The 56,260-nt window shown below is 72.5% G+C and carries 53 protein-coding genes, 1 tRNA gene, 2 rRNA genes and 1 other RNA gene (2 of these 57 only partly in view); 27 read left to right on the top strand and 30 right to left on the bottom strand.

From position 1 onward, the window contains the following. The 6 genes from BKA05_RS06750 to BKA05_RS06725 form a co-directional block, all read right to left on the bottom strand. Positions 1–1,696: the 5' portion of a bifunctional [glutamine synthetase] adenylyltransferase/[glutamine synthetase]-adenylyl-L-tyrosine phosphorylase gene (locus BKA05_RS06750; RefSeq protein ID WP_179530746.1), read on the bottom strand. Its footprint begins 1,298 nt before the window's first position; the window shows 1,696 of its 2,994 coding nt (coding positions 1–1,696); it begins with the start codon at positions 1,694–1,696; the stop codon falls past the left edge of the window. Continuing rightward, positions 1,693–2,373, bottom strand: a complete 681-nt coding sequence (locus BKA05_RS06745; protein WP_179530745.1) for a type 1 glutamine amidotransferase — start codon at positions 2,371–2,373, stop codon at positions 1,693–1,695. Before BKA05_RS06745 ends, BKA05_RS06750 begins: the two co-directional genes overlap by 4 nt. Positions 2,374–2,394: 21 nt before the next feature. Next, on the bottom strand, positions 2,395–3,735 hold the full coding sequence (locus tag BKA05_RS06740; RefSeq protein ID WP_179530744.1) for a glutamine synthetase family protein: 1,341 nt from the start codon (positions 3,733–3,735) through the stop codon (positions 2,395–2,397). Positions 3,736–3,778: 43 nt separating this feature from the next. Then, positions 3,779–4,381, bottom strand: coding sequence for a hypothetical protein (locus BKA05_RS06735; protein ID WP_179530743.1), 603 nt, complete (start codon positions 4,379–4,381; stop codon positions 3,779–3,781). Positions 4,382–4,496: 115 nt separating this feature from the next. Continuing rightward, entirely contained in the window at positions 4,497–5,084 is a 588-nt protein-coding gene (locus BKA05_RS06730) for a PPC domain-containing protein (protein ID WP_179530742.1), read from the bottom strand. Positions 5,085–5,184: 100 nt separating this feature from the next. Continuing rightward, positions 5,185–7,239 carry an NAD(+) synthase gene (locus BKA05_RS06725; RefSeq protein WP_179530741.1) on the bottom strand — a complete coding sequence of 685 codons (2,055 nt, stop codon included), beginning with the start codon at positions 7,237–7,239 and terminating at the stop codon, positions 5,185–5,187. Positions 7,240–7,303: 64 nt separating this feature from the next. On the opposite strand from BKA05_RS06725, the gene galE reads away from it, so the two are divergent. Continuing rightward, the gene (gene galE / locus BKA05_RS06720) at positions 7,304–8,317 is read left to right on the top strand and encodes a UDP-glucose 4-epimerase GalE (protein ID WP_179530740.1); all 1,014 of its coding nucleotides are present in this window, start codon (positions 7,304–7,306) and stop codon (positions 8,315–8,317) included. A 51-nt stretch (positions 8,318–8,368) separates the two neighbouring features. Then, positions 8,369–8,890, top strand: a complete 522-nt coding sequence (locus BKA05_RS06715) for a VOC family protein (RefSeq protein ID WP_179530739.1) — start codon at positions 8,369–8,371, stop codon at positions 8,888–8,890. A 6-nt stretch (positions 8,891–8,896) separates the two neighbouring features. Here the strand turns inward: BKA05_RS06715 and BKA05_RS06710 are convergent, their stop codons facing one another. Next, entirely contained in the window at positions 8,897–9,208 is a 312-nt protein-coding gene (locus tag BKA05_RS06710) for a hypothetical protein (protein ID WP_179530738.1), read from the bottom strand. Positions 9,209–9,290: 82 nt separating this feature from the next. Then, on the bottom strand, positions 9,291–10,760 hold the full coding sequence (locus BKA05_RS06705; RefSeq protein WP_179530737.1) for an HNH endonuclease signature motif containing protein: 1,470 nt from the start codon (positions 10,758–10,760) through the stop codon (positions 9,291–9,293). A gap of 408 nt (positions 10,761–11,168) precedes the next feature. Here BKA05_RS06705 and BKA05_RS06700 point away from each other — a divergent pair, with 408 nt between their 5' ends. Continuing rightward, a complete protein-coding gene (locus BKA05_RS06700; protein WP_179530736.1) occupies positions 11,169–11,951 on the top strand; it encodes an alpha/beta fold hydrolase in 783 nt (260 codons plus the stop codon). Positions 11,952–12,110: 159 nt separating this feature from the next. On the opposite strand, the gene BKA05_RS06695 is transcribed toward BKA05_RS06700, so the two are convergent. Then, positions 12,111–12,959 carry a zinc metalloprotease gene (locus BKA05_RS06695; RefSeq protein WP_179530735.1) on the bottom strand — a complete coding sequence of 283 codons (849 nt, stop codon included), beginning with the start codon at positions 12,957–12,959 and terminating at the stop codon, positions 12,111–12,113. Positions 12,960–13,137: 178 nt separating this feature from the next. Between BKA05_RS06695 and panB the strand changes: the two genes are divergently transcribed. The 3 genes from panB to BKA05_RS06680 all read left to right on the top strand — a co-directional run bounded on the left by panB (position 13,138) and on the right by BKA05_RS06680 (position 16,830). Then, positions 13,138–13,989 (top strand): 3-methyl-2-oxobutanoate hydroxymethyltransferase, encoded by an 852-nt coding sequence (gene panB / locus BKA05_RS06690; protein WP_179530734.1) that lies wholly within the window; start codon positions 13,138–13,140, stop codon positions 13,987–13,989. Positions 13,990–14,258: 269 nt separating this feature from the next. After that, positions 14,259–15,452 carry a PQQ-dependent sugar dehydrogenase gene (locus BKA05_RS06685; protein ID WP_179530733.1) on the top strand — a complete coding sequence of 398 codons (1,194 nt, stop codon included), beginning with the start codon at positions 14,259–14,261 and terminating at the stop codon, positions 15,450–15,452. A 100-nt stretch (positions 15,453–15,552) separates the two neighbouring features. Continuing rightward, on the top strand, positions 15,553–16,830 hold the full coding sequence (locus tag BKA05_RS06680) for a hemolysin family protein (protein ID WP_179530732.1): 1,278 nt from the start codon (positions 15,553–15,555) through the stop codon (positions 16,828–16,830). Positions 16,831–16,834: 4 nt separating this feature from the next. Here the strand turns inward: BKA05_RS06680 and BKA05_RS06675 are convergent, their stop codons facing one another. Both BKA05_RS06675 and BKA05_RS06670 read right to left on the bottom strand, forming a co-directional pair. Next, positions 16,835–17,119, bottom strand: a complete 285-nt coding sequence (locus BKA05_RS06675) for a hypothetical protein (RefSeq protein ID WP_179530731.1) — start codon at positions 17,117–17,119, stop codon at positions 16,835–16,837. 7 nt (positions 17,120–17,126) lie between these two features. Further along, positions 17,127–17,333 carry a hypothetical protein gene (locus BKA05_RS06670; protein WP_179530730.1) on the bottom strand — a complete coding sequence of 69 codons (207 nt, stop codon included), beginning with the start codon at positions 17,331–17,333 and terminating at the stop codon, positions 17,127–17,129. Positions 17,334–17,371: 38 nt separating this feature from the next. On the opposite strand from BKA05_RS06670, the gene map reads away from it, so the two are divergent. From map to rnpB, 5 genes are all read left to right on the top strand, one after another. After that, complete coding sequence (map, locus tag BKA05_RS06665; RefSeq protein WP_179530729.1) at positions 17,372–18,226, top strand: type I methionyl aminopeptidase; 855 nt, start codon at positions 17,372–17,374, stop codon at positions 18,224–18,226. Positions 18,227–18,266: 40 nt separating this feature from the next. Then, entirely contained in the window at positions 18,267–19,910 is a 1,644-nt protein-coding gene (locus BKA05_RS06660; RefSeq protein ID WP_179530728.1) for a circularly permuted type 2 ATP-grasp protein, read from the top strand. Continuing rightward, positions 19,904–20,845 (top strand): alpha-E domain-containing protein, encoded by a 942-nt coding sequence (locus tag BKA05_RS06655; RefSeq protein ID WP_179530727.1) that lies wholly within the window; start codon positions 19,904–19,906, stop codon positions 20,843–20,845. The genes BKA05_RS06660 and BKA05_RS06655 overlap by 7 nt, the downstream gene beginning before the upstream one ends. Further along, positions 20,845–21,684, top strand: coding sequence for a transglutaminase family protein (locus tag BKA05_RS06650; protein WP_179530726.1), 840 nt, complete (start codon positions 20,845–20,847; stop codon positions 21,682–21,684). The genes BKA05_RS06655 and BKA05_RS06650 overlap by 1 nt, the downstream gene beginning before the upstream one ends. 27 nt (positions 21,685–21,711) lie before the next feature. After that, positions 21,712–22,111: RNase P RNA component class A (gene rnpB, locus BKA05_RS06645), an RNA gene on the top strand. Positions 22,112–22,216: 105 nt separating this feature from the next. Here the strand turns inward: rnpB and BKA05_RS06640 are convergent. Then, a complete protein-coding gene (locus tag BKA05_RS06640) occupies positions 22,217–23,644 on the bottom strand; it encodes an RNB domain-containing ribonuclease (protein WP_179530725.1) in 1,428 nt (475 codons plus the stop codon). A 21-nt stretch (positions 23,645–23,665) separates the two neighbouring features. Between BKA05_RS06640 and yaaA the strand changes: the two genes are divergently transcribed. Next, on the top strand, positions 23,666–24,445 hold the full coding sequence (gene yaaA / locus BKA05_RS06635) for a peroxide stress protein YaaA (RefSeq protein WP_179530724.1): 780 nt from the start codon (positions 23,666–23,668) through the stop codon (positions 24,443–24,445). A 1-nt stretch (position 24,446) separates the two neighbouring features. Here the strand turns inward: yaaA and BKA05_RS06630 are convergent, their stop codons facing one another. From BKA05_RS06630 to BKA05_RS06610, 5 genes are all read right to left on the bottom strand, one after another. Continuing rightward, positions 24,447–25,319: a GyrI-like domain-containing protein gene (locus BKA05_RS06630; protein ID WP_179530723.1), complete on the bottom strand. Its 873-nt coding sequence runs from the start codon at positions 25,317–25,319 to the stop codon at positions 24,447–24,449. Positions 25,320–25,401: 82 nt separating this feature from the next. After that, positions 25,402–26,685, bottom strand: coding sequence for a phosphotransferase (locus BKA05_RS06625; protein WP_179530722.1), 1,284 nt, complete (start codon positions 26,683–26,685; stop codon positions 25,402–25,404). 9 nt (positions 26,686–26,694) lie between these two features. After that, entirely contained in the window at positions 26,695–27,924 is a 1,230-nt protein-coding gene (locus BKA05_RS06620) for a bifunctional RNase H/acid phosphatase (protein ID WP_179530721.1), read from the bottom strand. Then, entirely contained in the window at positions 27,921–28,634 is a 714-nt protein-coding gene (locus BKA05_RS06615) for a zinc ribbon domain-containing protein (RefSeq protein ID WP_425489727.1), read from the bottom strand. Before BKA05_RS06615 ends, BKA05_RS06620 begins: the two co-directional genes overlap by 4 nt. A gap of 77 nt (positions 28,635–28,711) precedes the next feature. Next, positions 28,712–29,836 carry a Nif3-like dinuclear metal center hexameric protein gene (locus BKA05_RS06610; protein WP_179530720.1) on the bottom strand — a complete coding sequence of 375 codons (1,125 nt, stop codon included), beginning with the start codon at positions 29,834–29,836 and terminating at the stop codon, positions 28,712–28,714. Positions 29,837–29,880: 44 nt separating this feature from the next. On the opposite strand from BKA05_RS06610, the gene BKA05_RS06605 reads away from it, so the two are divergent. The 3 genes from BKA05_RS06605 to BKA05_RS06595 are packed head-to-tail and all read left to right on the top strand — an operon-like array spanning position 29,881 to position 31,200. Continuing rightward, the gene (locus tag BKA05_RS06605; RefSeq protein WP_179530719.1) at positions 29,881–30,216 is read left to right on the top strand and encodes an antibiotic biosynthesis monooxygenase family protein; all 336 of its coding nucleotides are present in this window, start codon (positions 29,881–29,883) and stop codon (positions 30,214–30,216) included. Between the two features lie 4 nt (positions 30,217–30,220). Next, complete coding sequence (locus BKA05_RS06600) at positions 30,221–30,886, top strand: AzlC family ABC transporter permease (RefSeq protein ID WP_179530718.1); 666 nt, start codon at positions 30,221–30,223, stop codon at positions 30,884–30,886. After that, entirely contained in the window at positions 30,883–31,200 is a 318-nt protein-coding gene (locus tag BKA05_RS06595) for an AzlD domain-containing protein (protein ID WP_179530717.1), read from the top strand. Before BKA05_RS06600 ends, BKA05_RS06595 begins: the two co-directional genes overlap by 4 nt. 1 nt (position 31,201) lies before the next feature. Here the strand turns inward: BKA05_RS06595 and BKA05_RS06590 are convergent, their stop codons facing one another. Beyond that, on the bottom strand, positions 31,202–32,281 hold the full coding sequence (locus tag BKA05_RS06590; RefSeq protein ID WP_218842343.1) for an amidohydrolase family protein: 1,080 nt from the start codon (positions 32,279–32,281) through the stop codon (positions 31,202–31,204). Between the two features lie 73 nt (positions 32,282–32,354). After that, positions 32,355–33,917, bottom strand: coding sequence for an AMP-binding protein (locus BKA05_RS06585; protein WP_179530716.1), 1,563 nt, complete (start codon positions 33,915–33,917; stop codon positions 32,355–32,357). Positions 33,918–34,218: 301 nt separating this feature from the next. Here BKA05_RS06585 and BKA05_RS06580 point away from each other — a divergent pair, with 301 nt between their 5' ends. The 3 genes from BKA05_RS06580 (at position 34,219) to BKA05_RS06570 (ending at position 36,787) form a co-directional block, all read left to right on the top strand. Next, positions 34,219–34,857 (top strand): hypothetical protein, encoded by a 639-nt coding sequence (locus BKA05_RS06580; protein WP_179530715.1) that lies wholly within the window; start codon positions 34,219–34,221, stop codon positions 34,855–34,857. 80 nt (positions 34,858–34,937) lie between these two features. After that, the gene (locus BKA05_RS06575) at positions 34,938–35,558 is read left to right on the top strand and encodes a copper chaperone PCu(A)C (RefSeq protein ID WP_179530714.1); all 621 of its coding nucleotides are present in this window, start codon (positions 34,938–34,940) and stop codon (positions 35,556–35,558) included. Next, the gene (locus BKA05_RS06570; protein ID WP_179530713.1) at positions 35,558–36,787 is read left to right on the top strand and encodes a Dyp-type peroxidase; all 1,230 of its coding nucleotides are present in this window, start codon (positions 35,558–35,560) and stop codon (positions 36,785–36,787) included. Before BKA05_RS06575 ends, BKA05_RS06570 begins: the two co-directional genes overlap by 1 nt. Before the next feature lie 32 nt (positions 36,788–36,819). On the opposite strand, the gene BKA05_RS06565 is transcribed toward BKA05_RS06570, so the two are convergent. The 5 genes from BKA05_RS06565 to BKA05_RS19580 form a co-directional block, all read right to left on the bottom strand. Then, the gene (locus BKA05_RS06565; RefSeq protein ID WP_179530712.1) at positions 36,820–37,398 is read right to left on the bottom strand and encodes a TMEM165/GDT1 family protein; all 579 of its coding nucleotides are present in this window, start codon (positions 37,396–37,398) and stop codon (positions 36,820–36,822) included. A gap of 234 nt (positions 37,399–37,632) precedes the next feature. Then, positions 37,633–37,704, bottom strand: a tRNA-Val gene (locus BKA05_RS06560). 204 nt (positions 37,705–37,908) lie between these two features. Further along, positions 37,909–38,373, bottom strand: coding sequence for a peroxiredoxin (locus tag BKA05_RS06555; protein WP_179530711.1), 465 nt, complete (start codon positions 38,371–38,373; stop codon positions 37,909–37,911). Next, a complete protein-coding gene (locus BKA05_RS06550; protein ID WP_179530710.1) occupies positions 38,370–39,989 on the bottom strand; it encodes an AMP-binding protein in 1,620 nt (539 codons plus the stop codon). Before BKA05_RS06550 ends, BKA05_RS06555 begins: the two co-directional genes overlap by 4 nt. A 16-nt stretch (positions 39,990–40,005) precedes the next feature. Next, a complete protein-coding gene (locus BKA05_RS19580; protein ID WP_298749353.1) occupies positions 40,006–40,446 on the bottom strand; it encodes a DUF3052 domain-containing protein in 441 nt (146 codons plus the stop codon). 268 nt (positions 40,447–40,714) lie between these two features. On the opposite strand from BKA05_RS19580, the gene aceE reads away from it, so the two are divergent. Further along, positions 40,715–43,450: a pyruvate dehydrogenase (acetyl-transferring), homodimeric type gene (gene aceE / locus BKA05_RS06540; protein ID WP_343045778.1), complete on the top strand. Its 2,736-nt coding sequence runs from the start codon at positions 40,715–40,717 to the stop codon at positions 43,448–43,450. A gap of 15 nt (positions 43,451–43,465) precedes the next feature. Here aceE and BKA05_RS06535 read toward each other — a convergent pair whose 3' ends face one another. Next, the gene (locus BKA05_RS06535) at positions 43,466–44,410 is read right to left on the bottom strand and encodes an alpha/beta fold hydrolase (protein ID WP_179530708.1); all 945 of its coding nucleotides are present in this window, start codon (positions 44,408–44,410) and stop codon (positions 43,466–43,468) included. Between the two features lie 186 nt (positions 44,411–44,596). Between BKA05_RS06535 and BKA05_RS06530 the strand changes: the two genes are divergently transcribed. The 7 genes from BKA05_RS06530 to BKA05_RS06500 all read left to right on the top strand — a co-directional run bounded on the left by BKA05_RS06530 (position 44,597) and on the right by BKA05_RS06500 (position 51,687). Beyond that, positions 44,597–45,784 (top strand): PucR family transcriptional regulator, encoded by a 1,188-nt coding sequence (locus BKA05_RS06530; RefSeq protein ID WP_343045546.1) that lies wholly within the window; start codon positions 44,597–44,599, stop codon positions 45,782–45,784. 92 nt (positions 45,785–45,876) lie between these two features. Beyond that, positions 45,877–47,061, top strand: coding sequence for an acyltransferase domain-containing protein (locus BKA05_RS06525; protein ID WP_179530706.1), 1,185 nt, complete (start codon positions 45,877–45,879; stop codon positions 47,059–47,061). Beyond that, entirely contained in the window at positions 47,061–48,074 is a 1,014-nt protein-coding gene (locus BKA05_RS06520) for a beta-ketoacyl-ACP synthase III (protein WP_179530705.1), read from the top strand. The genes BKA05_RS06525 and BKA05_RS06520 overlap by 1 nt, the downstream gene beginning before the upstream one ends. A 118-nt stretch (positions 48,075–48,192) precedes the next feature. Continuing rightward, the gene (locus BKA05_RS06515) at positions 48,193–48,441 is read left to right on the top strand and encodes an acyl carrier protein (RefSeq protein ID WP_179530704.1); all 249 of its coding nucleotides are present in this window, start codon (positions 48,193–48,195) and stop codon (positions 48,439–48,441) included. Next, positions 48,441–49,706 carry a beta-ketoacyl-[acyl-carrier-protein] synthase family protein gene (locus BKA05_RS06510; RefSeq protein WP_179530703.1) on the top strand — a complete coding sequence of 422 codons (1,266 nt, stop codon included), beginning with the start codon at positions 48,441–48,443 and terminating at the stop codon, positions 49,704–49,706. Before BKA05_RS06515 ends, BKA05_RS06510 begins: the two co-directional genes overlap by 1 nt. After that, on the top strand, positions 49,706–51,148 hold the full coding sequence (locus tag BKA05_RS06505) for an acyl-CoA carboxylase subunit beta (RefSeq protein WP_179530702.1): 1,443 nt from the start codon (positions 49,706–49,708) through the stop codon (positions 51,146–51,148). Before BKA05_RS06510 ends, BKA05_RS06505 begins: the two co-directional genes overlap by 1 nt. Positions 51,149–51,240: 92 nt before the next feature. Further along, positions 51,241–51,687, top strand: a complete 447-nt coding sequence (locus BKA05_RS06500) for a hypothetical protein (RefSeq protein ID WP_179530701.1) — start codon at positions 51,241–51,243, stop codon at positions 51,685–51,687. Between the two features lie 3 nt (positions 51,688–51,690). On the opposite strand, the gene BKA05_RS06495 is transcribed toward BKA05_RS06500, so the two are convergent. Both BKA05_RS06495 and BKA05_RS06490 read right to left on the bottom strand, forming a co-directional pair. Further along, on the bottom strand, positions 51,691–52,224 hold the full coding sequence (locus BKA05_RS06495) for a DUF3145 domain-containing protein (protein ID WP_179530700.1): 534 nt from the start codon (positions 52,222–52,224) through the stop codon (positions 51,691–51,693). A gap of 154 nt (positions 52,225–52,378) precedes the next feature. Beyond that, positions 52,379–53,275, bottom strand: coding sequence for an alpha/beta fold hydrolase (locus tag BKA05_RS06490; RefSeq protein ID WP_179530699.1), 897 nt, complete (start codon positions 53,273–53,275; stop codon positions 52,379–52,381). Between the two features lie 59 nt (positions 53,276–53,334). Here BKA05_RS06490 and BKA05_RS06485 point away from each other — a divergent pair, with 59 nt between their 5' ends. Continuing rightward, positions 53,335–53,880, top strand: a complete 546-nt coding sequence (locus BKA05_RS06485; protein ID WP_179530698.1) for a hypothetical protein — start codon at positions 53,335–53,337, stop codon at positions 53,878–53,880. 3 nt (positions 53,881–53,883) lie between these two features. On the opposite strand, the gene BKA05_RS06480 is transcribed toward BKA05_RS06485, so the two are convergent. The 3 genes from BKA05_RS06480 to BKA05_RS06470 all read right to left on the bottom strand — a co-directional run. Then, positions 53,884–54,813, bottom strand: a complete 930-nt coding sequence (locus tag BKA05_RS06480; protein ID WP_246289766.1) for a tetratricopeptide repeat protein — start codon at positions 54,811–54,813, stop codon at positions 53,884–53,886. A 63-nt stretch (positions 54,814–54,876) separates the two neighbouring features. Beyond that, positions 54,877–54,993: ribosomal RNA gene (rrf, locus tag BKA05_RS06475) — 5S ribosomal RNA — on the bottom strand. Positions 54,994–55,142: 149 nt separating this feature from the next. Then, a 23S ribosomal RNA gene (locus tag BKA05_RS06470) occupies positions 55,143–56,260 on the bottom strand (it continues 1,994 nt past the right edge of the window).

Raw genomic sequence — 56,260 nt, 5'->3', positions numbered from 1 at the left:
GCCCGGCGTCGGGGTCGGGGCCCTCGGCGAACCACTCCAGCATCGCCGGGAGCAGGGTGCGCTGGATGTGCGCTGCCCGCGAGACCCCGGTGGTGAGGAACTCCAGGTGCCGCAGGGCCGCCGACGGGTCGGCGTAGCCCAGGGCGGCGAGCCGGTCGCGTGCGGCCTCCGGGGAGAGCCGTGCCTCCTCCCCCGGGATGCGGGCGACGGCGGAGAGCAGGGGCCGGTAGAAGAGCTTCTGGTGCAGGCGCCGGACCTCCAGGCGGTGCCGGCCCCACTGGTCCAGCAGGGACTCCGCCGACCGCTTCAGGAAGCCCATCGACCGGCCGAGCCGGCGCAGGGCCTCCTCGTCGTCGGGCACCACGTGGGTGCGCTGGAGCCGGTGCAGCTGGATCCGGTGCTCCAGGGTGCGCAGGAAGGAGTAGGACTCGTGCAGGGCCAGGCCGTCCTCACGGCCGATGTAGCCGCGCTCGGTGAGGGCGGCCAGCGCCGACAGGGTCGTCGGCCAGCGGATCTGGTCATCGGCGCGACCGTGGACCATCTGCAGCAGCTGCACGGCGAACTCGACGTCGCGCAGGCCCCCGGAGCCCAGCTTGAGCTGGCGCTCGGCCTCCTTGGAGGGGATGTGCTCGACGACCCGGCGACGCATCGCCTGGGTGTCCTCGACGAAGCGCTCGCGCTCGGCGGCGACCCACACCATCGGCTGCACCATCTCCACGTAGGCACGGCCCAGGGCCAGGTCGCCCGCGACCGGGCGGGCCTTGAGCAGCGCCTGGAACTCCCAGGTGCTGGCCCAGCGCTCGTAGTAGCCGCGGTGGCTCTCCAGGGTCCGGACGAGCGGGCCGTTGCGACCCTCGGGGCGCAGGTTGGCGTCCACCGGCCAGATGTCGCCCTCACCGGTGTGGTCGGCGCACACCCGCATCAGGTGCGAGGCGAGCTGGGTGGCCACCTTGTTGGCCCGACCGGGGTCGGCACCCTCGGCGGGCTCGTAGACGAAGATGACGTCCACGTCGGAGACGTAGTTGAGCTCGTGCCCGCCGCACTTGCCCATCGCCACGACCGCGAGCCGGGCGAGGTGGGCGTCCTCCCCCACCCGCTGCCGGGCCACGGCCAGCGCCGCCTCGAGGGTGCCGGCGGCCAGGTCGCTCAGCTCGGCGGCGGCGTCGTCGACCCCGACGTGGTGCGCGAGGTCCCGCGCGGCGAGCCGCAGCAGGACCCGGCGGTACTCCACGCGGATCGCGTCCAGGGCCTCGTGGTCGGCCAGGGTGGCGACCGGCTCGTCGGCGACCGGGTCGGCGCCGACGGCCTCCAGCAGGCCGGCGCGCACGGCGTACGCCGCCGGGCGGGTGCAGCCCAGCGCCGGGTCGGTCAGCTCGCGCCACTGGTCGGGGTGCCGGCACAGGTGGTCGCCCAGCGCCTCGCTGGCGCCCAGCACGCTGAGCAGCCGCATGGCGAAGCCCTCGTCGTCGAGCAGCTCCTCGAGCAGCGCGCGGGGGTCGGCGTCCTGCTCGGCGGCGGCGTCGCGCAGCCGCACCAGCTGCTGCAGCGCCAGGTCGGGGTCGGCGGTGCGGGCCAGGATCCACAGCAGCTCCTCGCCCTGCTCCCCCAGCTCGCCCACGTGGTCGAAGGCGCGCTCCGGGTCGCTGAACCCCAGGCGCAGCAGGGTGCCCTTGGTGCTGCGGCTCTCGCGGGTCACGCGCGGGCCCGGACGAGCGCGAGGAAGGCTGCGGCGAGCGGTCGCCAGGACTCCACCAGCTCCGGCCCGGCGGCCCGCACCTCGTCCAGCGCGCGGGTCGTGCCGGGCCAGCCGGCGACCACGTCGACGTCGGCCTCGGGGTGCCACTGCACCCCCCAGACCGACGGTGCCAGGCGGGCGGCCTGGACCTCGCCGCCCGGCGCGGTCGCCAGGCGTACGGCGCCGGCCGGCAGCTCGACCACCACGTCGTCGTTCCAGTGCACGCCGCGCCGCGGCGTCGCCAGGTCGCCGACGAGCGCGTCGCGGGCCGCGGCCTCCTCCCAGCCCACCCGCAGCAGCCCGGTCTGCGGCCCGGCGGGGTTGGGGGTGACGCGGCCGCCCAGGGCCGAGGCCGCGACCTGGTGGCCCAGGCACACGCCCAGCGCGGGCACTCCGCCGCCGGCCGCGGTGCGGAACAGCTGCTTGGTCGGCGTCAGCCAGGGGTGGGTCGCGTCGTCGTCGGCGCCCATGTGCCCGCCGAGCACGACCAGCGCGTCGTGCCCGGTCAGGTCGGTGGGCAGCGCGTCACCGGCGTACGGGCGCCGGACGTCGAGCCGGGTCCCGTCGTCGGACCACCAGCGGCCGAGCATCCCCGGCGGGCACTCGTCCTCGTGCTGGACGACGAGCAGCGTGACCATGCGACCCCAGCGCTCCGCGGCTCAGATGACCGGGAGCATCTGGTCGCGCTCGAAGGCCGAGACCTGACCGCGGTACTCGTCCCACTCGGCGCGCTTGTTGCGCAGCAGGAAGTCGAAGACCTGCTCGCCGAGGGTCTCGGCCAGCAGCTCGGAGTCCTCGGCGATCGAGATGGCGTCGTTGAGGTTGCGCGGCAGCGGCTTGATGCCCAGGCTGCTGCGCTCACGCTCGGTCAGCGACCACACGTCGTCCTCGGCCTCGCGCGGCAGCTCGTAGCCCTCGGCGATGCCCTTCATGCCCGCGGCGAGCACGACGGCGTAGGCGAGGTAGGGGTTGCAGGCGGCGTCGAGGGTGCGCAGCTCCACCCGGGTCGACTGGCCCTTGAGCGGCTTGTACATCGGGACGCGGATCATCGCGGAGCGGTTGTTGTGGCCCCAGCAGATGTAGGACGGCGCCTCGCCGCCCATCATCATCCGCTTGTAGGAGTTGACCCACTGGTTGGTGACCACGGAGATCTCGGTGGCGTGGTGCAGCACCCCGGCGATGAAGCGGCGGGCGGTGGCGGAGAGCTGGTACTCCGCGCCGGCCTCGTAGAAGGCGTTCTCGTCGCCCTCGAAGAGGCTCACGTGGGTGTGCATCCCCGAGCCGGGGTGGGTGGTGTAGGGCTTGGGCATGAAGCTGGCCCAGATGCCCTGGCTCAGCGCCACCTCACGGATGACGGTGCGGAAGGTCATGATGTTGTCGGCCGTCGACAGCGCGTCGGCGTAGCGCAGGTCGATCTCCTGCTGGCCCGGGCCGCCCTCGTGGTGGCTGAACTCCACCGAGATGCCCATCGCCTCGAGCATCGTGATCGCCTCGCGGCGGAAGTCCGCGCCCTCGGACTGCGCGGTGTGGTCGAAGAAGCCCGAGCGGTCCACCGGCACCGGCTCCTCGCCGTGCGCCGGGAGGTTCTTGAACAGGTAGAACTCGATCTCGGGGTGGGTGTAGAAGGTGAAGCCCTGGTCGGCGGCCTTGCTCAGCGTCCGCTTCAGGACGTGGCGGGGGTCGGCGTACGACGGCTCGCCGTTGGGCATCTCGATGTCGCAGAACATCCGGGCCGTGGCCGGCCCGTCACCGCTGCGCCACGGCAGGATCTGGAAGGTGGACGGGTCCGGCTTGAGCAGCATGTCGGACTCGAAGACCCGGGCGAAGCCCTCGATCGCCGAGCCGTCGAACCCGATGCCCTCCGAGAAGGCCCCCTCGAGCTCGGCCGGAGCCACCGCCACCGACTTCAGCGAGCCCAGGACGTCGGTGAACCACAACCGGACGAACCGGACGTCGCGCTCCTCGAGCGCCCTGAGGACGAACTCTTCCTGCTTGCCCATGGCCGCAGCCTAGTGGGAGCGCCCGGTCCGCCCGGCGGTGGACTCACCGGCACACGCGCAGGTCCTGGGAGCCCAGGACCCCGTCGACGGCACGGTCCATCGGGGAGAGCCACGGCACGGCCCGCGCGGCGAAGGCCAGCGTGCCCCGTACCCGCTCGTGCACGCCCTGCACCTGCACCGGCCTGGTCCGGACCGGGAGCACGACCCGGTCGCGGGAGGTCCCCTCGAAGCAGGAGCTGGCCCGGTTCCTGTCCCGGGCCTCCCGGACGGTCATCTCCTCGCCCGGCTGCTGGCCGGCGTAGCGCAGGACCACGGTCGTGCGGTAGCCCAGGTGACCCTCCCAGGGCGCGTCGAGGAGGACCTGCATGCCGGCGGTGCGGGTCGAGGGGACGGGGAAGGCGACCTTGCCGTCCCGCACCCGCTTCTCCAGGCTGGCCCACAGCCGGGGCTCGTCGGGGTCGTCGGTCGCCAGGGCGCTGACCACCTGGACCGTGCAGCCCTCGCAGTCGGGCATCCGCAGCACGACACGGGTGGTGCCGTCGGCCGGGCCCCCGGCCGTGGCCGGGACGGGGGTGCTCGTCGTCAGGACGGCGGTGGTCAGCAGGGCGGCGTTCAGCAGGGCCGTGGCCGCAGGGATGGTGCGCATGGGGTTTCTCCTCGTCGATGGTGTTGCGAGGAGTACGCCGCAGCGCGCCCGCCGGTTGCACCGTCGGTCGCACCGTCGGTCGCACCGCGCCTGCGGGCCCGGTCGGGGGCTGGGTTCAGCAGCCCTTGCCCTTCTTCTTGCCCTTCTTCCCCTTCTTGCCCTTCTTGCCCTTCTTGGCGCAAGCGAGGGGGTCCTGGGTGACGGTGAGCGTGGCGGTGGCCGAGTAGGCGGTGCCGGGCGCGGAGAGCCAGTTGTCGACCTCGACGGTGTAGACGACCGGGCCGGTCACCGGGATCGTCACCGACTCCCCCTCCGTGGCGGCCTCGGCCGAGGAGGCGACCTCGTTGCCGTCGGCGTCGAAGACGTAGAGGTCCATGTCGTTGCTGCTGCCGCCCTCCCACGTGAGGTCGATGTGGACGGTGGCGACGCGGGTCTTGAAGTACTTCTCCGGCTTCTTGCCGGGGACCTCGATCGTGAGGGTGTGCTCGTCGGTGGCGCCGACGAGGAAGGCGGCGTCCAGGCCCGGGTAGTCGAACGCCCCGTCCCACGCCGAGATCACCGACCCCGAGCCCTTCGGCGCGACGAGCGTCGAGGAGTCCGGGGTCGAGGCGACGGCGGGCGCGGCGGCGAGGGCGATCGACGCGGCGGCCACGAGGGCGCCGGCGCGGACGGCGGTGCGGGAGCGGGGGGTTGAGGTGCGCATGTGAGGAGAACGCGCCGGTACAGACCAGGGTTACGCCGACCTCGACCCCCGGTCCGGACCACTTCGTGACCGGCGTGTGTCGCCCCACCGGCTCATCGGGTCACTCATCGGGGACGTGCTCCTCCAGGTCGCGCAGCCAGGCCGCCGCGGTCGCGTCGGAGGGCATCCGCCAGTCACCACGGGGCGACATGGTGCCGCCCGCACTGACCTTCGGGCCGTTGGGGAGCGCGGACCGCTTGAACTGGCTGGCGAAGAAGCGGCGCACGAAGACCTCGAGCCAGCGGCGTACCTCCGGCAGGGTGTAGGCGACCCGCTTGTCCTCGGGGAGGCCCGCCGGCCACTCCCCCGCCGCGGCGTCGCGCCAGGCGTGCCAGGCCATGAAGGCGATCTTGCGGGGGCGGTAGCCCATCCTCAGCACCTTGTGCAGCGTGAAGTCCTGCAGGGCGTAGGGGCCCACGAAGTCCTCGGTGGCCTGCGGGCGGTCGTCCTCGCTCGGCACCAGCTCGGGGCTGATCTCCTGCTCGAGGACCTCGCGGAGCAGGTCCCCGGTGCGCTCGTCGACCTCCTCGGAGTCGGCGACCCACCGGATGAGGTGCTGCACGAGGGTCTTGGGGACGCCCGCGTTGACGTTGTAGTGCGACATCTGGTCGCCCACGCCGTACGTGCACCAGCCCAGCGCGAGCTCGGAGAGGTCCCCGGTGCCGACGACGATGCCGCCGCGGTGGTTGGCCAGCCGGAAGAGGTAGTCGTAGCGCAGGCCGGCCTGGACGTTCTCGAAGGTGACGTCGTAGACCGGCTCGCCGTCGGCGAAGGGGTGGTCGAGGTCGCGCAGCATCTGCTCGCAGGCCGGGCGGATGTCGATCTCCTCGAAGGTGACCCCGAGGGCCTCCCCGAGACGCACCGCGAGCGACTTGGAGGTGTCGCCGGTGGCGTAGCCCGGCATGGTGAACGCGTGCACGTCGCTGCGCGGTCGGCCGAGCCGGTCCATCGCGCGGCAGGCCACGATCAGGGCGTGGGTGGAATCGAGCCCGCCGCTGACCCCGATCACGGCCTTCGGCTGGTGGCCGGAGACCTGCCCGATCGCCTCCAGGCGCCGCTCGAGGCCGTAGACCTGGATCTCGTAGGCCTCGTAGCAGTCCTGGGCCAGGCGCTGCGGGTCGTCGGGGACGAACGGGAAGCGGTCGACGTGGCGACGCAGCCCCAGGTCGCCGGTGGGCGGCACCAGCTCGACCTCGACGGTGCGGAAGTCCCGGGTGCGGGCCTCGTGGGTACGCCGGTTGTCGTCGAAGGTCCCCTGCCGCAGCCGCTCCTGGCGCAGCCGGTCCAGGTCGACGTCGACCACGGTGCGCACCGGACCGTCGGCGAAGCGCTCGCCCTCGGCCATCAGGTCGCCGACCTCGTAGACCATCGTCTGGCCGTCCCACGAGAGGTCGGTGGAGGACTCGCCGCGGCCGGCGGCGGCGTACACGTAGGCGGCCGAGCAGCGCTGGCTGGCGCTGCGCACCAGCAGCCGGCGGTCGTCGGCGCGGGCGATGGTGATCGGGCTGCCGGAGAGGTTGGCCAGCACGGTGGCCCCGGCCAGGGCGGCCTCGGCGCTCGGCGGCACCGGTACCCACATGTCCTCGCAGACCTCGACGTGCAGCACCAGGCCGGGGACGTCGGTGACGTCGAAGAGCAGGTCGGGGCCGAAGGGCACCCGCTGGCCGGAGAGGGTGACGGTCTCGCCGCGCCGGTCGTCGCCGGGGGCGAAGTGACGGCGCTCGTAGAACTCGCGGTAGGTCGGCAGGTAGGACTTCGGGGCGACGCCCAGGACCCGGCCGCGGTGCACGACCAGGGCGCAGTTGAGGACCCGGTTGCCGACCTCCAGCGGCGCGCCGACCACGAGTATCGGCAGCAGGTCGCGGCTGCCCTCCACGAGCGTCGTCACCGCGTCCCGGACGGCGTCGAGCAGGGTGTCCTGCAGCAGCAGGTCGTCGATGGCGTAGCCGGACAGGCACAGCTCGGGGAAGACCGCCACCGCGACACCGTCCTCGTGGCAGGCGCGAGCCTGCTCGAGCACGGTCCGGACGTTCGTCGCGGGGTCGGCCACGGCCACCGGTGCCGTGCACGCCGCGACACGGGCGAACCCCTGGTCGTAGGCGTTGAAGAAGTCCACGGGGCCACTGTGTCAGACCGGTGTCGTGCCGGAGCGCGGCTCACCCTGGGCTAGCGTCTGGCCCATGCGAGTCCTCGTCTCCGGCGGTGCCGGCTACATCGGGTCCCACACGGTCGTCGCGCTGGTCGAGGCCGGTCACGACGTCGTGGTGGTCGACGACTTCTCCAACGCCAAGCCGACGGTCGTGGGTCGGCTCGAGGCGCTGACGGGACGGCACATCCCGGTGCACGCCTTCGACCTGACCGACGTGGACAAGACCGCGCACCTCTTCGACATCGAGGAGATCGACGCGGTCATCCACTTCGCCGGCTACAAGGCGGTCGGCGAGAGCGTGCAGAAGCCGTTGGACTACTACGAGAACAACCTGGGCTCGACGTTCTCGCTCGTGCGCGCGATGCAGAGGCACGACGTGGACAAGCTCGTGTTCTCCTCCAGCGCGACCGTCTACGGCACCGACCAGGCCGGCGCCACCGAGGACCGCCCCACCTTCGCCACCAACCCCTACGGCTGGACCAAGGTGATGCAGGAGCAGATCCTGCGCGACGTCGCGGTCGCGGACCCGTCGATGCGGATCGCGCTGCTGCGCTACTTCAACCCCGTCGGCGCGCACGTGTCGGGCACCATCGGCGAGGACCCCAGCGACATCCCCAACAACCTGATGCCCTACATCGCCCAGGTCGCTGTCGGGCGCCGGGAGAAGCTGCAGGTCTTCGGCGACGACTACGACACCCCCGACGGCACCGGCGTGCGCGACTACATCCACGTGGTCGACCTCGCTGCCGGCCACGTCGCCGCGCTGGAGAAGCTGGGCACCACCTCCGAGCCGGTGAACACCTGGAACCTCGGCTCGGGCCGCGGCACCAGCGTGCTGGAGCTGCTGCGCGCCTTCGAGAAGGCGGTGGGCCGCGAGCTTCCCCACGAGGTCGTCGGGCGACGCGCGGGCGACGTGGCGTCGTCGTACGCCGACCCGTCGAAGGCCAACGAGGAGCTGGGCTGGCGCACGCACAAGAGCGTCGAGGAGATGTGCGCCGACACCTGGCGCTGGCAGTCGCAGAACCCCGACGGCTACCCGGACTGAGCCCTGCCCGCCCGGCGATGAGTCCGGGCCCCGGCGTCGGTCTGTCCTGGCATGACGATCACCAGCGGCTCCACACCCTCCTCCATCACCTCCTCCATCACTCCGTGCCTGTGGTTCGACGACCAGCTGGAGGAGGCTGCGCACTTCTACACGGCGCTGTTCCCGAACTCCTCGATCGGGCACCTCTCGCGGTACGGCGAGGCCGGCCCGGGTGAGCCGGGCACGGTCATGGCCGGTGAGTTCACCCTCGACGGGATGGCCTTCCGTGCGATCAACGGCGGGCCGATGTTCCGGTTCACCGAGGCGGTGTCGTTCGCGATCTCGTGCACCGACCAGGCGGAGGTGGACCACTACTGGGACGGCCTGCTGGCCGACGGCGGCGAGGAGTCGATGTGCGGGTGGTTGAAGGACCGGTTCGGGCTGTCGTGGCAGGTGGTGCCGACCCGGCTCTTCGAGCTGTTGTCGGACCCGGACCCCGCGCGTGCCCAGGCCGCCCAGGCGGCGATGCTGCAGATGCGTCGGATCGTGGTGGCCGACCTGGAGGCCGCCGCCGACGTGGCGTCGGGGTCCTAGGCGGGCTCAGCGGCGGATCGCTCGGGTGACCTTCTGCAGGGCGCCCTTGCCGGCGCCGACGCCCCGCGGGACGAGGCGGTGCGGCTTGCCGTTGGCGAGGTCGATGACCGAGTCGGCGATGCCCCAGGTGAGCTTGCCCTCGGACAGCTCGACCAGCGTCTCCATCGGGAGGGCGACGGTCATGTCCTCGAGGGCTTGACGCTCCTCCTCGGTCTCGGTCTTCGGCAGCTGGCGCACGATCATCGCCTTGAAGGCGCGGCCAGGCACCGTCGCGGCGAGCTCCTGCACGGTCGACTGGCGGGTGTAGGTCTTGCTCATGAGCGCTCCTGTCGGGGGATGGGGCCGTGCCCGCCGGCAACGTACCGCGTCACAGGCTCGGCCACCGCCGACTCCGAGAGACCTACGCGGCGCTCCAGGTCGTGGGGAGGTCGGGCACCGGGATCGGGCCGGTCTCGTACCACTGGACGACAGCGGTGTAGGGGCTGTCGGCCCGGCGGTTGTCGCGGTTGTCGAGCGCTCCATGTTGGTCGAGCTTGTCGAGACCCCTCGTGCCGCTGGTGTCGTGGAGGTAGACCTGGCCGTGGGGGTCGCGCCACAGGTGGACGCCGGGCCAGGGCATCGCGCTCTGCCACGCGCCGTGGGTCTTGAGTCGGTGGTGGAGCGTGGAGAGTGGGCTGAGGTTGTGGGTGCCGGTCTGGTCGGGTGGCCCGTGCGGGTCCCAGGGCACGACGTGGTCGAGCTGGATGGTCGGCCCGGTGCTGCGGGTGGTGCCCCAGGGGAACGCCTCGGTCGGGGAGATCTGCTGGACCGCGCGGCGGTGTCGCTGGGGGATCTCGTAGGCCTCCACGGGCGCCAGGCCCTCCAGATCGAGCACGGGGCGCACCACGAAGCGGGCGTAGCGACCCAGCACGTCGCGCAGCCAGGACTCCGTGACCGGGCCCCAGCCGTCGACGCGGGCGACCCGGTCGAGCTCGCCGTGCTCGGGTGAGACCTCACGGGCTCCGCCGTAGAGGTGCACGGTCAGCTCCACGGCGGGCAGCAGGTCCCGCAGGTCGACCTCGCCGTCGGCCGGTGCCTGGTCGATGACCGTCGGGGACGCGAGCAACGCGATCGCCTGCACCCTCAGCTGGTCGATGGACGGGCTGTCGTCGTCGGGGCCGGTCGGCTCGGGCAGGTGCTCCTGCAGCCGGTGCGCCAGCGTCGTGACCGCGGCGTCGAGGGCCTCGATGACCGGCAACGGGCCACGGACCACGAAGGTCCCCATCCCGTGGGTCTCGTCCCCCGCGCGAGGGCGGAGCACGCGGGCGTAGGTGGCGGCCGCGGCCCGCTCCTCCTTCTCCTTCGCCCGGGCTGGTGCGGCGGCGGCGACCTTGCCGGTCACGAGGGTCTCGAAGTGGGTCCACGGGATCCGGCCGTCGGCGGCTTCGGCGACCTCCTGGTCGACCCAGGCCGCCTCATCAGCGCTGAGGTCGCGGGTGCGCTCGGCGACGTGGATCGCGTAGGAGTCACGCACCTCCAGGGCCTGCACCCTCCCCCACAGCACCGGGAGGCGGAGCTTGAGGTCGAGGGCGGCGGCCATCAGCTTGCGGCCGTGGTGGGAGGTCCGCTCGATCCGCGCCCCGAACTCGGCGGCTGCGAACTCGGTGACCTCCGGCGTCCCCGGCCCACCCAGGACCGTGGCCCGCTCCCGCCCCGGCTTCCCCGCCTCCGCCGGGTCCAACTTGTCGACAGGATGGGCCACCGCCCACTCATAGGCCAGCACCAACAGCTCAGCCCCCGCCCGCCGCATCCCCCGCGCACACACCGACGCCCGCGCCAGGATCTGCTCCTCGCTCAGGTCGGTCATCGCAACCAAGGGGCTGGGGGTCATGACTCCATTGAAGCCGCGACCACCGACAGTCCTGATTCACTCGGCCGCTCCCTGTGGAGGTGGGTCACTCCGCCCAGGTAGACGCAGGTCATCAACGCGGAGGGTTCGGTGCACCTGGTGCACCTAACCCTCCGCGATCATGGGCGATCAGAGGGCTTCCCGCCACGACTCCTGCGGGCTGATCGGCTGCACGTCGCGAGTCTCCGAGGCCCGTCCTAGCGCCGCTGTCGGCGCGGGCCAAACCGCCGATGCAGCCCGGTCTGCATGGACCGGCAAGTCAGGGCGCTCAGCACCAGTCGTCTTCCAACGTCCGATCCAGCAGCGGTGGAGGTGTGGACTCGTGTGTGTCCTGGTGGATCGGCCTGCGGTGACGATGCACGGCTTTCCGCGCGGGCTAGCGTCGAAGGAATGACGTTGGAGCATGTGCGCCGCGGAAGCGGCAGGCCGTTGTTGCTCGTGCACGGTCTGGGCGCTGGTTGGCGATCCTGGTCCCCGATCATCGACGCGCTGGCCGAGTGCCGTGAGGTCATCGCTGTCGACCTGCCGGGTTTCGGCGAGTCGCCTCCTTTGACGGGCGAGGTCTCGATCGCCACCCTGACCGACTCTGTCGCAGAGTTCATCCGCGAGCAGGGTCTGGACGGGGTGTCGACGGTCGGTCAGTCGATGGGTGCCCGCATGGTGCTCGAGCTCGCACGGCGAGGCGTCGGCGGCGACACCGTGGCGTTGGACCCGGGTGGTTTCTGGAGCGACCGCGAGCTCGCCGTCTTCGGGGCCACACTTCGGCCATCGATCGCTCTGGTCCGGACGCTGCGAGGCGCGCTGCCGGCACTGCTGGGCAACCCCGTGGGAAGGACGCTGTTGTTGGCGCAGCTGTCGGCGCGGCCCTGGGCACTCTCGCGCGAGACAGTGATGCCGGATGTGCGCGGGCTGGCTGAGTCCCCGTCGACCGGCGCGGCCTTGGACGCCCTGACCAAGGGGCCCAAGCAGCAGGGTGCGCCGGCCGGCACCGTGCCCGGCCGGGTCACGATCGGCTGGGGTCGCCGTGACCTGGTGACCGTGCCGAGGCAGGCCGCACGTGCGACGGAGCTGTTTCCGGACGCGGTGCTGCACTGGTTCGAGCGGTGCGGCCACTTCCCACAGTGGGACGCACCGGACGAGGCGACCCGACTGATCCTCGACAGCACCAGCTGAGGTCGGGTGCGCTGCCTGGCCGACAAGGGCGCGCGATGCCTGATCCGTACGTCGGCGTCAGAGGACGGACCGAACAACGCGACGCACTGCGCCCGCCCGCCTGGCGACGCCACGGAAACGTGCGTCCCGGCGGCTTCGGTCCGCCTTTCGCGACGAGTCTCAGCAGCTGATGGCCCCCAACCGCGCGAGCCCCTCGCGGTCACCCGGGCCGTAAGTGGTGCGGCCGAGGTTGTCGTCGTACATCAGCTCGCCGGGGTCGTCGACGTGGCCGAGCCCGACGACGTGGGCGAGCTCGTGGTCGACGATCGCCTGGGCGAAGGGGGTCTCGCGGGGACCGAAGCCGGCGAACAGCTCCTGGTCGAGCACGACGCGGCCGGTGACGTAGCGCAGGCGGCCGGGAGCGCCGGTGGCGACGCTGCCGCCGATGCCGGCGACGTCGCCGGCGAGCTCGGGGACCTCGTCGGGCAGCGCCCAGGCGATGAGGACCGGGCGGCGACGGGCGAAGGGGCCGACGAGGACGTCGCGGTCGTCGGTGAGGCCGACGCGCTCGAAGACCAGGCCGGTGGCGGCGCCGGTACGGGCCAGGCCGGTGTCGACGAGCTCGTCGTAGTCGTCGGGCGCGCCCGCGGGGTTGACCACGACCTCGATGACGCGGCACGGGTCGTAGCCGACCGGCTCGTCCCCGCCGCGCTGCAGCTGGAGGAACGAGAAGCTGCCCTGGCCGAACTCGGTCTCCGGCAGGACACCGAGCCGCTCGTCACCGATCCCGACCAGACGGCGCAACGACTCCATGTTCTCCGCAGGCGACCAGGCGACGATGCCGGCCAGCAGCAGCGCGGTGATCAGCAGCCCCGGGAGCACCGGACCGTGGGGCTTGCGCTCGCGGCGGGGACGGCTCGAGGACGTCGGCATGGCACCGAGGCCGTACTCGCGGTCCAGCCGGTCGAGCTCGGCCATCCGGCGCGCCATCTCGCGGGCGGCGCGGCGCCGCCGTGCGCGCTCCCCCATCAGCCCTCGTCCTCACCGCACGTCGTCGGCGCCCGCCCCACCCAGCGGCGCCAGTCGCGACAAGTCTGTCACGTGACCACCACCACAGGTGCCGTGAGCGACCAGCGGGCCTAGCCTGGATGGCAGTCCGGGGACTCCAGCAAGGGAGCCTCGAGATGTCACACCGAGGAGCTCGAGGATGAGCAACGAAGAGACCGCGCCCTACGGCTCGGGGGCTGCGGCCCAGGCAGCGCCCCGCAAGCGGATCCGCACCCATCACCTCCGGGAGATGAAGGAGCGCGGCGAGAAGATCACCATGCTCACGGCGTACGACATGTTCACCGCCGCGACCTTCGACGAGGCCGGCATCGACCTGCTGCTCGTCGGCGACTCCGCCTCCAACAACGTGCTCGGCAACGAGACCTCGCTGCCCATCACCGTCGACGAGCTGCTGCCGCTGACCCGCGCCGTCGCCCGCGCGGCAACCAGGGCGATGGTGGTCGGCGACCTGCCCTTCGGCTCCTACCAGGCCTCACCGGAGCAGGCCTACCTCACCGCCGTGCGCTTCATGAAGGAGGCCGGCGCCCACTGCGTGAAGCTCGAGGGCGGCGCCGAGATGGTCCCGGTCATCGAGAAGCTCACCCAGGGCGGCATCCCGGTGATGGCGCACATCGGCTTCACCCCGCAGTCCGAGCACGCGCTGGGCGGCTACCGCGTCCAGGGCCGCGGCGACACCGCCGAGCGGGTCAAGCGCGACGCCAAGGCGATCGAGGCGGCCGGCGCGTTCGCCGTCGTCATGGAGATGGTGCCCGGCGACGTCGCCGCCGAGATCAGCCGGGAGCTGACCATCCCCACCATCGGCATCGGCGCCGGCAACGGCTGCGACGGTCAGGTGCTGGTCTGGCAGGACGCCTTCGGCCTGAGGACCGGACGGATGGCTCGCTTCGTCAAGCAGTACGCCGACGTCCACCAGGTGCTCCTCGACGGCGCCCGCGCCTACGCCGAGGACGTGAAGGCGGGGACGTTCCCCGGCCCCGAGCACACCTTCTAGGACGCACCGTCCCGAGCAGTCCCCGGGACACGACGAGAGGCCGTCCGCCTGCGCCCCCATGCGCGGCGGACGGCCTCGTCGTTGCCCCCCGTTCGTCGAGCCGGTGTCCCCACATCCGGCCCGCCGTCGGTGTGCAGCGGCGGTGCCGCTGCGGTGTCGCTGTCCAGTGACCTGAACGCTACGCGGGCCCCGTTCACGCGCCGACCACGTTGCGTGCACACCTCGGGCAGGTGAGCACCACGTTTCGGTAACAGACCTACCGTGGGGCCATGAGGGCCCTGCGTCGACCGATCCTGCTCCCCCTCGCCTCGCTGCTCGCGCCGCTGGCCCTGACCGGCGCGGCGTGCTCGACGGCCTCCGAGCCGGGGACCGCCGACGCGACCGCAGGCAGTCGCCCGGAGGGTGGTCGGGCCGTGCCAGGGCTCGACGTCGAGGTGATCGCCGACGGTCTCGACCACCCCTGGGACGTCCAGCCCATCGGCGGTGGACGCCTGCTGCTCACCGAGCGCGACCGGGCCACGGTGTCGATCTGGGAGGACGGCGACGTACGCCGCGTGGACTTCCCCTCGGAGTCCGTCTGGGTCTCCGGGGAGACCGGGCTGATGGGCCTCGCGGTGGACCCGAAGGTACGCCGCAACGGCCGCTTCTGGACCTGCCAGGGCGCCACCACCAAGGACGGCGGGCACGACGTGCGCGTGGTCTCGTGGAGGCTCGACGAGAGCGGCACCAAGGCGAAGCGCCGCGGCGTGCTGCTCAAGGGCCTGCCCGCGACCTCCGGCCGCCACGGCGGCTGTCGCCTGCTGGTCGCCCGCGACGGCTCGCTGCTCGTCGGCACCGGCGACGCCGCGGTCGGCAGCAACCCCCGCGACCTCACCTCGCTGGGCGGCAAGGTGCTGCGCCTGGACCGCCGCACCGGCGACCCGTGGCCGAAGAACCCCTTCGTCGAGGCGAGCACCAAGAAGCAGCGATACGTCCTCACCTACGGCCATCGCAACGTGCAGGGCCTCGCCCAGCGCGCCGACGGCTCCCTGTGGTCGGTCGAGCACGGCAGCTACCGCGACGACGAGGTCAACAAGCTGGTCAAGGGCGGTGACTACGGCTGGCACCCGGTGCCCGGCTACGACGAGTCCGTGCCGATGACCGACCAGTCGCTGCCCGGCAGGCAGCGCGAGGCCCGCTGGTCCTCCGGCGACCCGACGGTGGCGCCCGGTGGCGCGACCTTCGTCGTCGGCAAGAAGTGGGGCGCCCTGCGCGGCACCCTGGCCGTGGCGGTCCTGAAGGACCAGCGCGTGCTGTTCATGAAGTTCGACGACCGGGGCCGGCTCAAGCGCGTGCGCACCCCCGACGAGCTGCGTCAGCACGGCCGCATCCGACAGGTGGTCGACGGGCCGGAGCACGACCTGCTGGTGCTCACCGACAACGGCGACGGGCAGGACGAGATCCTCCGGGTCAGCCCGCGCTGACCCGGCACCCGTCGCCGTCGCCCGCCCCGCGCGGCGACGGTTGGCCCGTTCCGGCATCCTGAGGGCCCACCCCTCGCACGGAAGGGGCCCGAGCGCCCGGATGGACATCCAGACCCTGGTCAACCTCGGCCTGGTCCTGCTCTTCGTTCTCGTCGGCGGCGTCTTCGCCGGCACCGAGCTCGCGCTGGTCTCCCTGCGCGAGGGCCAGCTCGACCAGCTCCAGAAGCGCGGGGGCCGCGGCGCGCGGGTCGCCGCCGTCGCCCGCGACCCCAACCGGTTCCTGGCCGCCGTGCAGATCGGCGTCACCGTGGCCGGCTTCTTCTCCGCGGCGTACGGCGCCTCCACGCTCGCCCCGGACGTCGCCCCGCTCCTGGCGCGGCTCGGCCTCGCCGACGACCTGGCCGACACCCTGGCGCTGGTGCTGCTGACGCTGCTGATCGCCTACCTCTCGCTGGTGCTCGGGGAGCTGGTGCCCAAGCGGATCGCCCTGCAGCGCTCCGCGGGCATGGCGCTCCTGGTGGGTCCACCGCTGGACCGCTTCGCGACGCTGATGCGGCCGGTCGTGTGGTTCCTCTCGGTCTCCACCAACGCCGTGGTCCGCCTGCTCGGCGGTGACCCCCACGCGACGTCGGAGGACATGACCGACGAGGAGCTGCGCTACCTCGTCGACCAGCACGAGGGCCTCGGGGACTCCGAGCGCGCCATCCTCACCGACGTCTTCGACGCCGGCGACCGCAGCCTGCGCGAGGTCATGCGCCCGCGCGCCGACGTCCTGACCCTGCCCGGGCGGGCGCGGGTGGCCGACGTCGTCGAGCAGGTCCGCACCAGCCCCTACTCCCGCTACCCGGTGGTCGGCGAAGGTGCCGACGACGTGCTCGGGTTCCTCCACGTCCGCGACCTGCTGGAGGTCGACCCGGCGACCCCGGTGGCCGACCTGGCCCGCCCGATCGTCTTCCTGCCGCGGACCAACCGGGTGCTGCCGACGCTCACCGCGATGCGGCGCGCCCGCACCCACATCGCCGTCGTCGTCGACGAGTACGGCGGCACCGACGGGATCGTGACCCTCGAGGACCTCGTGGAGGAGCTCGTCGGCGAGATCGAGGACGAGTACGACCCGCCCGAAGCCGCGGAGTCCGCCGGCATCGCCGCGGGCCTCACGATCGAGGAGTTCGCCGAGGCCACCGGCGTGGCGCTCGAGGACGGCCCCTACGAGACGGCGGCCGGCTTCGTCCTGCACCGGCTCGGCCGCGTCGCCGCGGTGGGTGACCGGGTCGAGGTCGACGACGAGCACGCCCTGCTGGTCACCGAGGTCGACGGGCACCGCATCACCCGCGTCCGGCTCGAGGCCGGGCAGCCGGAGCCGGGCGAGGGCAGCTAGCCGGTCACCAGCCCCACCACGCGGCGCCGGCCCAGATCACCACGAACCACACCACCAGGCACACGACGGGCGCCCAGGCCACCCACGTCGGGCGCTCGGACCACCAGCCGACCGCGCGCACCGTGGCGACCAGCCAGAGGAGCAGCAGCAGCGTCTGCGCCCACCACGGCGTGAACGGGCCCGAGGCGGCGTACAGGAAGAAGCAGGCCGCGAGGCCCACCAGGCCGACGAACGGCCACGGCGAGACGTCCGAGCGGCGGTAGCGGCGTGTGCGGGTGAAGAACGCCACGGACGCCTCAGTCCTCCTCGACGGCGTCCCAGTCGTCCTCGGCGGAGTCCCACTGCTCGTTGCGCTCCTCGGCGATCTCGAGGGCGCGCGCGGCCTCCTCGCGGGAGTCGTAGGGACCCAGCCGGTGCTTGGCCGGGCACAGGTCGTCCACGGTCTCCACGCGCTGGTGCTTCACGCAGTACCAGAACTGGTCGGGCTTGCCTCCGTCGGCCATGGGGCGACCGTACCGCCCGCGGCCTAGACTCGTCGGACGTGACCACCGCGACCGTGCAGCCCGCCGCCGTCTCCCCCCGGCGCCCCGTCCCCGCGCACATCGTGCGCCCGGAGTACGTCGACAAGCCGGCGCCCGCGCGCTTCGAGGGCTCGGAGGTCAAGGACGCCGAGACCATCGAGCGGATGCGCGCCGCGTGCCGCCTCGCCGCGCGGGCCCGCGAGGAGGTCGGCCGCCACGTCGTACCGGGCGTGACGACCGACGAGCTGGACCGCATCGGCCACGAGTTCCTCTGCGACCACGGCGCCTACCCCTCCACGCTGGGCTACCGCGGCTTCCCGAAGTCGCTGTGCAGCAGCGTCAACGAGGTCGTGTGCCACGGCATCCCCGACAGCCGGGTCGTGCAGGACGGCGACATCGTCAACATCGACATCACCGCCTACCTCGACGGCGTGCACGGCGACACCAACGCCACCTTCCTGGCCGGCGACGTCGCCCCGCAGACGCGCGCCCTGGTCGAGCACACCCGCGAGGCGCTGGACCGCGGCATCCGGGCGGTCAAGCCGGGTCGCCGCATCAACGTCGTCGGCCGGGTCATCGAGGCGTTCGCCAAGCGTCACGGGTACGGCGTCGTCCGCGAGTTCACCGGGCACGGCATCGGCACCCACTTCCACTCCGGCCTGGTCGTGCCGCACTACGACGACCCCGACTACGACGACCTGATCGAGGTCGGCATGACCTTCACGATCGAGCCGATGCTCAACCTCGGCACCCACGAGTGGGAGATGTGGGACGACGGGTGGACGGCCGTCACCAGGGACCGTCGTCCCTCGGCGCAGTTCGAGCACACGCTGCTGGTCACCGCGGACGGCGCCGAGGTCCTGACTCACCCCTGACGCAACGTTCGCGTAACTCGGACCTGGGTATGGTCCGGGCATGACGGCCATGTTCGAGGGATACGGGTCGAGCGGCGCGGCGTACGACGAGATGTTCGACGGGCAGGCGCTCCGACCGCCGTACCGCCGACTGCGTCACTCGCTGCGCGAGATGAGCACTCCGGAGCTGGTCAGTCGGGTGGAGGCGCTGCAGGCCTCCTACCTCGACCAGGGCGTCACCTTCGACATCGGCGGCGAGGAGCGGGCCTTCCCGCTCGACATCCTGCCGCGGGTGATCGAGATGGACACCTGGACCACCATCGAGCGCGGCGTCCAGCAGCGGGTGCGCACGCTGGAGGCCTTCCTCGCCGACGTGTACGACGCGGGCCAGGTCTTCGACGACGGCGTCATCCCCCGCCGGGTGATCACGACGTCGTCGCACTACCACCGCGAGGCCGCCGGGGTGCGGCCGCCGAACGGCGTCCGGGTCCACGTCTCCGGCATCGACCTGATCCGCGACAACGCCGGCGAGTTCCGCGTCCTCGAGGACAACGTGCGGGTGCCGTCGGGGGTCTCCTACGTGATGACCAACCGGCGCGCGATCTCCGCCGCCCTGCCCGAGACCATCGCCCAGCACCGCATCCGGCCCGTCGCCGGCTACCCGCAGCGGCTGCTCGCCGCGCTGCGCGCCGCCGCCCCGGCCGGTGTCACCGACCCGACCGTGGTGGTGCTGACGCCGGGCGTCTACAACGGCGCCTACTTCGAGCACGCCCTGCTGGCCCGCACGATGGGCGTGGAGCTGGTCGAGGGGCGCGACCTGGAGTGCCGGCGCGGCCGCGTGATGATGCGCACCACCAAGGGCCTGGAGCCGGTGCACGTGATCTACCGCCGCGTCGACGACGAGTTCCTCGACCCGGTGCACTTCCGCGCCGACTCGATGCTCGGCTGCCCCGGCATGATCGACGCGGCCCGGGCGGGCAACGTGACCCTGGCCAACGCGGTCGGCAACGGGGTGGCCGACGACAAGCTCGTCTACACCTACCTGCCCGACCTGATCCGCTACTACCTCGACGAGGAGCCGGTGCTGCGCAACGTCGACACCTGGCGCTGCGGTGACGCCGAGGCCCGTGAGGAGGTCCTGGACCGGCTCGACGAGCTGGTGCTCAAGCCGGTCGACGGCTCGGGCGGCAAGGGCATCGTGATCGGCCCGCGCGCGTCGCGGGCCGAGCTCGACGAGCTGCGCGGGAAGGTGCTGGCCGACCCGCGGGCGTGGATCGCCCAGCCGGTCGTGCAGCTGTCCACGGTCCCGACCTTCGTCGACGGCGAGCTCGGCCCCCGCCACGTCGACCTGCGCCCCTTCGCGGTCAACGACGGCAACCGGGTCTGGGTGCTCCCCGGCGGCCTGACCCGGGTCGCGCTGGCCAAGGGCGAGCTGATCGTGAACTCCTCGCGCGGCGGCGGCTCCAAGGACACCTGGGTGCTCGCCGGGCCGCCCAGCCTCGAGGGGCTCCCACCCGAGCCCGAGCCCGAGCCGGAGCCGGAACCCGAGCCCACCGAGCCCGAGCCCACCGAGCCCGAGGTCCGCGACCCGGGCCCGGCCCCCAGCCAGCTGCCCGACCTGGTCGACGGCCCCGAGCCGGCCCAGCAGCAGCAACAGCAACAACAGCAACAGGCCCGCGACCAGAGAGGAGCGCGCCCGTGCTGAGCCGGATCGCGGAGTCGATGTTCTGGATCGGCCGCTACGTCGAGCGTGCCGAGGACACCGCACGCATCCTCGACGTGCAGACCCAGCTGCTGCTCGAGGACGCCACGATCGACGAGGACACCACCTGCCGCGGGCTGCTCTCGATCATGGGCATCGAGCCCGACGACGAGCCGCTGCCCGACCACGTCGACGTCTCCTTCGTCCTCGACCGGCTCTGCTACGGCACCGGGCACCCGACCTCGATCGCCGCCGCCCTCGCCGGGGCCCGCGAGTCGGCCAGACGGGCCCGCGAGACCCTGTCGGTGCCGATGTGGGAGGCGATCAACACCACCTACCGCGCGATCCCCTCGGGTCACTTCCACGCGATGCGCACCCCCGGGGTCTTCCAGTGGGTCCGGGAGCGGGCCGCCTTCGTCAACGGCACCGCCGACGCCACCATGACCCGCGACGAGGGCTGGCACTTCCTGATGCTGGGTCGCTGCGTGGAGCGGGCCGACATGACCTCGCGCCTACTGGCCACGGCCTCGCTCAGCGCGGGCAGCGACGCCCCGTGGACCACCACCCTGCGGGCCTGCGGCGCCCACGAGGCCTTCCTGCGCACCTACCGCGGGCTCGAGACCGAGCGCGGGGCGGCGGAGTTCCTCATGCTCGACCGGCTCTTCCCGCGATCGGTGGTCTTCTCGCTGAACCGGGCCGAGCAGTGCCTGGTCAACCTGGAGGCCTCCGACCCCCGCGCCGGGTTCCAGAACGAGGCCCAGCGACTGCTGGGCCGGATGCGCGCGGAGCTGGAGTACCGCTCGCTGTCGGAGCTGATGACCGACCTACCCACCGAGATGGAGCGCCTGCAGCGCACCTGCGCACTGGCGACCGAGGCCGTGACCCGTCGCTACTTCGCCGGGGCCGAGGCCATGAGCTGGACCGGGGTGACCCACTGATGCAGCTGCGGATCAACCACACCACGACCTTCACCTACGACGGCAAGGCCACCGCGTCGTTCAACCAGGCGCGACTCACCCCCGTCACGACGCCCGAGCAGATCGTGGTGCACAGCCGCGTCGAGGTCTCCCCCAAGCCGTGGTTCTACGAGTACCGCGACTACTTCGGAGCCGTCGTCACCGCCTTCGAGGTCGTCGACCCGCACGAGGTGCTCGTCGTGGCGGCGACCTCGACCGTCCAGGCCCACCGCCAGGCTCCCTCGGAGCCGACGCTGACCTGGGCCGACATGGCCACCCGCGAGGTCGCCGACCGCTGGACCGAGGACCTCGTGCTCCCCGACCTGGTCACCCCGCCGCACGACTTCGCCACCCGGGTCAAGCAGCTGGCCGCCGACGCCGACCTGCCCGGCCACGCTGCCCGTGCGGTGTGCTCGCTGGTCCACGACCAGGTCGAGCACCTCCCCCGCTCCCGGCACGTGCAGTCCCACGCGGCCGAGGCCTGGCAGCAGCGGGCCGGGGTCTGCCAGGACCTCGCGCACCTGGTGATCGGGGGCCTGCGCACCCTCGGCATCCCCGCGCGGTACGTCGCCGGCTACCGCCACCCCGACGCCGACCCGGCCGTCGGCGCCACGGTCCCGTCCGAGGCGCACGCCTGGGTCGAGTGGTGGGACGACGGCTGGACGGCGTACGACCCGACCTGCGACGCGGCTCCCGACGACCGCTACGTCTCGATCGGCGCGGGTCGCGACCACGACGACGTGCCGCCGCTGCGCGGCATCTACTCCGGCGCCTCGACCGCTGACATGAGCGTCGAGGTCGAGGTCACGCGTCTGGCCTGACGGGTCGCGGTAGCATCGCGGTGCGGATGGGCCGACCGGGCGACCGCGTCGCACCCCTCGTGGGTGCGCCGAGGAAGGTCCGGGCTCCACAGGGCGAGGTGGTGGGTAACACCCACCCGGGGCAACCTGCGGGACAGTGCCACAGAGAACAGACAGCCGACCCCCTCGAGCGATCGGGAGGGCCGGTGATGGTGAAACGGTGGTGTAAGAGACCACCAGCGACCGGGGCGACCCGGTCGGCTCGGCAAACCCCACCTGGAGCAAGGTCAAGAAGTCACTTCGGTGGCGCGTGTGCGTTCGAGGGCTGCCCGCCCGAGCACACGGGTAGATCGCTGGAGGTCGTCGGCAACGGCGACCGTAGATGGATGGTCGCCCCCGGACCCGAGAGGGCGAGGGACAGAACCCGGCCTACAGGTCGGCCCATCCGCACTCGTCCCCCGGACGCCTCGCCCGGCGAGGTGTCCGGGCCCGGCGCCCACCAGGGGGGGTGAGAGGGCGCCCGACCCGGACAGGGTGAATCATGCCCGGTCGGTCACGCCGGTGCGAAACGAACGCGCCTGGCGGACACGTCGGCCTCGACGAGCCTGACCTGCATCTCCTCGCCCAACGGCAGCGGCGACTCGCCCTCGATGCGGGCCTCGACCGCGGGACCGGCCACCACGACCTGGCCGCGGTGCGGCTTGTTGTCGTCGACCTCGACGACCACCCCGGTCATCTCCTCGCCGACCCGGTCGCGCAGCACGCCGGCCTCGACGAGGTCCAGCACCCCCCGCTCGTACGCCGACGCGACCCGCCCGGAGCGGCGCATCGTGCCCGGCAGCTCCGGCAGTGCGGCGTGCACCCAGGCGGGGACCTCGACACCGGCGCACAGGGCCACGCACACCTCCGAGGCATAGCGGTCCACGAGCCGGCGCAGCGGCGCCGTGACGTGGGCGTACTCCGCGGCCAGCGCCGCGTGCAGCGGCTGCTCGGGCAGCTCGCCGTCGAAGGCGGTGTAGCCGCTGCCGCGCAGCAGCCGGGTGCAGGCCACCACCATCGCGGCGTGCTCGGGGCGGGTGGGGTCCAGGCTGCGGACGAAGTCGGGGTAGAGCAGCTCGGCGGGCCACTCGATGCCCAGAGCGCGGGCCGTGCGGTGCAGCCGCTGCACGTCGCGCGGGTCGGCCGGCGGGAGCGTGCGCAGGATGCCGACCCGGCCGTAGACCATCATCGCGGCCGCGGCGTACCCGGTGAGCAGCGAGACCTGGGCGTTCCAGTCCTCCACGGGCAGTCGAGCACGGTGCTCGAGGTGCCAGCGGTGGCCGTCGACGACGACCTCCTGCTCGGGCAGGGGCAGCGAGACACCGCCGCGGGCGGCCTCGCGGGCCAGCCGCAACGGCCCGACCTCTGCGAGCCGCGCCAGCGTCTCGGGACCCTCACCGGCGTCGACCCTGCGCTGCGCCTCCTCGTAGGTCAGCTGCTCGCGGCTGCGCACGAGCGCCCGCCGCACGTCGGCGTCCACGCGCTCGCCGTCGGGGCCGAGCCGGATGGTCCACAGCAGCGCCGGGCGCACCCGGTCCGGCAGCAGGGACGCCGCGTCCTCGCTGATCGCCGGCGGGTGCAGCGGCACCTTCCCCTCCGCGCCGTAGAGCGTCTCGCCACGGTGGTTGGCCTCCACGTCGACCGGGTCGCCCGGGCTGACGAAGGCCGCCACGTCGGCGATGGCGTAGTGCACCACCCAGCCGTCGCCGTCACGGGCGACGTGCAGCGCCTGGTCGAGGTCGCGCGCCCCCTCGGGGTCGATGGTCACGAGGGGCAGGTCGGTGCGGTCCAGCTCGGGCAACCGAGGAGCCTGCGCCGCGCGCGCCGCGGCCTCCTCGACCTCGGCCGGGAAGGCCGGGGTCACCTCGAGCTCGGCCTGCAACCGGCGTACCTCCTCGCGCAGGAGGCTGGCCGGGACCCGCAGGACGGGGTGGGAGGTCATGCAGGCACCATAGCCAGCACCATGTTGATCCTCCTGCCGCCCAGCGAGGGCAAGACCGCACCCCGCCGGGGCAAGCCGCTCGACCTGGCCGCCCTCACCTCCCCCGAGCTCACCGACGCCCGCCGCGCGGTGATCGACGCGCTGGTCGACCTGTGCTCCGGCGACGTGGCGACCGCCGCCCGGGTGCTGGAGGTCGGCGCCACCCAGCACGACCTGGTCGCGCTGAACGCCGGTCTCGTCGACGCGCCGACGGCGCGGGCCGACGCGGTCTACAGCGGCGTGGTCTACGACGCGCTCGACGCCCCGACCCTGTCGACGGCGGCCCGCCGCCGCGCCTCGACCCGGCTCGCGGTGACCTCGAGCCTCTTCGGCGTGGTCCGGCCCGGCGACCGGATCCCCGCCTACCGCCTGTCGGGGGGTACGACGCTGCCCGGCCTCGGCCCGGTGGCGACCCACTGGCGCACCCACCTCGACCCCGCCATGAGCGACCTGCTCGGCGGCGGGCTGCTGGTCGACCTGCGCTCGGCCGCCTACGCCGCCTTCTGGCGCCCGGCGCCGGACCTGGCGCCGCGGGTGGCCACCGTCCGCGTGCTCCACGAGGTCGGCGGGAAGCGGAAGGTCGTCTCCCACTTCAACAAGGCGACCAAGGGCCGGATCACCCGTGCCCTCCTCGAGGACGGCGCCAACCCGGGCACCCCCGCACGCCTCGCCGAGGCGCTGCGCGACCTGGGCTGGATGGTCGAGGTCGGCGAGCCGACCGCCAAGGGCACCCAGCTCGACGTGGTGGTCGAGGAGCTGTAGCTCAGCTCGGCTCGACCGGCAGCCACAGCTCACACCTGGCCGAGCCGTCAGCCGGGTCCATGGCCTGGACCGCGACGACCTCGGGTCCCGGACGCAGCCTCCAGGGCTGGGACGGGAACCACTCGGTGGCCGTCCTCGCCCAGATGTCCTGCAGGGCCGCCGGGTAGGGCCCGTCGACCGTGAAGACCGCCCACGTCCCGGCCGGAGCCGTCACCACGTCGAGGTCGTCGGCCTCCGCGGTGCTGGCGACACCGTGGAGGTAGGTGAGCTCGGTGCCTTCCTCACGGTCCGGGTCGAGGTCGTCGCTCACCGCCACGACGCCTCGCGGCTCGACGTCGTTGAGCTTCTTGAGCCGTCGCGTCTCCTCGACGGACACGGACGCGACGAGCGCGGCGATCTCGGGGTTGACCCCCTCGTGCACCAGGCGGACGCGTCGGGCGTGCCCGATCAGGCGCAGGTCGGGCAGGTCGACGATGCGGGTGTGCATGGGTTCTCCTCCGTGGACGGTCAGCGCGAAGCTGATCGCGGGCTGGGTGCGCAGAGGACCGCCATCACGTCTCACCTCGGCCGGGCTGGCGCCGTGCACGGCACGGAAGGCCCGGCCGAACGCCTCAGCCGAGCCGTAGCCGTGACGCACGGCCACCGTGAGCAGGTCCGCTCGGCCCGTCGTCAGGTCGCGGGCGGCCAAGGACATCCGGCGACGACGGACGTAGTCCGACAGCGGCATCCCCGCCAACGACGCGAACATGCGCCTCAGGTGGTGCTCGGTGGTCCCGATGCTGGCGGCCAGCGCCGCGACGTCGACGCGTGGCGCCGGGTCCTCGGCGAGGTGCTCCTCGACCAGCGCCACGGCTCGGTTGAGCTCGACGATCACGTGGTCCTCCTCTCTTCGCCACCAGCCTGTCTGCATCGGAGGTCGTGCCGCCCGATCATCCGTGGCCGATCCGATCGACGGGTCAGCCGGCGCCCGCCGCGTCCCGCGCAGCGCGGAGCTGCTCGTGCAGCCACGGCACCACCGCGGCCAGGTCGGAGCGACTGTCGGGGTCCTGGGCGCGGAGGATCCGTTCGTAGGTGGCCACCTGGAACGCCGTCTCGACGGCGGGCGTCAGCGACCACGCCCGATCGTGGTCCACGTCCGGGTAGGCCGCCCGCCACGGCTGCGACCACGCGGTCCACACCTGCGCGGCGTGCTCCTCGTCCGAGCACTCGTTGGCCAGGTGCCGCGCGTCGAGGTACGGGTGGGTGAGGCAGGCGTCGGTCCAGTCGAAGACGACCGGCGTGCTGTCCCCGGCGATGTTGCCGAGGTGCAGGTCGCCGTGGCTGAGGGCGGTCGGGAGGCCGATCGCGTCGAGCGCCTCGATCTGCTCGACCACCCACGGCTCGACCTCGGCCCACTCCGCCCACCGGTGGGCGGGGAAGCGGTTGCTCAGGACGCTGTCGTGCAGCGCCCGGTGCAGCTCACCCACCAGCCCGGCGAGGGTGCGCTCCTCGACACCGGCGGCCAGCAGGTCGGCCCGGTCGGCCCCGAGCTGGAGCCCGGCCATCCCCGCCGCAGCGCCCACGGCCAGGTGCGCCGGTGCGGCGTCGGCGCCCGTCAGCTCCTCGAGCAGCATCCACGCCCGGCCCGGGTCCACCGCGACGACGTCGGGGGTCAGGTCCGGCGCCAGCCCGGCCACGAGCGCGGTCAGCGACGGCTCGGCGCGGAACCCCTCGCAGGTCGCCTTGAACCACAGGTGGCGTACTCCCCCGGCCTGGCCCTCCGCCGCGGCCACCGGCACGCGGAGCACGGCCGAGAGCGACCACAGCTTGGCCGGCACGGGCGCGGCCACCCGAGCGAGCCCGACTGCGGGGAGCACCTCGTCCAGCCAGGCGGTCACCTCGCCTGCCCACGCTGCGCTCCACCAGGGCTGACCCGTCACCACGACCCGTCCCGTGCGCCACGCGTCGTACGTCGCCACCAACCAGTCCACGGTGGCTTCGTCGAACCCTGCCTCGGCCGGGTCCCGCGACCACCCGTCCTCCGCCAGCGACTCCCCCTCTCCCGGCACGAGCAGGTGGACCACGCGGTCGTCGGTCTCCCACCGGGGCGTCCCGCACTTCCAGGCGCGCTCGACACCCAGAGCGGCGGTCAGGTCGCCGTGGTCGACCCAGCGCTGGTCGACGTCGACCACCCGCCACCGGTCACGCGAGGGGTCGAGCAGGACGACACGGTGCAATCGGGACGGCCGAGCGGTGGACACCCGCGGGTTCTACCAGCGACCCGGGTCCAACGTCGCGCCATTTCCCGGCGGCAGGGTGTTGTAGAGCCGCATCGACCCGCGCACCCCGTCCGGCGCCTGCGGGTCGGGGTAGAACGACACGACGCTGACCGAGGCCGGCGACAGCTCCATCCGGAACACCGCGTCCAGCGGCGCCCCCATCGTGTGGGCGACCAGGGTCTTGATCGGGGTGACGTGGGAGACCACGACGACCGTGCGACCGGCGTGCTGCTCCAGCACCCGGCGCAGCCCACCCAGCACCCGCCGCTCGACCTCGCGGAAGGACTCCCCGCCCGGCGGCGGGACGTCGAGCGAGCCCAGCCAGGCGTCGAGCCCCTCCTGGTCGCGCTCGGCGACCTCGGCGAAGGTGAGGCCGTCCCAGTCGCCGAACTCCATCTCGGCGAAGCCCGGCTCCAGCTCGACCTCCAGCCCCAGCGCGTCGGCCACGACCGCGGCGGTCTCGCGGGTACGGCGTACCGGCGAGGCCAGCACGGCGTCGACCCGGTCCCCCAGGCCCGCCAGCCACGCCGCGGCCGCCCGCGCCTGCTCCAGCCCCTCGTCGCTCAGCGGCGGGTTGTCCCCGCCGAGACCGCCGGAGAACTTCTTCGCGGAGGTGTGCGCCGTGACGCCGTGGCGGACGAGGACCAGTGTCGTCGGGGCACCGGTGGGCGGGGACCAGCCACGGTGCCCGGCCTGGTCCTGCTCGCGCTCGGTGCGCGCCGCACCCGGTGACTCGATCTCCTCGATCACCGACTCCTCGTCGGTGGCGCTCCCCCGCACCGGGCCCGGCGCCACCTCGTCGCCGTCCATCGCACGGTTGGCCAGGGCGTCGGCGTCGGCGTTGTCCGCGCGCGGGATCCAGGTGTAGGTGGTGCCGGCGGGCGCGAGGTCGCGTGCCTCGGCGTGCAGCGGCTGCAGACCGGGGTGCTTGACCTTCCAGGCCCCCTTCATCTGCTCCACCACCAGCTTGGAGTCCATCCGGACCTCGATCCGTGCGCCCGGCGCGTGGTCGAGCGCGAGGCGCAGGCCCGCGATCAGCCCGGCGTACTCGGCGACGTTGTTGGTCGCCTCGCCGATGGCCACCGCCGCCTCCGCGAGCAGCTCCCCGGTGGCGGCGTCGCGCACCAGGGCGCCGTAGCCGGCCGGGCCGGGGTTGCCGCGCGAGCCGCCGTCGGCCTCGACGACGACCGCGTCGGGGCCCGCCCCGGGGGCTGCGGTCACAGGCCGGACTCGGCGGTGCGGACGAGGATCCGCGAGCACTCCTCGCAGCGCACGACCTCGTCGGCCGGGGCGGCCTTGATCGCGGCGAGCTCGGCGGCGTCGATGCCGAGCTGGCAGCCGCCGCAGCGACGCTGGGTCAGGTGCGAGGCGGCCAGGCCGCCCTTGGTCTCGCGCAGCTTGTCGTAGAGCGCGACCAGGTCGGCGGGCAGCCCCTCGGCCGCCGGGCCGCGGCGGGTGGCCAGGTCGGCGAGCTCGGCGTCGATCTCGGCGAAGCGGGCGTCACGGACGGCGGCCAGCTCGGCGATGCGGCTCTCCGCGGCGCCGATCCGGTCGTTGATCGACGAGAGCATGCCCTGGGCGGCCTCGAGCCGCTCCATGACCTCGAGCTCCTCGTCCTCCAGCGTGCGGATGCGCCGCTCGAGCGACTCCAGCTCGCCGGTCATCCGCTCGAGGTCCTTGGGGTTGCTGATCAGCCCGGCGTCCATCCGCTCGCGGTCGCGGGTGCGGCGCGCCTTGACGGTCTCCACGTCGGCGTCGACCTTCTCCTGCTCGACGGTGAGGTCGTCCACGACGATCTTCGCGTCGCGGGCGTCGTCGACCAGGGCGGCGCGGGTGCGCTCGAGCTCGGCGATCTCGGCCAGCTCGGGCAGGCTGCGGCGCTGGTGCTGCAGCTGCTGGGTCCGGGAGTCGAGCTCCTGGACGTCGAGCAGCCGGAGCTGGGCGGCGGGGTCGGCTTTCAGCGGGACTCCTGTGGGTGGGAGGTGGGTACGGACGGATCAGGGGCGGGTCAGAGCCGGTGGGTCCACGCGTCGGTGGAGCGTGTGCTCACCCGGACCTCCACCGTATCGCCCAGGGCGCCCTCGAGCCGCCTCGCCAGCACCGGCAGCCAGGTCCACTCGGCTGCCCAGTGCGCGACGTCGACCAGGGCGGGGCCCTCGTGCTCGAGGAACTCGGTCGCAGGGTGGTGTCGCAGGTCGCTGGTGACGTAGACGTCGGCGTTGGTGGAGCGCACGGTGTCGAGCAGGAAGTCGCCCGCTCCCCCGCACAGCGCCACCCGGCGTACCGGCCGGTCGAGGTCGCCGGCGACCCGCACGCCGTGCGCCGTGCCCGGCAGCGTCGCCGCCACCTGCTCGGCGAAGGCGCCCAGGGTCGTCGGGCCGACGTCCCCGATCCGGCCGGTGCCCGTCACGCCGATCCCGGGGTCTGCCAGCTCGAGCACGTCGTAGGCCGGCTCCTCGTAGGGGTGGGCGGCGAGCATCGCGCGGACGACGTGGTCGCGCCGGCCGCGGGGGAACACGACCTCGATGCGGACCTCCGCGACGTGCTCGATCTCTCCCACCGAGCCGATCGTGGGGTCGGCGCCTGGCAGCGGGCGGAAGCGGCCCTGCCCGGCGAGGGTGAACGACGCGTGGTCGTAGTCCCCGATCCGACCGGCCCCGGCCGCCGCGAGGGCGTCGCGCATCGCGTCGGCGTCCGGCTCGGGCACCATCACGCCCAGCTTGTCGACCGCCGGCAGCGGCGCCGGCAGGATCGGCCGGGCCTCACGCAGGCCGAGCGCGTCGGCCATCGCCTCCGAGACCCCGCCCTGCGCCTGGTCGGCGTTGGTGTGCGCCGCCAGCAGGGCGCAGTCGGCGCGCGCCAGCGTCAGGGAGGTGCGGCCCTTGGGCGTCTGGCTGGTGAAGCCGTGCACGCCCTTGAGGTAGAGCGGGTGGTGGGTGAGCAGCAGGTCGGCGCCCCACTCGGCGGCTTCCTGCGCCACGGCGGGTGCCGGGTCGACGGCCAGCAGGATCCGGCGTACGGGCTGGGCGAGGTCACCGTGCACCAGCCCGACCCGGTCCCAGCCCTCGGCGGTGCCGGGCGGGTACCAGCCGTGCACGAGGTCGACCAGGGATCGCAACGTGGGCTCGGCCATGGCCGCGAGGGTAGCGGCCCAGGCTCTCGGCCTATCCTCGCCGCATGTCCGCCCAGAGCTCCGTCGTGAAGATCAACGCCATCTCCGTCCCGCCGCAGGCCGGCCCCGAGCTCGAGAAGCGCTTCGCCGCCCGCGCCCACACCGTCGACGGCGCCGACGGCTTCCTCGGCTTCCAGCTGCTGCGGCCCGTCGCCGGCGACGACCGCTACTTCGTGGTCACCCACTGGCGCGACGAGGAGGCCTTCGCCGCCTGGCGCGACGGGGACGCCCGCGCCGCGCACGCCGGCCCGGAAGGCGCCGAGGGCGAGCAGCGCAAGCCGGTCGCCAGCGGCGCGGACCTGCTGGAGTTCGAGGTCGTGCTGGACGTCAAGCCGTCCTGACGAAGTGGAGCACCGCACCTCCTTCCGCCGGGGCCTCCGCCTGGGGGTCCCCTTCGCGGCGGTCGGGTTCTTCCTCAGCGTCTCCTTCGGGGTGCTGGCACGACAGGCGGGGTTCAGCGTCGCCCAGGCGAGCGTCACCGCCGTCATCGTGTTCGCCGGCTCCGCACAGTTCGCGGCGTTGTCCGTGGTCACCGCCGGCGGTGGCATCCCTGCGGCCCTGACGGCAGGCAGCCTCATGAACGCCCGCTTCCTGGCCATGGGTATCGCACTGGCGCCCTCGCTGCCCGGTGGCCCCCTCCGACGGGCCGCACAGGGGCAGACCGTCGTGGACTCCTCGTGGGCACTCGCCCATCGGGGCGACGGCACCTTCGACCGGTGGCTGCTGTTCGGCACGACAGTGCCGCAGTACCTCGCGTGGACGCTGGGCTCCTTCGTCGGCGCGGTCTCCGGCGACCTGCTCGGCGACCCCGACCGGCTGGGTCTCGACGCGATCTACCCGGTCTTCTTCCTGTCGCTGCTGATCGCGGAGCTGCGGGGCCGCACCTCGCGCTCGGTGGCCATCGCCGGGGCCCTCGTGGCACTGGCGCTCGTCCCGATCGCGCCGCCGGGCATTCCGATCCTCGCGGCCAGCGCCGTGGCACTCGTCGGTGTCGTGCGGTGGGCCAGGTGACACTCAGCTACGCGCAGGTCTGGTGGCTCATCCTCGGCCTCGCAGCCCTGACCGCGCTCATCAAGGCGGCGGGTCCCGTGCTCTTCGGGGGTCGGGTGCTGCCGGCAGCGGTGACGCGGGTGATCGTCCTCATGGCACCGACGCTGCTCAGCGCCTTGGTCGTCACCTCCGTGCTGGCGGCGGGCCGGTCGTGGTCGGTGGGGGCCCACACCATGGGGGTCGCCGTGGCAGCCCTGATGCTGTGGCGCAGGTGCTCGCTCGTGCTGAGCGTCGTCGTCGCCGTCCTGGTCACCGCCGGGCTCCGCGCGCTCTGACTCAGAGGCGGTAGACCGCCCTCGCGTTGTCCCGGAACACCTTGCGCAGCAGGTCCGGCCCGCCACCGGCCAGCAGGTCGGCGAGCGCGCCCACCACGACGCCGTACGCCGTCACGGACTTGTCCATGGGGAAGTTCGACCCGAAGAGCAGCCGGTCGGGCCCGAACACCTCGGTGGTGTGCTCCACGAGCGGGGCGACCCGCTCCGCGAGCTGCTGACGGGTGAGTCCCCGCTCGCGGTGCCCCAGCGTGGGGAACGCCAGGCCGGAGTGCTTGGCCACCACGTTCGGGCACGAGCCGGCCAGCTGGGCGATGTCGTCGCGCCAGCGGGCGAGCAGGTCGCGCCGCTCGCCGTCGCTCCGCGCGGTGGACCTGCCCATCGGTCCGCACACGCCGACCGGCGGGGCGTAGTGGTCCAGCACGATCGTCGTGTCGGGGTACTCCTGCGCCAGCGTCACGACCTCGGGGACCTGGTGGGAGTAGACGTAGGCGTCGAAGGTCAGCCCGCGCTCGGCGATCGCGGCGAACCCGCGCAGGAAGGCCGGCGACGTCATCACGCCCGGCTCGTCGATCCAGTCCAACACCCCGCGATCGGGGTGCCAGGTCGTCATGAACCGGACCCCGCGGAAACGCTCGCTGGCCCTCAGGTGTGCGTCGAGCAGGTCGCCACAGCCGGGGTCACGCGGATCCGCGTTGCCCACGACGGCCGCGAGCACCGGCCGGCCGGAGGCCCCGAAAGGCAGGGTCTCGAGCCACGCCGTCTCGGCGGACTGGTCGGGTCCGTGCCAGCCGGCCTGCACGTGCACGGCGGCCTCCACCGGGACCCCCACCGCCTCGAGGGTCTCCGCGGTGTCGCGGGCGTAGTCCTCGGGCAGGTAGGGCCTGGCGACGTGCTGTGCGGTGAGGACGAGCTCCCTCTTGGGCCGGGGCAGCAGCACGGGCAGCAACCGCTCGAAGAGCCGAGGAGCGCGGCGGTAGAGGGGCGCCAGGCGCGACGCCTCCCGGGGCGTCGCGAAGGGATCCCACTGGTGGATGTGGGTGTCGATGATCGCCGGCACGACGCCGTGCAGGGACGTGGTCACGTGGGTCCTCCTGTCCTGTCCCCGCCCGGGGACCGCGGACCCCAGTCCACCCGATCCTGGACGCTGACGGCGGTCAGTTCACCTGCCGGTCACGGCCCTCCCAGTACGGCGCCCGCAGCTTGAACTTCTGCAGCTTGCCGGTGGCGGTGCGGGCCAGCTCGTCGCGGAACTCGATCGAGGTGGGGGCCTTGTAGCCGGCCGCCTTGTCCTTGCACCAGGCGATGAGCTCGGCCTCGGTGACCTGCTCGCCGGGTGCCAGGACGACCAGGGCCTTGATGGTCTCGCCCCACTTCTCGCTCGGCACCCCGATGACCGCGACCTCGGAGACCGCGGGGTGGGAGAACAGCACGTCCTCGACCTCGATGGAGGAGACGTTCTCCCCGCCGGTGATGATCACGTCCTTCTTCCGGTCGCTGATCGTGAGGTAGCCGTCCTCGCCGATCACGCCGCCGTCCCCGGTGTGGAACCAGCCCCCTGCCAACGCACGGGCGGACTCCTCGGGCTGGTCCCAGTAGCCCTCGAGCACGACGTTGGAGCGGGCCAGCACCTCGCCCCCGCCCTCCCCGTCCTCGTCCGGCGCGGAGGTCGAGAGCCGTACGCCGAGCGCCGGAGCACCCGCGCGGGTCAGCAGCCCCGCGCGCTCCTCGGCCGGCAGGTGGTCCCACTCCGCGCGGGTGCGGTTGAAGGTGAGCAGCGGGCTGGTCTCGGTGAGGCCGTAGATCTGGATGAACTCCCAGCCGAGCTCCTCCTGCACCCGCACGACCGTCTTCGTCGGCGGCGGGGCGCCGGCCATGATGATCCGCACCCGGTCGCGGCCGGGGATCTCGCCCTCCCAGTCCTGGGCGGCCTCCAGCACGGCAGCCGCCACGGCGGGGGCGGCGCACATGACCGTCACCCCGTGCTCGGCGACGCGGCGCAGGATCTCCGCGCCGTCGATCTTGCGCAGCACCACGTGCTTGGCGCCCAGGCCTGTCATCGCGTACGGCATGCCCCAGCCGTTGGCGTGGAACATCGGCAGCGTGTGGAGGTAGACGTCGCGATCGCTGACTTGCGCGTGCATCGCGAAGGTGACGGCGTTGACCCAGATGTTGCGGTGGGTGATCTGCACGCCCTTGGGTCGCGCGGTGGTGCCGGAGGTGTAGTTGATGCACGCCGTGGCGTTCTCGTCGGGCTCCCACGGCTGCGGCACCGTGCCCTCGGGGGCGTAGAGCAGGTCGTCGTCACCGATGACGAAGCGGTGCTCGGCGGTGACGTCGGCCAGCGCCTCGTCGAGCTCGGGGTCGACGATCAGCACCCGGGCCCCGGAGTGCTCCACGATGTAGCGCACCTCGTCGGGACGCAGCCGGAAGTTGACCGGCACCAGCACCCGGCCGTAGCCCGAGACCCCGAAGAACGACGTCAGCAGCCGGGCGGAGTTGTGCGAGACGACCGCCACGCGGTCCCCGACCCCGATGCCGAGCTCGTCGAGCCGGGCTGCCTGCCGGGCGGCGAGCGAGGCCATCTCCGCGTAGGTCAGCTCCCCCTTGGTGCCCAACGGCGCCGCCGGCTGGTCGGGCTCGTCGACCACCCCGGTGCGCTCGCCGTAGACGGTGAGGGCACGCTCGATGAAGTCGGACACGCTGAACGGGACGATCATGGGGAGCTCTCCTGGTGCGACCTGACGTGATCGGGTGTGACGCCCGCCACCCTAGGTCGCCCCGGGTTGGCGATCGGCTGTCCGACCGTTCGTCGTCGCCGAGCGGCGCGAGCGTGCGGCGAGTGGCGGGCGTCACCGTGAACGGCGGGACTGCCGCGGCACCGCCCCCTACCCTGGGTACGTCGACCCCCGAGCCTGCGAGGCCACCATCACCACCACCCCCACCAGCACGGCACCGGGCGCCCACCCGGTCCCCGGCTCGGCGCTGGTGTGGGCCCGGGCCGCCGTGCTCGGTGGGGCCATGGCCCTGGTCGGCACCGTCTCGCACACCTCGGCCGGCGGCCTGCTGCCGTCCCCTGTCGTCGTGGCGCTGATGACGCTCGCCTGCGTCGCGGTGGCGGCCGCCTTCCTGACCGGCCCGGCCGGTCCGCTGCGGGTCGTCGCGCTCCTCGTGGGCGGCCAGACCGGCGTGCACGTCGCCCTGACCCTCGCCGCGGGCCACGTCGGCGACGCGGCGGCAGCCGTGCCGATGCGCTCGGGCAGCCCGCTGACCCCTGCCGCGGTCGACGGCCGCCGTGTCGGCTCCCTGATGGAGCAGAGCCACGCCGCCGCCACGACCGCGCCGGGCATCGACGCCTCCGTGCTGGCCCACCTGCAGGGACAGGGCCTGGGCATGCTGACCGCGCACACCGCCGCCGCCGTCGCGCTCGGCCTCTGGCTGGCCCTGGGCGAGAAGGCCCTGTGGCGGGTGCTGCTGCTCACCGCCCAGGGCGCCTTCCGGGCCATGACCCGGGCCCGGTGCCTGCAGGCCCTCCTCGCCGCGCTCGCCGCCCCCCGCCCCGCACGCCTGCCCGTCCGGCCCCGGGTCACCCGGCCGGCCGGGTTGCGCCACCACCGCGTCGTACCCCACCGCGGGCCCCCGGTCCTCCTCGCCTCCTGACCCCGGCTCCCCGGCGACCGACCGCCCGGAGCCTCCCCACGCGCCGTCCCGGCGCGCCCAGAGACGAGGAAGAACCACCCATGCACACCCTGATCACGCGACCCGCCCGGGTCCTCGCCCTGTCCGCCTCCGCGCTGCTGCTCACCGCCGGCCTCGTCGCCTGCGGGGAGGAGGCCGACACCACCGCGGGCGACACCACCGCGGCCACGACCGACGCCGGCTCCTCCCTGGTGGTCGGCGACCCCTGGGTCCGCGCCACCGCGGGCACCGAGGACACCTCGATGACCGCCGCCTTCATGACCATCGACAACACCGGCGACGAGGACGTCACCCTCGTGGGCGCCTCCAGCGACATCGCCGGTTCGGTCGAGATCCACGAGATGCTCATGGTCGACGGCGCCATGGCGATGCGGGCCATGGAGTCCGGCCTGGTCATCGAGGCCGGCCGGGGCAAGGTCCTCGAGCCCGGTGGCTACCACGTGATGCTCATGGGCATGACGACCGAGCTCGCCCCCGGCGACGAGGTCGACCTCACCCTGGAGCTCTCCGACGGCTCCACGCAGGAGCTCACCGTCCCGGTGAAGGAGTTCACCGAGGAGGAGGGGCACTACCACGAGCCCGGCACCGACGAGGACCACTCGCACGGTGACGAGGACTCCGACACGGACGAGGACGAGCACTCCTCGGACCACTCGCACTGATGCCGGACCCCAGCAGCCCCCGCCGGATCAGCCGCCGGGGACTCCTGGGCTACGCAGGGACGACCGGGCTCGGCGCCGCCGCGGGCGCCGGCCTGGTCGTGGCCGCGGGTGGGGGCTCCCCCGCCCCGGCCAACCCTGCGGGCCCCGCCGCCCCGGTGCCGGGAGCCACGGTGTCCCCCTGGGGCGCGCACCAGCCGGGCGTGGCCCAGCACCCACCGGCGGTGACCGAGATCGTCGCGCTCGACCTCCTCGAGGGTGTCGAACGTGAGGCACTCGGTCGGCTGATGCGGGTGTGGACCGGCGACGTCGAGGCCCTGACCGCCGGCCGCGGAGCACCGGGCGACCCGGCGCCCTGGTTGTCGGCCGCCGCCGCCGACCTCACCATCACCGTGGGCGTCGGCCCCGGCGCCCTCGGCGCCGACCGCTTCGGCGAGGGTCCCAGCGGCTTCGCCGAGGTCCCGCCGATGACCCACGACCGTCTCGAGGAGCGCTGGTCCGGTGGCGACCTGTGCGTGACCGTGGCCGGTCGCGACGGCACCACCGTCGCCCACGCCGTACGCCGGATGGTGGCCGACGCCGAGCCGTTCGCCCGTCTCCGGTGGCGCCAGGTCGGCTCCTGGAACGGCACGGACCCCGACGGTCGCCCGCAGACCGGGCGCAACCTCTTCGGCCAGGTCGACGGCTCCGGCAACCCGCGTCCGGGCACCGAGCTGTTCGACGACACCGTCTGGGTCGGCGGGGGCCGGTGGGCCGGCGCCACCACGATGGTGCTGCGGCGGATCCGGATGGACCTCGACACCTGGGACGACCTCACCCGTGACGAGCAGGAGCGGTCGGTGGGTCGCACCCTCGCCGATGGCGCCCCGCTGACCGGTGGTGCGGAGCTGGACGACCTCGACCTCACCGCGCAGGCCCAGGGGCGCCTGGTGGTCCCCCTGGACGCCCATGCCCGCCGGTCGCACCCGAGCCTGCACGGCGGCCGGCGGATCTTCCGCAAGGGCGCCAACTACACCCGCGAGGTGGAGACGCCCCGGGGTGCCCGGGTGGAGAGCGGGCTGCTCTTCGCCAGCTACCAGGCCGACCTCGCCGACCAGTTCGTCCCGCTGCAGCGGTCCCTGGACGAGCTCGACCAGCTCAACGAGTGGACCACCGCCATCGGGTCGGCGGTGTTCGTGGTGCTGCCCGGGTTCGAGGCCGGCTCCTGGCTCGGGGAGTCGCTGCTCACCTGAGCCGCGGGGTCCGGGGCCCGGGGCGGGGCTGGCTACAGCGCGCCCGCACCGTCCAGCACGAGGAGCAGCCCGAAGAGCGCGAACAGCGCGGCAGCGCCGTACCGGATGGTGCGCTCGGGGAGCTTGCGGCCGAGCACGGCACCGACACCGATGGCCAGGGCGTCGGCGGCGACCATGCCGACCGTGCTGCCGATCCACGTGCCCAGCCAGCCCTCCTGGGTGGCCAGGGTGATGGTCGCGAGCATCGTCTTGTCGCCGAGCTCGGCGAGGAAGAAGGCGACACCGACCGCGACGATCGCCATGCCGGTGCTGCGCCGGGCCTTGTCGGCCTCCTCCTCGGTGAGCTCGTCACCGCGCAGCGTCCAGAGGGCGAAGCCCAGGAACGCCACGCCGGCGACCACCGAGATGGCGCCCTGGTGGTCGGCGAAGGCGTCGCCCACCCAGTAGCCGATCCCGACCGAGGCCAGGTGTACGACCGCGGTGGCGACGGTGATGCCGATGAGCACGTCGCGGGCGCGGTAGCGCGCCGCGAAGGTCATCGCCATCAGCTGGGACTTGTCGCCGAGCTCGGCGACGAAGATGACGGCGGTGCTGAGCAGGAAGGCGTACATCGAAGTGTCCTCTCGTGCCCGACCTCGGGGCGACCTGGGGACGCGCCTTCGGCCGGGCGCATCGTGGGTGCGTGAACCGGCCGAAAGTCTCGTCCGCCACCGAGGTGGCCTGCCGTGCCGGGCGCCCGGCGGACCGGGCAGCCAGTGTGTCGACACGACTGTTGGGGACTACTCCCTCTCGTGCCCTCGACCTTACAAGACACGGGGCCGGCCGGACGCACCGGTGGGCATCGGTGGGCGCAGAGGGGATCGAACCCCCGACCACCTCGTTGTAAGCGAGGTGCTCTACCGCTGAGCTATACGCCCGTGCGAGGCAGGACCCTACCGAGGGCGGGGCCCGGCTGCGGAAACGGCATGCTCCGGAAATGAGTCGAACCGCTGGCGTCTCGGGTCACCAGCGGTTCGACGTCTCCTACGGTACGTGGTCCGGTCGGGAAAACCCCGTGCTGCAAGGGAAAAACCCTCCTCCGGTCCAGACCATCCCCGGGAGGGGTGGATCCCTGAGGGTGCTCAGACGGCGTCGGCGAGCTGGCGCAGGTGCTCGTCGAGGTCGCGGCCCTCGGGCATGGAGTGGTGCACGGCCCAGCGGATGGCTCCCTCGCGGTCCACGACGTAGGAGGAGCGCCGCGGGCAGCCGTTGCGCTCGTCGAAGACGTCGTAGGCCCGGGAGACCTCGCCGTGCGGCCAGAAGTCCGAGAGGAGCGGGAAGTTCAGCCCGTCGGCGTCGGCGAAGGCACGCAGCGCGAACATCGGGTCGCAGGAGATCGCCATGACCTCGGTGTCGAAGGTCATGAACTCCGCCAGCCGGTCGCGGATGCCGGCCATCTCGCCGGTGCACACCCCGGAGAAGGCGTAGGGGTAGAAGAGGATGGCCACGGCCTTGGTGCCGCGGTACGACGACAGCGAGACCTCCTGGCCGAACTGGTCGCGCAGGGTGAAGTCCGGGGCCGGGTCCCCGATGCGCAGGCCGGTCACGCGTCGTCCCGCTGGGTCAGCTCGCGCTTGAGGACCTTGCCGGTGGCGTTGCGCGGCAGCTCGTCGAGGAAGACGACGTCGCGGGGGACCTTGTAGCGCGCGAGGTTCTCCTTCACCCAGGCCCGGATGCCCTCCTCGTCGAGGGAGGAGCCCTCGCGTCGCACCACGAAGGCGCGCAGCCGCTGGCCGAACTCGTCGTCCTCGACGCCCACGGCCGCGACCTCGGCCACGTCGTCGTGACGGGCGATGCAGTCCTCGACCTCCTTGGGGAAGACGTTCTCGCCGCCGGAGACGATCATCTCGTCGTCGCGACCCTCGACGTAGAGCCGGCCGTCCTCGCGGAACCGGCCGACGTCGCCGGTGGACATCAGGCCGTCGACGACCTCCTTGCTGCCGCCACCGGTGTAGCCCTCGAAGAGCAGGCCGTTGCCGACGAAGATCCGGCCCGGCTCACCGTCCGGGACCGGCCGGCCGTGGTCGTCGAGGATCTTCACGACGGTGGCGTACGGCGGGCGGCCGGCCGTGGACGGCGACTCGCGCAGGTCGTGCGGGCCGGCCACGGCGGCGTAGGCCACCTCGGTCGAGCCGTAGGTGGAGTACAGGTTGTCGCCGAAGCGGTCCATCCAGGTGAGCGCGAGCTCGCCTGGCAGGGCCGAGCCCGACGAGGCGACGACCTCCACCCGGGACAGGTCGTAGCGGTCGAGCACCTCAGCGGGCAGGGCGAGGATGCGCTGCAGCATGACCGGGATGACCACGATCGACTCGCAGCGCTGGTCCTGGACGACCCGCAGGCACTCCTCGGGGTCGAAGCGGCGTCGCAGCACGAGGGTGGAGCCCAGCAGCATGCCCAGCGCCATGTGGCCGAAGCCCCAGGTGTGGAACAGCGGCGCCGCCACGTGCGTGCGCCACCCGGCGTGCAGCGGCATGAGGGAGAGCAGCGAGACCGCGGCATCGACGCCGGCCTCGGAGCGCGGGGCGCCCTTGGGCGTGCCGGTCGTGCCCGAGGTCAGGATGATGATGCGGCCGTGCCGCCCGGGCGCGCTGAGGTCTCCGTCCTCGTGCTCGTCGATGATGCCGTCGAGCGTCGGCAGGTCGGGCGAGCCCGCGTCGCACCACCCGAGGACCGTGACGGGCACGTCGACGCCCTCGAGGAGAGCGGTGAACTCCTCGTCGAGGACCAGGGCCCGGGGCCGGTCGCGCTCGAGCAGCTCGCGCAGCTGCGGACCGGAGAAGGCGGTGTTGAGGTAGAGCACGTCGGCGCCGAGCTTGGCCGCCGCGATCGAGGTCTCGATGAAGCCGCGGTGGTTGCGGCACATCACCGCCACCGCGTCGCCCTCGCCGACGCCCCGGGCCGCGAGACCCCGTGCCACGGCGTTGGAGCGACGGTGCAGCTCGCCCCACGTCAGCTCACCGCGCTCGTCGATGATCCCGACGGCGTCGGGGGTGCGGATGGCCAGTGAGGCGAAGCCGCCGGCCGGTCCGGTCCCCCACTCCCGGAGCATCAGCCCGAGGCGGGCGAGCACCACCGGCGAGTAGGGCCGGATCACGCCCGCCCTGCCGAGCACCTTCACGCTGGTGGCGGCAGCACCGACACCCTGGACGACCTTGGAGAGCACGCCCGGGAGACTAGCGTCAGGCAGGGGTCTTGGGAGCCACCAGGCGGGTGGCGGCCCACTCCTTGGAGACCGTGGCGGTGGTCGTCTGGGAGAGCCCGGCGATCGGGGCGGCCTCGGCGACCTCGGAGGCGTCGACCGCGTTGGGGCGACCCACCTTCGGGGTGAGCAGCCAGATCGAACCGCCGCCGACGAGGTCGGTCAGCGCGTCCACGAGGCCGTCGACCAGGTCGCCGTCCTCGTCGCGCCACCAGAGCAGGACGGCGTCGACGACGTTGCCGTAGTCGCCGTCGACCATGTCGGCGTCGATGGCGTTCTCGACGGCCACGCGGAGCTCGTCGTCGGAGTCGGAGTCCCAGCCCAGCTCCTGCACGACCATGCCGGTGCTCAACCCGAGCCGTTCTGCCACGTCGTTCGCAGGGCCTGTCTGGGTGGACCCGCCACCCGCGGTCGAGCTCACCAGCGCCTCCTCGTCCTCGCGACCGTCCTGCGGTCGCGTCAGTCGGTTGCCGGTCCGGGAGTCGGACCGGTGGTGGTAGTCCAGCGGACTCCCGGGTGTTCCGCAACCCGTTCCCCACATCTGCGCACCGCTGAGCGGACGGCCACGCACCGCCTGCGGGACTACTCACGGGTAAATACCGTCGCCTCCTCTCGCGTGCCACGATGGCCGGGTGACAGACGACTCATCCACCGTTCCTGGCACCCGCACCGGCACCACCCCGTCGGTCATCCACGAGGGCCTGCCCACGCAGCTGCCGGACATCGACCCCGACGAGACCGCCGACTGGATCGCCTCCTTCGACGCGATGCTCGACGAGCGCGGTCGCGACCGGGCGCGCTACGTGATGCTGCGCCTGCTCGAGCGGGCCCGCGAGACCCAGGTCGGCGTGCCCGCGCTGCGCAGCACCGACTACATCAACACCATCCCGCCCGAGCGCGAGCCGTGGTTCCCCGGCGACTACGAGGTCGAGCAGCGCATCCGCGCCTTCCTGCGCTGGAACGCCGCGGTGATGGTCTCCAGCGCCAACCGCAAGGGCCTCGAGGTCGGTGGGCACATCGCCACCTACCAGTCCTCCGCCAGCCTCTACGAGGTCGGCTTCAACCACTTCTTCCGCGGCAAGGACCACGAGGGCGGAGGCGACCAAGTCTTCATCCAGGGTCACGCCTCCCCCGGCATCTACGCCCGGGCGTTCCTCGAGGGCCGGCTCACCGAGGAGCAGCTCTACCGCTTCCGCCAGGAGGTCCAGCACGGCCGGGGCGCCGGCCTGTCGTCGTACCCCCACCCGCGCCTGATGCCGGAGTTCTGGGAGTTCCCGACGGTCTCGATGGGCCTCACGGCCATCAACTCGATCTACCAGGCCCGCTTCAACCGCTACATGCACAACCGCGGCATCAAGGACACCTCCCAGCAGAACGTCTACGCCTTCCTCGGCGACGGCGAGATGGCCGAGCCCGAGTCGCTCGGCGCGATCCGCGTGGCCGCCCGCGAGGAGCTGGACAACCTCACCTGGGTGGTCAACTGCAACCTCCAGCAGCTCGACGGCCCGGTGACCGGCAACGGCAAGATCATCCAGGAGCTGGAGTCGAACTTCCGCGGTGCCGGCTGGAACGTCATCAAGGTCATCTGGGGCCAGGGCTGGGACGACCTGCTGGCCCGTGACGTCGACGGCGTGCTGGTCAACAAGATGAACTCCACGCCCGACGGCGCCTTCCAGACCTACTCGGTCGAGGACGGCGCCTACGTCCGGGAGAACTTCTTCGGGTCCGACCCGCGCCTGCGCAAGATGGTCGAGCACATGAGCGACGCCCAGATCCAGAAGCTGCCGCGCGGTGGCCACGACTACCGCAAGGTGTACGCCGCCTTCGACGCCGCGGCGAAGCACACCGGTCAGCCGACGGTGATCCTGGCCAAGACCGTCAAGGGCTGGACGATCGACGCCCTCGAGGGCAAGAACGCCACCCACCAGATGAAGAAGCTCACCCCCGAGGACCTCAAGAAGTTCCGGGACCGGCTCTACCTGCCGATCTCCGACCGCGACCTCGAGCGCTCCTACGAGGAGACCGGCGCCGCGCCGTTCTTCCACCCCGGCGAGGACAGCCCGGAGATGGAGTACATGCGGCACCGCCGCGAGGAGCTCGGCGGCTCCCTGCCCAAGCGGGTCGTGCGCGCCAAGCCCCTCACGCTCCCCGAGGACAAGGTCTACGCCGAGCTGAAGAAGGGCTCGGGCAAGAACTCCGTCGCCACCACCATGGCCCTCGTGCGCCTGCTCAAGGACTGGATGCGCGACCCGGGCATCGGCAAGCGGCTCGTGCCGATCGCCCCCGACGAGTACCGCACCTTCGGCATGGACTCGATGTTCCCGAGCGCGAAGGTCTACAACCCGCAGGGCCAGCGCTACGAGTCGGTCGACCGCAAGCTGCTGCTGAAGTACACCGAGTCCGAGCAGGGCCAGCTGCTGCACGAGGGCATCTCCGAGGCCGGTGCGATGGCCTCGGCGACCGCCGCCGGGTCGGCGTACTCCACCCACGGCGAGCCGATGATCCCCTTCTACATCTTCTACTCGATGTTCGGGTTCCAGCGCACCGGTGACTCGGTGTGGGCGATGGCCGACCAGCTGGCGCGCGGCTTCCTCATCGGCGCCACGGCCGGTCGCACCACGCTCACCGGCGAGGGGCTGCAGCACGCCGACGGGCACAGCCCGCTGCTGGCGGCGACCAACCCCGCGGTCGTGCACTACGACCCGGCCTTCGCCTACGAGCTCAGCCACATCATGAAGACCGGCCTGGAGCGGATGTACGGCTCGACCGAGGAGCACCCGCACGGCGAGGACGTCATCTACTACCTCACCGTCTACAACGAGCCGGTCCCCCAGCCCGCGGAGCCCGACGACGTCGACGTCGAGGGCATCCTCAAGGGCATCCACCGCGTCTCCACCGCCTCCGGGGACGGCCCGCGCGTGCAGCTGATGGCCTCGGGCGTCGGCTTCCCCTGGGTCGACCGGGCCGCGCGGTTGCTGGCCGAGGACTGGGGCGTGCAGGCCGACACGTGGTCGGTGACGTCGTGGAACGAGCTGGCCCGTGACGCCGTGGCCGCCGAGGAGTGGAACCTCCTGCACCCCGGCGAGGCCCCGCGCACGGCGTACGTCGCCGACACGCTGGCCACCGCCGACGGGCCGTTCATCGCCGTCTCGGACTACATGACCGCGGTCCCGATGCAGATCGCGCGCTGGGTCCCCGGCGACTACTGCGTGCTGGGCGCGGACGGCTTCGGCTTCGCCGACACCCGGCCCGCGGCGCGACGGTTCTTCCACATCGACGCCGAGTCCGTCGTGGTGCGCAGCCTGCAGGCGCTGGCCGACGCCGGCGAGATCGACCCCGGTCTGGTGCAGAAGGCCTTCGACCAGTACAAGGTCGACGACCCGACCGCCACCCGCGGGGTCGAGCAGGAGGGCGGGGACGCGTAGTCCTCCGCCCGCCTCTCACGCCTCGGCGAGCAGCTCCACCGGTCCGACCGGCGGCACGTAGCCGTTGCGCAGCAGCTGACGCCACCTGGCCCGCGAGTACGTCGCGGGCTGGGTGGTGCGCACGAAGTCGGTGACGATCCGCGCGAAGCGCTGTGGGTGGTCCTTGTGCGGGAAGTGCCCGCTGTTGGGGATCACCTCGACCCGTGACTTCGGCGCGAGTGCTGCCGCCAGGCTCGCGTGCCGCACGGGGATGACCCGGTCGTCGCGACCCCACACCACGCACATGGGCATGGCCTGGGTCAGGTAGGCGCGGTCGGCCATGGTGACGATCTGGCCCTTCCAGTCCACGACGGCCCGCACGACGTGGCGGATCGCGGCCCTGGCGGCCGGGTCCTTGAAGGAGTCGTAGATGTCGGCGACCTCGGCGAGGTCGTGGGTGCCCTTCAGCGGGAGCGACGACAGCGCCTTCATGCCGGCGACGCCGAGGTGGCGCACCCCGGGCAGCGTGGCCAGCCCCATGGCCTGGTGGAAACCCGGGGTGGTGATGGCACGGATGGCCGGGGACACCTCGGGGCCCAGGCCCCCCGACGCCACGAGCACGACCCGCTCGGTGCGCTCGGGGAACTGGTAGGCGAACTGCATGGCCACCCCGCCACCGAAGCTGTGCCCGATCACCGTGACCTTGTCGATGCCCAGGACCGTCAGCAGGTCGCGGACCCCGTTGGCGTAGCCGCCGACGCTGTAGTCCGCGCGCGGCTTGGCCGAGAGCCCGTGCCCGAGCAGGTCGGGGGCGATGACGGTGAAGCGCTTGGCGAGGTCGTCGATGACCGGTCCCCACGTGGTGTGGTCGCAGCCGAGCCCGTGCAGGAGCAGCAGTGCGGGCCCCTCACCGACCTTCACGTAGGCCCGTCGGTGGCTGTGGATCGTGAGGTACTGGACCTCGTGGGGGGTGCTCGGCACCGGGCCTCCTCGCATCGCGTGGGCCGTGTTCACCGGACGGGGGGCCGCGGTGCACGGTTGCGTTTGATCACTGTCACGTAGATTTCCCTTGCACGTAAGGGCATTCGTCGTTTCTTGACCCGACGGTGACCACGCCGGACCGAACAGGTCCGGAAAGCGGACACGGCGATGTCCTACCGTGGCGTCGTGCCGCGTGCCCCTCTCCCGCCCCGAGCCTCCGCGGCCAGTCGGCTGCGTCGGTCCGCGGGCGCCCTCAGCACCGCGGCCACCGCGGGCATGGAGGAGCAGCTCCCGTGGTTCTCCGAGCTGAGCGCCCAGGACCGTTCCTGGGTCGGGGTCATCGTCCAGGCCGGCGTCCAGAACTTCGTGGAGTGGTACGCCGCGGGCGGACCCACGCTCGGGACCCCGCAGGGGGGCACGGAGCTGGCCGCCACGGTCTTCGGTGCCGCGCCCCGCGCCCTGGCCGGCGTGATCACCCTGCAGCAGACCGTCGACCTCGTCCGGCTCTCGATCGACGTGGTGGAGGCCTCCGTGGACGACGTCCTCGAGGGCGAGGACGCCGAGGCGGTGCACGCGGCCATCCTGCGCTACGCCCGCGAGGTCGCCTTCGCGACCGCGGAGGTCTACGCCCGGGCCGCTGAGGCCCGGGGGGCGTGGGACGCCCGCCTGGAGGCCCTGGTCGTCGACGCCGTCCTGCGCGCCGAGACCGACGAGACGCTGCTCTCGCGCGCCAGCGCGCTGGGCTGGCGCGCCCGGGGCGAGGCGTGCGTGGTCATCGGCCGGGTGCCCGCCCAGCGCTCCGAGGCCGATCTGTTCGAGCACGCCCGCCACCTCGCGCGCGCCCTGGACCTCGACGCCCTCTGCGCCGTGCAGGGCGACCGGCTGGTGCTGCTGCTCGGCGGCGCGCACGACCCCCGCGCGGCCGGCACCGCGCTGCTCGACGTCTTCGACCCCGGCTCCCCCGTCGTCGTCGGCCCCCCGGTGGCGGACCTGGCCGAGGCCCAGCACTCCGCACGCATCGCCCAGGCGGCCTACCGGGTGGCGCCCGGCTGGCCGGACGCCCCGCGGCCGGTGCTGGCCGACGAGCTGCTGCCCGAGCGCGTCCTCGGCGGGGACGGGCACGCGCGCCGACACCTCGTCGAGGAGGTCTACCTCCCGCTCGTCGGCTCCGGCGAGGCGGTGGAGACGCTGCACGCCTACCTCGAGGGTCCGCGCTCCATCGAGGCCGCGGCCCGTGCGCTGTTCGTCCACGCCAACACCGTGCGCTACCGACTGCGTCGCATCACCGAGCTGACCGGTCACGACCCGACCACCCACCGCGGCGGGCTGGCGCTGCAGCTCGCGCTGATCCTGGGGCGGCAGGCCGGCCGATAGGCTCCGTTTGTGGGATCCCCACAACAAACGGTGGCTCAACTTCGTCGATGTCCCGCGTGAATCGTGGACCTCCTACCAGGCACAGTGAACACGTGCTCGTCATCGTCGCCCCCGGACAGGGTGCCCAGTCCCCCGGTTTCCTCACCCCCTGGCTCGAGGATCCCGCCTTCGCCGCGCGCTTCGAGTGGCTCTCCACCGTGGCCGGGCTCGACCTGGTCGAGCACGGCACCACCTCCGACGCCGAGACCATCCGTGCCACCGAGGTCGCCCAGCCGCTGCTGGTGGCCACCGGCCTGGTCGCCGCCCTGCAGCTCTTCCCCCACCCCGGGGACGCCTTCGAGCAGATCGGTGCGGTGGCCGGCCACAGCGTCGGCGAGATCGCCGCCGCCGCCGGCGCGCGCGTCATCACCGCCGAGCAGGCGATGGTCCTCGTCCGCGAGCGCGGCCTGGCGATGGCGGCGGCCTCGGGCCGCACCCCGACCGGCATGACCGCCCTGCTCGGCGGCGACCCCGAGGAGGTGGCCGCCGCCCTGGCCCGCCACGGCCTCACGGCGGCCAACGACAACGGTCCCGGGCAGGTCGTCGCCGCCGGCACCCTCGAGCAGCTCGCCGCGCTGAAGGCCGACCCGCCGGCCAAGGCACGACTGATGCCGTTGTCGGTCGCCGGCGCCTTCCACACCCACCACATGGCGCCGGCCGTGGAGCGGCTGGCCTCGCTCGCCCGCTCGGTCTCGGTGCACGACCCGCGCACCCGCGTGATCTCCAACCGCGACGGTCGCGTCGTCCACGACGGCCGCGACGTCCTGGCCCGGATCGTCGGGCAGATCGCCTCGCCCGTCCGCTGGGACCTGTGCATGGAGACGATGACCGACCTCGGGGTCACCGGCGTCCTGGAGATGCCGCCCGCCGGCACCCTCACCGGCATCCTCAAGCGCCAGCTCCCGGGCGTGGAGACCTTCGCCCTGAAGTCCCCCGACCAGCTGGATGCCGCGCGCGCCTTCTGCGACCGCCACGGCGAGTCGGCCGGGCTCGAGACCACCCCGACCTGGCGGATGGTCGTCTCGCCGGCCAAGGGCACCTTCCACCGCGACGCCGAGGCCGCCGACCTCGACGTGCTGCGTGCCGGTGCCGCCATCGGGGGCGTGGCCAGCCTGCGCGACACCGTGTCGGTCACCGCGGCGCACGGGGGGCAGGTCGTGGAGTGGCTGGTGGAGGACGGCGACCTCGTCTCCCCCGGCCAGCCGCTGCTGCGCCTGCACCCCGAGGGTGCCGCCTGATGCCGCTCCCCGCCTCCGGGCTGCGCTCGCAGCAGGGCGTGCCCCACGCCGCCCTGCTCGGCATCGGCGCCTACCGGCCCAGCCGGGTCGTCCCCAACAGCGAGGTCGTCGGGGGCATCGACTCCAGCGACGAGTGGATCCGGCAGCGCTCGGGCATCGAGAGCCGTCGCTGGGCCACCGCCGAGGAGAGTGTCCAGGTGATGGCCGTCGCGGCCGCCCGGCAGGCGCTGGAGCGCTCCGGGGTGGACGCACGACAGGTCGACTGCGTCGTCGTCGCCACGGTCAGCCACCTGCTGCAGACGCCGGCGCTGGCCACAGCGGTCGCCCACGAGCTCGGCACCGACCAGGCTGCGGCGTACGACGTCTCGGCCGCCTGCGCGGGCTTCTGCCACGGCATCGCGCTGGCCTCGGACATGGTGCGTGCCGGCAGTGCCGGGCACGTGCTGGTGATCGGGGTCGAGAAGCTCTCGGAGATGACCGACCCGACCGACCGGGGCACTGCCTTCATCTTCGCCGACGGCGCCGGCGCCGCGGTCGTGGGACCCAGCCCGACCCCGGGCATCGGCCCGGTCGTGTGGGGCTCCGACGGTGAGCAGTTCGACCTGATCCGCAACCGGGAGGACTGGCGCGACGTGCTGGCCTCGGACCACCCGCGGATGCCGCACCTGGTGATGCAGGGCAACGCGGTCTTCCGCTGGGCCTCGTTCGCGATGGCCAAGGTCGGCCTGCAGGCCCTCGACCGGGCCGGCCTGGCCGTCGAGGACCTCGACTGCTTCGTCCCCCACCAGGCCAACATGCGCATCACCGACGCCATGGCCCGCGCCATGAAGCTCCCCGACGGCGTGCGGATCGCCCGTGACATCGTCGACCAGGGCAACACCTCGGCCGCCTCGATCCCCCTCGCGCTGGACCGCATGGTCTCCGAGGGCGAGGCCCGGTCGGGCGACACCGCCCTGCTCATCGCCTTCGGCGCCGGCCTGGCGTACGCCGCCCAGGTCGTCGTCGTGCCCTGACCCCGGTCCGGGCAGCACCACCCAGCACCACCCAGCACCACCCAGCACCACCCAGCACCACCCAGCACCACCAGCCTGCACCACCCACCAGCACCACCACGAGAAGGAGAACCGCCTGATGGCCACCACCGAGGAGATCCGCAGCGACCTCGCCGAGATCGTCAACGAGGTCGCCGGTGTCGACGCCGACGACGTCCAGCTCGACAAGTCCTTCGTCGACGACCTCGACGTCGACTCGCTGTCGATGGTCGAGGTCGTCGTCGCCGCCGAGGAGAAGTTCGGCGTCTCGATCCCCGACGACGAGGTCAAGAACCTCAAGACCGTCGGTGACGCCGTCGCCTACATCGAGCGCGCCTCCGCCGCCTGATGGCTCCCACACGCGTCGTCGTCACCGGCCTCGGGGTCACCTCACCCGTCGGAGGTGACGTGCCCTCCACCTGGGAGTCCCTGCTCGCAGGGCGCTCCGGGGTGCGGGCACTCACCGAGGACTGGGCCGCAGACCTCCCCGTCCGCATCGCGGGCCGGGTGGCCGTCGAGCCCACCGAGGTCCTCGAGCGGGTCAAGGCCCGCCGCCTGGACCGCTCCTCCCAGCTCGCGATGGTCGCGGCCACCCAGGCCTGGGCCGACGCGGGGCTCGAGGGGACGGCCGACGAGGGTGGGCTGGACGGCGACCGCGTGGGGGTGGCCTTCGCCTCCGGGATCGGCGGCGTGACCACGCTGCTGTCGAACTACGACACGATGCTGGAGAAGGGCCCCCGCCGGGTCTCCCCCCTGGCCGTGCCGATGCTGATGCCCAACGCCCCTGCGGCCACCATCAGCCTGATGGTGGGCGCGCGGGCCTTCGCCAGCACACCGGTCTCGGCGTGCGCCTCCGGCAACGAGGCCATCGCCCTGGGCCTGGACCAGCTCCGGCTCGGACGCGCCGACGTCGTCGTGGTCGGCGGCACCGAGGCGGCGATCCATCCGCTCAACATCGCGGCCTTCGCCAACATGATGGCGCTGTCGAAGACCGCCAGCGGTCCCGAGGGCGGCGACCCCACCACGGTCTCGCGCCCCTGGGACACCGCCCGTGACGGCTTCGTCCTGGGCGAGGGCGCCGGCTGCCTGGTCCTCGAGACCGAGGAGCACGCTCGTGCTCGCGGAGCACGCGTCTACGCGACCGTGCTCGGCGCGGGCGTCACCGCCGACTCCCACGACATCGCCCAGCCCGACCCCCAGGGCCGCGGCGGCACCCGGGCCATCGCCCGGGCGCTGGCCGAGGGCGACGTGGACCCGGCGGACGTCGCGCACGTCAACGCCCACGCCACCTCCACGCCCCAGGGCGACGTGGCCGAGGGCCTGATGCTGCACGCCACCTTGGGCTCGCACGCCACCGACGTGGTCGTGACCTCGACGAAGTCCATGACCGGGCACCTGCTCGGCGGCGCGGGCGCGCTCGAGGCGGTGGCCACGGTGATGGCCCTGCACCACCGGGTCAGCCCGCCCACGATCAACCTCGACGAGCAGGACCCCCGGGTCGACCTCGACATCGCGACCAAGGCCCGCGACCTTCCGCTGGGCGACATCGTCGCCCTCAACAACAGCTTCGGCTTCGGCGGCGCCAACGTGGCCGTGGCCTTCGGGAGCGTGTGATGACCGTCCAGACCCAGCCCGCCCCGGTGCGACCGGCCAAGCCGCCGAGGGAGGAGGACCCCCGGCACCCGCTGAAGCGCCTGGGGGCCCTGCTCGACGACGGCAGCCTGGAGCTCATCTCCCCCGACGACGACTCCGGCATGCTGGCCGTGGTCGGCACCGTCCGGGGCGCCCCGGTCGTCGCCTTCTGCTCCGACGCGACCGTGATGGGCGGGGCGATGGGTGACCTGGGCTGCCGGGTCGTGGTCGACGCCTACCACCGCGCCATGACCGACAGGGTCCCGATCATCGGCCTGTGGCACTCCGGCGGCGCACGGCTGGCCGAGGGCGTGCTGAGCCTGCACGCCGTGGGCAGGATCTTCCAGGTGATGACCCAGGCCTCCGGCCGCATCCCCCAGATCTCCGTCGTCCTGGGCCCCGCCGCGGGCGGCGCCGCCTACGGGCCGGCCCTCACCGACGTCGTCATCCTCGGGCCCGAGGGCCGGATCTTCGTCACCGGTCCCGACGTCGTCCGGTCGGTCACCGGCGAGGACGTCGACATGCTCCGCCTCGGTGGCCCCGAGCCGCACGGGCGCCGCTCCGGCGTGGTCCACGTGCTCACCGAGAGCGAGCAGGAGGCCCTCGACCGCGCCCGTGGCCTGGCCTCCCTGCTCGGGTCCCAGGGCAGCCTGCGCCTGGCCGACGTCGACGACCGGGACCTCGGCGCCCTGCTGCCGGAGTCGCGCAAGCGCGCCTACGACGTGCACCCCCTGGTCGAGTCGCTGCTCGACGAGGGCTCGGTGCAGGAGCTGCACGCCCGCTGGGCCCCCAACATCGTCACGGCCCTCGGCCGCCTGGGCGGTCGCACCGTCGGCGTGGTGGCCAACAACCCGCTGCGCCTGGGGGGCTGCCTGGACTCGCTGTCCGCGGAGAAGGCCAGCCGCTTCGTGCGGATGTGCGACGCCTTCGCCATCCCCCTGGTCGTGGTCGTCGACGTCCCCGGCTACCTGCCCGGGGTCGGTCAGGAGTGGGACGGGGTCGTGCGCCGAGGCGCGAAGCTCCTGCACGCCTTCGGCGAGTGTGTCGTGCCGCGCGTGACCCTGGTGACCCGCAAGACCTACGGCGGCGCCTACATCGCGATGAACGCCCGCTCCCTGGGCGCCACCCGGGTCCTGGCCTGGCCCGGCGCCGAGGTGGCCGTCATGGGCGCCGTGGCCGCGGTGCGGATCCTGCACCGCCGGCGCCTGGCCGAGGTCTCCCCCGACATCCGGCCCCAGGTCGAGGCCGAGCTGGCCGCCGAGCACGAACGGATCGCCGGCGGCGTCGAGAAGGCCGTGGAGATCGGGGTCGTGGACGAGGTCGTCGACCCGGCCCGCACGCGCAGCGCGATCGCGCACGCGATCGACGCGGCCGTCCAGGCCAGCGGCGTACGACGGGGCCACCACGGCAACATCCCGCTGTGACCGCGGACCCGGATCCGCACCGCGGGCGGGGGTTTGCGTAACTCCCGCCCGGTCTGTGACGTTGTCATGACGTCCATCACAGGGAGGTCCACATGACGACGCACCAGCCGGTCCTGCGGCCGTTGCTCGCCCTCGCGGTCGTGCTCATCGGCGCGCTCGTGCTCACCCTCGCGCCGCTCGCTCCGGCCGACGCGGGCAAGGGCAAGGCGATGGCGGAGTACGCCCAGACCTTCCGGGGCAACGGCACCCTGCACGAGGGCTGCCGCAACTACCGCTACAAGTACAAGATCACCCCGCCCGAGGACGCCGACACCTGGGCGCTGGAGACCTTCCTGACCGACCGTCGCGGCACCACCATCGCCTCGGACGGCATCTTGAAGGGCGCGGCGAAGGCGAAGGGCACCTCGCGCTTCCGCTTCTGCCGGGAGAACACCGTCCCCGGCAGGTTCAAGCTGCGTGGGAAGTTCACCTACAAGGTCGGGTTCGACACCTTCGACGGCTGGATCGAGCCGACCTTCTTCCGCCTCAGGGCACAGTGAGGGTCACACCACCTGGTGCAACCACCGGACCGGGGCGCCGTCGCCGGCGTGCCGGAAGGTCTCGAGCTCGTCGTCCCACGGCTTGCCGAGCAGCTTGTCGATCTCCTCGAGCAGCGTGACCTCACCGAGCGCCGACTTCACGACCGCGGCCTTGAGGCGGTCCTCGGGGATGAGGATGTCGCCGTGCAGGCCGGTGACGGCGTGGAAGACGCCGAGCTCGGGGGTGAAGGAGTAGCGCGAGCCCTCCGTGGAGGGTGTCGGCTCCTCGGTGATCTCGAAGCGCAGGTGGTTCCAGCCGCGCAGCGCGGAGGCCACCGCCGCCGCCGTCCCGGCCGTGCCGGTCCACGAGAGCTCCGCACGGTAGCTGCCGGACTGGGCCGGCTGCGGGGTCCAGTCGAGGTTCACGGGCGCACCGAGGACACCGCCGACGGCCCACTCCACGTGCGGGCACAGCGCAGACGGCGCTGAGTGCACGTAGAAGACGCCCCTCGTCGCGGTGCGGGTGGCAGTGTTCGTGGTCACCTGGACCTCCTTCATCTCCGGCGCGAGCTACGCCTTCCCCAGCGGGCTCGCCATCGAGATGACCTGGACGTCAGGTCAGTCACGTGCGTATGTGGTTGTGGGGTCCATTGTGACCGATGGGGCCCCTGAGCACCAGTAGCGGCGCCCGCGTCACGTCGGCGTGTCCCGGTCAGCTGCCCAGGGACATGACCGTCGAGAGCACCTCCTCGGCGATGCCCAGGCCCCCCAGGTGGCTCTCCCCGTCGATGACGCTCATCGCGGCGTCCGGGAGCCGGTCCACCACGTGTGCGCCGTGGTGGAAGGGCACGATGTGGTCGTCGTCGCCGTGCCACCAGCGCACGGGGACCCGGACGTCGGCCAGCGCGAAGCCCCACTCACGGGTGAACAGGATGAGGTCGTGGATCGGCGCCGAGGTCTGGAAGCGGCTGCCGTTGAGGAGGTCGTCGAGGAACATCGCCTTGAACTCGGGGCGTCCCAGGAGGTTCTTGTCCCCGGGCGGCTGCACGGCGGCGTAGAGGTCCAGCCCGGGGCCCGCCACCGGCCTGGCCAGCCGGATCAGCTGGGTCAGAGCCACACCGAGGGGCACCCGCCCCGCCCTCAGCAACGGCGAGAGCCACTTGGCCAGCTGGATCACCCCTCCGGCGGCGGCATCCGGTCCCAGGACGGGCGCGACCCCGCCGAGCACGGCGATCCCCTGCACCCGCTCACCCAGAGCGGCGCCGGCCGCCAGCACGTAGGGCCCACCACCGGACAGCCCGACCAGCCGCACGGTGTCCACGGCCAGGGCATCGAGCAGCAGCTCGAGGTCGCCGGCCCAGTCCAGGAGCTGGGGGTACAGGTGCGGGGTGGACGACCCGATCCCCGGTCGGTCGATGCCGATGATCCGCAGCCCGTGCTGCTCGGCGTACGCGCGGGCCTCGAACGGGATCTGACGGCGCGCACCGGGGGTCCCGTGCATCCACACGATCGCCGACCCCCGCGGGCTGCCGTACTCGGCGAAGCTGAGGCGGCGACCGTCGCGCACCGCGACGCTGCCCTCCAGGGCTGGTCTCTTCACGTCCTTCACGCCCCGTAGTGTGACAGCCCTCTCAGCCACCGCGGCCCCGGTACCCCTACGCTGCGGCCATGAGCCACGCGTCCGCGCCCACGCCCGCACCGGGCGACGCGGGGACCCTGCGCCTGACCGGCAACCGGTGGCGGTCCCTCACTGTGGCCCTCGTCGGCGCCGCGCTCGTGCTGGTGCTCGGCAGCTGGTGGGCCACCCACCCCGCCGACCTACCCGTCCGCGACGGGCACGTCACAGCCGTGACGACGCCCGGACGCCCGGTGTACGTCGGCGTCTACTCCGGCGCGGCCGACGACCGGGTGCTGCGGGTGGGTGGCGTGCACGTCCACACCGATGCGACCGTCCCGGTGGTCGTGGAGCCACTGCTGTGCCGGGGAGGCTCGGTCAGCGTCACCTCGGACGCGGCGGCCTTCTGCACCGAGCTGATGCCGCCCGACGGCCAGCAGCTCGGCCCCGGGGACTCACTGCTGGTGAAGGTGACCGGTGACGAGGCCGGTGCGGCCTTCGTCGCCCGGGTCTCGGTGACCTTTCGCAGCGGCCTGCGCGTCGGCACCAGCCCGGCGGGGACCAGCGCCGTCATTGCGATCGTGCCGCCGACGTCCTGAGACCTACTCGGCGGCCGACTCCAGCGCGCTGGCCCGCTCGGCGGCGTCGGTGATCTCCTCGGCATCGATCGCGTCGGTGCGGTGGAACCAGGTGAGCGCCTCGGTCGGGCGTCCGGCGGCCTCGAGCGTGTCGGCGTAGGCGTAGCGCAACCGCACCACCCAGGGCTCGCGGCTCTTGTTCATCAGCGGGGCCTGCTCCAGCACCCGCAGAGCAGCGTCGAGCTGACCCATGTCGCGTCGGGCACCGGCCTCGACGATGGTCATCTCGGCCTTCGCCGGGGCGGCGAAGTTGGCCACCGACGGGCTCTGCGCCAGCTTCACGGCCTGCTGGGGCTGGCCCAGTGCGCGGTGGCAGTCGGCCATGATCGGCAGGTAGTCGGTGGCGCCGTTCATGCGCTTGGCGGCCCGCAGCTCGGCCAGTGCCTCGGAGTAGTGACCCGCCGCGTACGCCGCCTCGCCGGCGGCCTCCCGCACGACGGCGAGCCGAGGAGCGCGGGCGCGCGCGGCCAGCGCGTGCTGGTAGGCGGTCTCGGGGTCCTCGTCCACCAGCAGGCCGGCGGCCGCCAGGTGGCGGGCAACGCGGGACGCGAGCTTCTCCGGGAGACCCTTCAGCTGCGCCGCGACCCCGCGGTCCAGCTCCTTGCCGGTGATGTCCTCGGGCAGCTCCGGACCGTCGTACACGGCCTGGTCGGCGGTCCGGGGGCCACGCTCCTCACGGGGCGGGCGGCCGGCACGCGAGAACGAGCGACCACCGGAGCCGGCGCTGTCGCCACGTCGCTGGTCGCTGCCGCCGCGGCGCTGGTCACCGGACCCGCGGCGCTGCTCGCCACTGCCGCCTCGTCGCTGGTCGCTGCCGCCGCGGCGCTGGTCGTTCCCACGAGTCGGACGACCGCCGCGACCGGACGGGTTGTTCCCGGAGCGTTCCTGAGCCACGTCGTTGGTTCCTCTCACAAATGCGCGTAGGGGCCACCTTGCGGTGGCCCCTACGGAGTGTATGTCCGGCGGCGTCCTACTCTCCCACGACCTCGCGGTCGCAGTACCATCGGCGCTGAAAGGCTTAACTTCCGGGTTCGGGATGGGACCGGGTGTTTCCCTTTCGCTATGGCCGCCGTAACTCTGGCGACTCACCACACCCCTAACTACCCGTGCGGGGTTGGGGGGTGGTGGTCAAACTTGTGTGTTTGTGTGTGGACGCGAACATGTGCGCTGGCGTGTTGTCTCAGTCAGTCGACACTGTGTTTGTGTGTCTTGTTGAGTGAGTGTGGGACAAGCCCTCGGCCTATTAGTACCGGTCGGCTGGGCATTGCTGCTGTACACCTCCGGCCTATCAACCCAGTGTTCTGCTGGGGGCCTTACCCGGTTAACCCGGTGGGAAACCTCATCTTGAAACGTGCTTCCCGCTTAGATGCATTCAGCGGTTATCACTTCCGAACGTAGCTAACCAGCCGTGCCCCTGGCGGGACAACTGGCACACCAGAGGTTCGTCCATCCCGGTCCTCTCGTACTAGGGACAGCCTTTCTCAAGTTTCCTGCGCGCGCGGCGGATAGGGACCGAACTGTCTCACGACGTTCTAAACCCAGCTCGCGTGCCGCTTTAATGGGCGAACAGCCCAACCCTTGGGACCTACTCCAGCCCCAGGATGCGACGAGCCGACATCGAGGTGCCAAACCATCCCGTCGATATGGACTCTTGGGGAAGATCAGCCTGTTATCCCCGGGGTACCTTTTATCCGTTGAGCGACCACGCTTCCACATGCCGTGGCCGGATCACTAGTTCCGACTTTCGTCCCTGCTCGACATGTCTGTCTCACAGTCAAGCTCCCTTGTGCACTTACACTCGCCACCTGATTGCCAACCAGGCTGAGGGAACCTTTGAGCGCCTCCGTTACATTTTAGGAGGCAACCGCCCCAGTTAAACTACCCATCAGGCACTGTCCCTGATCCGGATAACGGACCTAGGTTAGACATCTAGTACGACCAGAGTGGTATTTCAACGTTGACTCCACAACCACTGGCGTGGCTGCTTCACAGTCTCCCACCTATCCTACACAAGCCGAACCAAACACCAATACCAAACTATAGTAAAGGTCCCGGGGTCTTTCCGTCCTGCCGCGCGTAACGAGCATCTTTACTCGTAGTGCAATTTCGCCGAGTCCACGGTTGAGACAGTGGGAAAGTCGTTACTCCATTCGTGCAGGTCGGAACTTACCCGACAAGGAATTTCGCTACCTTAGGATGGTTATAGTTACCACCGCCGTTTACTGGGGCTTAAATTCTCCGCTTCGAGATTGCTCTCTAACAGGTCCTCTTAACCTTCCAGCACCGGGCAGGAGTCAGTCCGTATACATCGTCTTACAACTTCGCACGGACCTGTGTTTTT

Source organism: Nocardioides marinus, from assembly GCF_013408145.1.
GTDB lineage: Bacteria > Actinomycetota > Actinomycetes > Propionibacteriales > Nocardioidaceae > Nocardioides > Nocardioides marinus.
Note: the sequence above shows the minus strand (reverse complement) of the source record. Positions and strands in the feature narration are given on the sequence as shown.

Bases quoted from the DNA above. Each gene is read 5' to 3' on its own strand.
- galE (WP_179530740.1), top strand. From the start codon at position 7,304: ATGCGAGTCCTCGTCTCCGGCGGTGCCGGCTACATCGGGTCCCACACG.
- BKA05_RS06610 (WP_179530720.1), bottom strand. From the start codon at position 29,836: ATGGCCGAGCCCACGTTGCGATCCCTGGTCGACCTCGTGCACGGCTGG.
- BKA05_RS06570 (WP_179530713.1), top strand. From the start codon at position 35,558: ATGCCGGACCCCAGCAGCCCCCGCCGGATCAGCCGCCGGGGACTCCTG.
- BKA05_RS06670 (WP_179530730.1), bottom strand. From the start codon at position 17,333: ATGGCCGACGGAGGCAAGCCCGACCAGTTCTGGTACTGCGTGAAGCAC.
- BKA05_RS06575 (WP_179530714.1), top strand. From the start codon at position 34,938: ATGCACACCCTGATCACGCGACCCGCCCGGGTCCTCGCCCTGTCCGCC.
- BKA05_RS06685 (WP_179530733.1), top strand. From the start codon at position 14,259: ATGAGGGCCCTGCGTCGACCGATCCTGCTCCCCCTCGCCTCGCTGCTC.
- BKA05_RS06605 (WP_179530719.1), top strand. From the start codon at position 29,881: ATGTCCGCCCAGAGCTCCGTCGTGAAGATCAACGCCATCTCCGTCCCG.
- BKA05_RS06495 (WP_179530700.1), bottom strand. From the start codon at position 52,224: ATGAAGGAGGTCCAGGTGACCACGAACACTGCCACCCGCACCGCGACG.
- BKA05_RS06740 (WP_179530744.1), bottom strand. From the start codon at position 3,735: ATGGGCAAGCAGGAAGAGTTCGTCCTCAGGGCGCTCGAGGAGCGCGAC.
- BKA05_RS06565 (WP_179530712.1), bottom strand. From the start codon at position 37,398: ATGTACGCCTTCCTGCTCAGCACCGCCGTCATCTTCGTCGCCGAGCTC.
- BKA05_RS06520 (WP_179530705.1), top strand. From the start codon at position 47,061: ATGCCGCTCCCCGCCTCCGGGCTGCGCTCGCAGCAGGGCGTGCCCCAC.
- BKA05_RS06510 (WP_179530703.1), top strand. From the start codon at position 48,441: ATGGCTCCCACACGCGTCGTCGTCACCGGCCTCGGGGTCACCTCACCC.
- BKA05_RS06505 (WP_179530702.1), top strand. From the start codon at position 49,706: ATGACCGTCCAGACCCAGCCCGCCCCGGTGCGACCGGCCAAGCCGCCG.
- BKA05_RS06710 (WP_179530738.1), bottom strand. From the start codon at position 9,208: ATGAGCAAGACCTACACCCGCCAGTCGACCGTGCAGGAGCTCGCCGCG.
- BKA05_RS06715 (WP_179530739.1), top strand. From the start codon at position 8,369: ATGACGATCACCAGCGGCTCCACACCCTCCTCCATCACCTCCTCCATC.
- BKA05_RS06695 (WP_179530735.1), bottom strand. From the start codon at position 12,959: ATGGGGGAGCGCGCACGGCGGCGCCGCGCCGCCCGCGAGATGGCGCGC.
- panB (WP_179530734.1), top strand. From the start codon at position 13,138: ATGAGCAACGAAGAGACCGCGCCCTACGGCTCGGGGGCTGCGGCCCAG.
- BKA05_RS06640 (WP_179530725.1), bottom strand. From the start codon at position 23,644: ATGACCTCCCACCCCGTCCTGCGGGTCCCGGCCAGCCTCCTGCGCGAG.
- BKA05_RS06580 (WP_179530715.1), top strand. From the start codon at position 34,219: ATGGCCCTGGTCGGCACCGTCTCGCACACCTCGGCCGGCGGCCTGCTG.
- BKA05_RS06680 (WP_179530732.1), top strand. From the start codon at position 15,553: ATGGACATCCAGACCCTGGTCAACCTCGGCCTGGTCCTGCTCTTCGTT.
- BKA05_RS06660 (WP_179530728.1), top strand. From the start codon at position 18,267: ATGACGGCCATGTTCGAGGGATACGGGTCGAGCGGCGCGGCGTACGAC.
- BKA05_RS06705 (WP_179530737.1), bottom strand. From the start codon at position 10,760: ATGACCCCCAGCCCCTTGGTTGCGATGACCGACCTGAGCGAGGAGCAG.
- BKA05_RS06485 (WP_179530698.1), top strand. From the start codon at position 53,335: ATGAGCCACGCGTCCGCGCCCACGCCCGCACCGGGCGACGCGGGGACC.
- BKA05_RS06735 (WP_179530743.1), bottom strand. From the start codon at position 4,381: ATGCGCACCATCCCTGCGGCCACGGCCCTGCTGAACGCCGCCCTGCTG.
- yaaA (WP_179530724.1), top strand. From the start codon at position 23,666: ATGTTGATCCTCCTGCCGCCCAGCGAGGGCAAGACCGCACCCCGCCGG.
- BKA05_RS06515 (WP_179530704.1), top strand. From the start codon at position 48,193: ATGGCCACCACCGAGGAGATCCGCAGCGACCTCGCCGAGATCGTCAAC.
- BKA05_RS06500 (WP_179530701.1), top strand. From the start codon at position 51,241: ATGACGACGCACCAGCCGGTCCTGCGGCCGTTGCTCGCCCTCGCGGTC.
- BKA05_RS06650 (WP_179530726.1), top strand. From the start codon at position 20,845: ATGCAGCTGCGGATCAACCACACCACGACCTTCACCTACGACGGCAAG.
- BKA05_RS06745 (WP_179530745.1), bottom strand. From the start codon at position 2,373: ATGGTCACGCTGCTCGTCGTCCAGCACGAGGACGAGTGCCCGCCGGGG.
- BKA05_RS06730 (WP_179530742.1), bottom strand. From the start codon at position 5,084: ATGCGCACCTCAACCCCCCGCTCCCGCACCGCCGTCCGCGCCGGCGCC.
- BKA05_RS06585 (WP_179530716.1), bottom strand. From the start codon at position 33,917: ATGATCGTCCCGTTCAGCGTGTCCGACTTCATCGAGCGTGCCCTCACC.
- BKA05_RS06700 (WP_179530736.1), top strand. From the start codon at position 11,169: ATGACGTTGGAGCATGTGCGCCGCGGAAGCGGCAGGCCGTTGTTGCTC.